The sequence below is a fragment of the Sphingobacterium lumbrici genome (assembly GCF_006476045.1).
GTDB classification, from domain to species: Bacteria; Bacteroidota; Bacteroidia; order Sphingobacteriales; family Sphingobacteriaceae; genus Sphingobacterium; species Sphingobacterium lumbrici.
The window spans coordinates 1-57671 of record NZ_SRZY01000031.1; the positions used below are offsets into that span (position 1 = coordinate 1).

Sequence of the window (57671 nt, forward strand, 5' to 3'; positions counted from 1 at the left end):
CCACTCTGGCGCCATTGGGCGACTAAGGACAACATTTTATCGCGCTTGCTTTCTATCAAATTCATGCAAGCAAAGGTAATCCCAATAAAAAACTATTTAAATATGTACTTGATAGGCCGGATACGATTGAATGATGCGAAATGTGTAGCTATATTTTTGTAATCTTTTGATTTAAATATCTTTTCCTTTTTTATAATATTTTGATTGTGTGTAATAGCATGCCTAAGCTCTGAAATAGTTTTCCAAAAAACAGAGAACTTCAATTTGTAATTATTGGATTCAGAATATTTATTGAAATTTTCTTTAGTTGCTTTACGTATTAGCTTTAAAAGTGAATCACCTCCTGGGTATTTACCTCTGTCCAACGGATTGAATTTTTTCGGTATCTACTAGTTTACCTTAGTAATTTATAAAGCGACCAAAACAAAGTTATTCTTAGTTACAGATACTTTTTTTTGCTATACAGCATTTTCTTTTGTTCAGGATTAAACTTTTTGTTGCAAATAAAAAGTTGATTTTTATTAATAACTTTGTTTTTTTTTGATAACCGCGCGGAATATATGGATGTAGAAAATAATATTTTGTTATTGAAGAATATCTCTTCTACATTTAACTAAAACACTTAAAATGAAATTAGACAAGTATCGTATTCTACTATTTGCCTTTCTGCTGATTGTGGGCACTACATCGGCACAAACTGTTAAACAGTTGTTTGTATCTCCATCAGGAAATGATAAAGCAATCGGAACCATTGATAAACCTTTTGCAACATTAGCAAAGGCACGCACTGCAGTGAAGACCATTTTAGAGAATGAAAAAGGTGTTGCTATTCACGTGTATTTCAGAGAAGGGGACTATTTTTTCAAGAGTAGTGTACTGTTTGATCAGCTGGATTCAGGTACAGAAGATTCTCCTGTTACTTATTCCGCTTATCAGGACGAGTTGGTATCATTCTCAGGGGGTATTTCTTTGCCTGTAAATCTCGCTGTTCCGGTAAAGGACAAAGCGATATTAACAAGGTTTCCGGTGTCAGCGAAGGATAAGATCTTGCAGATTAATTTGAAGAAAGCAGGGGTCATGGATTATGGTACATTGAAGCCTTATGGTTTTGGACGTCCTTATGAACCGGCACCGCTCGAATTATTCGTTAATAAGGAGGCCCTTATCCTGTCCCGTTTTCCAAATGATTCATTGATGCGTATGGGTAAGGTTATCGATCCCGGCTCAGTACCTCGTAATGGGGACTTTTCGCAGCGTGGCGGCAAATTTCATTTTATGAATGATGCACCCAACCGTTGGTCGCAGGCCAAAGATGCCTGGATATCCGGTTTTTTTCACTACGGGTATGCTGACGATGCTGTACAGATAGCAGATTTAGACTTAAAGAATAAGATCATAACTACAAAGCAGGAAACATTATACGGTTTTAAAAGTGGAGCTCAATTCAATAAGTTCTTCGCTTACAATCTGATGGAAGAAATAGATATGCCTGGAGAGTATTATCTGGACCGGACCTCCGGTATTTTATACTTTTATCCTGTAGCGGACGACTTGGAATCTATCGAAGTATCTATGTTGGAAGAGCCATTGGTCCAATTAAAGGACGCTTCTTTTATTCACTTTAAGAAGATTACGTTTGAATGTTCGCGGGGTATAGGGCTATACATTGAAAATGGTCGTGAAAATAAGATAGACAGCTGTGTATTTCGTAATCTCGGAATTGTAGCCATCAATATGGGCAAAGGGGTAGAGCCTTTCAAACAACTGACTCATGAAGGTGATGGTGTAGTTGCTTCGGCTAAACTGGGAAGCTTGACAAACTATATTTATACGCACACTACCTTTAATCGAGAGGCCGGTATCGGCCATATCATCTCGAATTGTGAGATATACAATATAGGTTCGGGTGGGATCAGCTTGAGCGGAGGAGATCGTTTGACTTTGGAGAAAGGAAACAATCAGGTTGTCAATTGTAGCATTCATGATTTTAACAGAATCAACCGTTCGTACAAGGCGGGCATAAATATAGATGGTGTGGGTAATATCATTCGTAATAATGAAATCTACAATTGTCCGGGTAGTGCAATTCTGTTACATGGCAACGATCATTTGATTGAATACAATTCCATCCACCATGCTGTTACGGATGGAGACGACATGGGTGCTGTTTATTATGGACGGGATCCTAGCGAACAGGGTAGTAAAGTACAATATAATTTCTTTCACCATATTGGCAATAATCATGGTCTTATTGTAGCCGTGTATCATGATGACGGAGCATGTGGGATGGAGGTTACCGGAAATATTTTCTATAAAGCGGGCTCTAGAAATATATTGATGGGTGGAGGTAGCGATAATGTGTATCGTAATAACATCTTTATAGGGCCTCAGCAGGCATTACATCTTGACAATAGATTGATGAATTGGGCAAAGTCAAGTCTTGATAAAGACGGAATATTTCAAAAGCGACTTGAAGCGGTCAATTATAAAGATGAACCTTATGCTGGTAGATATCCTCATCTGAGCAATTATTTTGAAGACAATCCGGCCTTGCCTAAGCGCAATTTTATTGAGCATAATGTATTTGTCGATATCAAGATGATCCACTATGGAAGTCCGGCATGGTCTTACATCGGGAAGAACTATATTGGCAATGGTGATCCCGGATTTGAGGATTTCGAAGCTATGAATTTTCAGCTCAAATCAACATCAGAGATATTCAAATTATTACCGGAATTTAAAGCGATACCTTTCCATAAAATCGGTATTCAAAAATAGAAATAAAAAATATGGATATTCAACTGTTGAAACCACCTGTATTTACTCATCTTTACAGACTATGCTCATTTTTAGGCTTGCTTTTAATACATTTCAACGTGTATTCGCAGGACAAATTTGCCGATATAGGAACCCGTATATATGACACGAGGGTACATTTATTAGAACAACCTAAGCCTCCTGTATTAGCAGATGTTAATTTGCCTGTAACGCATAATCCGGCTTCGGTATTTAAAGCGGTTAAGCCTATTTCTACAAAGGAAGAACTGTATAATCAGCTGGCTGATTTAAAAACGCGCTACCTGCCATTTATGCAGAATCTGGCTCCTGTACCAATAGGAACCAGAAAGCAAATTCCACTATCGAGGTTCAATTGGCGTGTAGAATCATCCGAGGATCTTCTTAATTTCCCCTTTACATTACAGGGGGGAGGCCAATGGGAAGAAGTTCAAATACCACACTACGGACCTCCTTTGGGACGAGCAGTTACTTATTATTATAAAGAAATCGATCTTGCAGCAACTGATTTTGCAGCAGGTAATTTATTTATCTGCTTTAAAGGTGTAGATTATAAGGCATCTGTGTTTGTAAATGGTAGCTTATGTGGTTCACACGAAGGTTTTTTTGCTCCCTTTGAGTTTGAGATTTCCAAAATTGCTAAACCGGGGAAAAATCACCTGTTAGTGAAGGTGGAGAATGATTATACGACCACCGGAGGCAAAGACGATAAGGGCAATGAACTTGTTGGCAATAAAATTTATGCGGTAAGTGGGTTGGGCTATGACGACCCGGAGGAAGGCTGGCATCTATGTCCGGCTGGAATGGGCATCTACCAAGATTGTTATATTGAATCTAGAGCAGCTTTGCATGTAAATGATATTTTCGTTCGCCCTAGATTAGAAACATCAACGGCAGAGGCCTGGATTGAAATTAATAATTTTGAACCCTATCCTGCAGATGCTACTCTACGTATTTCGGTATATGGACAGAACTTTGCAGAGACCGTAGTCGAGGATTTGGAATATATCCCTTCTACCACGTATGTACCGGGTGTAGGTGATCTTGCCAAACCTGTAGATTGGCAGCAAACCAAGATGAAAATGGGTTATGGACCCAATTATTTGCGTGTTCCTATTGATATGAAATCATTCCGATTGTGGGAACCTGAGCATCCGTGGCTGTATCAGATTCAGGTCAAAGTGTATGATGGAAAGGGGCGTCTAACGGATACGCGTGTACAACAGTTTGGGATGCGGAGTTTTACGATGGATACGCTGAATACTCCTAAAGGTAAAATGTATCTCAATGGACAAATGATTCGCTTGCGCGGGGCCAACAGTATGGGCTTTGAACAACAGTCTGTATTTCGCAAAAACTGGGATCAGTTGATAGATGACCTGCTGTTAGCGAAGCTTTGTAATATCAATTATTTGCGTTTTACACAGCGTCCTGTGCAAGATGAGGTATATGATTATTGTGATAAGTTGGGCTTATTGAATCAAACAGATCTTCCTTTATTTGGTAGTCTACGACGTAATCAATTTGCCGAAGCGATCAGGCAGGTGGAAGAGATGGAGCGGCTGGTTCGAAAACATCCGTCTACCATTTTGATTACTTATATCAATGAGCGGTTTCCAAATGCAGAAGGATTTCCACAGCGTAGTCTCAATACGGCCGATGAGTATTATCGTCTGTTCACCGCATTGGATCAAGCTGTATTATTAAGTAATCCCGACAGGGTGATCAAAGCGGGAGATGGTGACTATGATCCACCTTCTCCGGGATTGCCGGATAGTCATTGTTACAATACCTGGTACAATGGGCATGGTTTGGCACTTGGAAAAATGTATCAGGGATATTGGCAGCCTGTAAAACCCGGATGGATGTATGCCTGCGGCGAGTTTGGTGCCGAAGGACTTGATCCGTTGAACGTCATGCAAAAATATTATCCCGAGGCATGGTTGCCTCGAAATAAAGCAGAAGATGCGCTTTGGACTGCCAATAAGATTTCGAAGTCGCAGACGCATCGCTTCCATTATATGTGGTACAATCCGCAGAAAAGCTTAAACGATTGGATTGAGGCGAGTCAGGATTATCAGGCATGGGCCATGAAATTTGTTGCCGAGACCTTTCGGAGAGACTCTAGGATGGTCTCTTTTGCCGTTCATTTGTTCATAGATGCGTGGCCGGCGGGTTGGATGAAGTCCATCATGGATGTTGATCGTCAACCTAAAAAAGCTTATTTTACCTATCGGGATGCTTTAGCACCTCTTATGGTTTCGTTGCGTAGTGATCGTAGTAAGTTCTATTCCGGAGAGGAAACTGCTTTTGAAACCTGGATATGCAATGATTTGAATAAGGCTCCTGAGGGGTATCAAATAAAATATCAGATTGAGAAAGAGGGGAAGGTTGTGCTGGCCAATCAGGTTGTTGCACGAGTGCCTGTCAACAGTGCTGAGTTTCAGGGGTTCCTTAAATTCAAATCTCCAAACGTAGATCAACGTACTGCTTATATGTTACGTGTAGCGTTGGTTAATGAAAAAGAGGAAAGTATTTATCAGAATGAGTTTGCATTTGAGGTGTTCCCACAGCGGGTAGCTCCCCAAAATAAAATCCATATTATAGGGGGAGAAGGCAGTCAGGTAGCGACCTTGGTTCAGCAAGCAGGTTATAGGGTAGTTTCTTCCGGAGAGGCAGCTGATGCGATACTGATCGGAGGCTTTGACCATTATAAAGTAAGACAGCATGAAATAGAGGGGTGGGCTAAATCCGGAAAAACAGTGCTGTTCATGGAGCTTCCTGAGGGACAATATTCCATAGCCAATACCACTGTTTCCATAGAGAAAAACAGTATGGGCGATTACTATTTTGCTTCGCCGATGACAGGGCATCCGGTGGTTAAGGATAATCAACCTTTTGATTTTAATTTATGGTACGATGGGAAGGAAAAATGTATTGCCCCTATACTTAGTCATACCATGTCCGGTGAAGGTTGGATACCAATTTTAACAAGCGGTAATTCCAACTGGCTGGGTGATAAAGGTACGGTGATGGCAGCCGGAGAGTTAAAATATGGTAAAGGTGTGTTTCGGATTTGTGAACTACAATTGATTGATCGGGTAGTTTGTAATCCAACGGCCATATTCTTTTTGGACAATATGTTAAAATAAGGGTTTAGTGTAAATATTTAAATTTAATGCAAAATCGATTATGTTAAAAATAATATCCTTTCTATGCTGCTGTCTGGTCAGCATTCAACTATTAGTAGCTCAAGGTACTACCGAACTGCGTTCACCCAACGGGAGGTTGGTTTTTTCATTTAGTCTGTTGACGGATGGAAAACCGATGTATTCTGTTTCGGATCAAGGTAAGTCTATTGTATCCTCTTCTGTTTTGGGATTATCCGAATGGGATAGCGGATTTAAATTATCGGGTATAGAAAATACTGCCCGGGATACGGTTTGGCATCCTGTTTATGGTGAAAGAAATCAAGTCAGGGATTATTATCAGGAGATGAAAATTACATTAATACGTAATAATAATCAACGACACAAGTTTCAGATTCTTGTAAGAGCTTATAATGAGGGGATCGCTTTTCGCTATTTATTACCTGAGGATCCTGATGGTGGAATGGACATCAGTATCGCAAAAGATCTTACCGAATTTACTGTCCCAGAAGGAACTAAGGCTTGGTTTACCAATAGAGCACAGGGGGCTTATAGCTTACTGTCGCTGAAAAATTGGCCGGATGAGAGTGAAAGACCTTTAGTGTTGCAGTTGCCCGAGGGCGGTTTTGTATGTCTGGCAGAAGCGGAGATGGTAAATTATTCCCGAACTAAATTTATACTGAGTTCGGAAAAACCGAATACGATTCAGTGTTCGATGTATGATAAAGTCGATTTCTTCACACCCTTTGCTACACCTTGGCGGGTAATCATGGTTGCTGATCGTGCAGGGCAATTGTTGGCAAATAACGATTTGCTATTGAATTTAAATCCGCCATCTGAGATCAACAATACCTCTTGGATTCAACCCGGTAAGGTGATGCGTGAGATGACTTTATCTATGAAAGGTGCCAAAGAGCTGGTTGATTTTGCTGTCAAACGCAAGATCCAATATATTCATTTTGATGCAGGATGGTACGGTTATGAATATGTGGTCGGTTCAGATGCAACTAAGGTGGATGTAGATCCGCGGCGTAATCCGAAGAGTGATCTTGAGCTGCAGGAAATTATTCGCTATGCCAATGGCAAAGGTGTTGGGGTATTTCTTTATGTCAATCAACGTGCGCTCTATAAGCAGTTGGATGAGTTATTACCGTTGTTTCAGCAATGGGGGGTACGTGGGATCAAATTCGGTTTTGTTGAAGTCGGTTCTCATAAATGGACTACCTGGTTACACGATGCGATCAAAAAATGTGCAAAGTACAATTTGATGGTTAATGTGCATGATGAATACAGACCTACAGGATTTAGTCGTACTTATCCTAATCTAATGACGCAGGAAGGTATACGCGGCAATGAAGAAATGCCTCCTGCAACGCAAAATACCATATTTCCTTTCACGCGTTTTATTGCAGGAGCTGCCGATTATACCATCTGTTACTATCAGCAACTGGGGTTAAAAGAAAATGTACCATCAGAACGAACCATAAAAACAACTTCCGGGCATCAATTGGCATTGTCTACTATTTTCTACAGCCCACTGCAATATATGTATTGGTATGATATTCCATCAAACGCTCAGGATGAGCCTGAATTGGAATACTTCGATAATATATCTACGGTATGGGATGATACGAGAATAATGGATGGAGAAATCGGACAATATATTACCATCGCTCGTCGTAAAGCAGAGGATTGGTTTGTAGGCACTATTACCAATAATGATGCGCGTGAATTAAAGATTTCGTTGGATTTTTTGACACCGGGAAAGAAGTATGAAGCATGTATTTACCATGATGATCCTGCTTCAAAAACCCGTACAAAAGTTTCTGTTAAGCGGATCAATGTGGATGTTAATACGGTGTTGGATGTCAAATTGATTGCGTCTGGCGGGCAGGCGATCTGGATACGGCCGTTATCTAAGTAATATATAGTATTTGTCTTTGTTTCAGATGTAATGAATGGCAATAGCATGATAAACTTTGTATATGATGACAATGGATTTGAATGCTGGCGGAGGTTCATCTTAAAGGTGGTTTTGGTGTAATAACATTTTTTGTATAACTTTATTCCGAATATTGTGATTGAACCAAGAATGATCTAATAATCCTGATGATGAAGTTACAAAGCGTACCGTGTACTTTAGATGTTTTTATACAGTTTAAGGCTGGTAAAGAGTCGGCTTTCCGTACTTTATTTGAATATTATTATCCGATCTTATATCGGAAGATCTGCAAATTTTGTCCTAATGTGGTAGAGGCAGAAGAGATTACACAAGAGGTCTTTGTTCAATTATTTTTAAAGAGAGGAGAGATTAAAAATATTACCTCTATTTATCCATTTCTATATACTGTAGCTAAACGAATGGCGGTTTCTTATTTTCGAAAGCGCATCGTACGGCTTCGCTATCAACAAGAAGAATTGCAGCAATGGTCTGAAAGCTGTTTTCAGACGCAAGAAAAAATCGAGTTGAAGGAATTACAGACTTTGGTTGACAATGTCATTGAGGATTTGCCAGTTCAACAACAGCAGGTCTATCGAATGAATAAATTAGAAGAAAAAAGTTATGATGAGATTGCTAAAGAACTGGGCCTATCGAAACATACGGTACGTAATCATCTTTATTTAGCAACTAAGTTTGTCAGAATTAGTATGGAAAAAATCCTTTTTATAATTTTTTTATTAAAAATTTGATTTTGCGTTGGTACGTTTGACTCTGTAGTGCGATTACATTTATAGAAAGCGCACCAGTTAAAATGTCAAAAATCGAAAATTATAAGCGATTAATTCGTCTTTTTTATAGCCAAAAACTAGACCAAGAGGAAATCAAATTGATTTATTCCCTGAAGGATGATCCGGAATTTAAATCAGCTTGGGAAGAAATCTGGCAGGAAGAGGAGTTAGACGATGAGTCCATTTCGAGGGAGATAGGCCCATTCGAGATGTACGAACGTATTGTTGATGACGAACGTGTTCGATTCACCCAGGGCAATGATATTCGTCTTATTCAATCCCAAAGGTATCCTTACACAATCGTGGGGGTAGCGGCCTCTTTACTTTTGTGTGCATTTGCGGCAATATGGTACTGGAGTTCTTATTCAGGCAATAATGTCAATAGTGTAAATGATGTCGCTTCGAACGCGAAGTCTTTAATTGTACCGGGTAGAGATCGAGCTACCATCATTTTGGATGATGGCGAGAGGATCGATCTGGATCAATTACAAGAGGGAACAATTATCGAAACAGATGATTTTTCGATTGTAAAGAATGCTGAAGGACATATCTCTTATCTTATTAAACCTTTACGAGAACATTCTTCTAAATTAGTCTATAATACCATCGTTACACCGAGAGGTGGAGGAGGGCAATTGGAATTGCCTGATGGTACGGTTGTGTGGCTGAATGCTTCAACTACATTACGTTATCCGATTTTTTTTAATGCCGACCAACGGCAGGTAGAGTTGAATGGAGAGGCTTACTTTGATGTTGCTAAACAAGAAATTGGAGGTAAGCAGGTTTCTTTTATTGTAAATACAGGAAAGCAGCGACTGGAAGTTTTAGGGACAAAATTCAATATCAATAATTACGGTGAATCTATTGTAACGACATTGATTGAAGGAAGAGTAAAATTGGATTATCCAAATACTAAAGTGTCGTCCAAAGTGCTTGTTCCTAGTGATCAAGTTGTATTTAGTGAGGTTGAGGAGCGGTGTAATCAATATCAAGTTGATCCATTTTATATTACAGCTTGGAAAAATGGAAATTTCGCCTTTGATGATGCTTCTATCTATGAGATCATGGCAGATATAGGCCGGTGGTATAATGTAGATATCAAATACCATGGCGATTTTAAAGGTGTTCGTTTCTCGGGAGCTATTTCGCGCTATTCGGACATTGATAAATTATTAAAAACAATAGCTATAACAGGTGGATTCAATTTTGAATTGAAAGAAAGAGAGGTACATATTATGAAATAAAATGATGAATAATGCTTAAAAAGATACAGGAGCGTTGTGAGCGCCCCTGAGATCTTCATCCAGAATGGAATCATCGAAAAGAATACATAGACTGATAGCGTTGTGAGCGCAATCAAGATCTTTTATCCACAATGGATGTGTGATTGAAAATAAGTTTGTTAAAAATAAAACCAACCCAATGCTAAGTTATGAAAAAAAACGGGATGTTTTGTGCATGAAAAAGTGGCACCCATCCTTTAAAATCCCAGTCGCTATGAAACTATCATTAGCAATCCCATTGTTATTGGCAACGAGTCTTCAGGCCTATGCTAATTCATTTGGACAAAATGTAACGTTGGAGAAGAAAAATGTAAAGCTTTCTGTCGTTTTGAAAGATATTCAAAGGCAAAGTAATTATAATATCTTCTATAACAAGAAATTGATCGACGATCAAAAAAGAATTGATGTAAATTATAAAAACACGCATTATAAGAAAGTGCTATATGATATTCTCGGTGAATATAAATTGGATTTTCAACAGGTGGATAATAATATCCTCCTAAGTAGGCGAGTTCAATCTAATTCAGGTACTTTGGATACCGGTAGCGATATCCAAATAAGAGTAATAACCGGAATTGTGAAAAATCAAAACGGAGAGCCTTTAGCTAATGTGACCGTTGCGGAAAAGGAGACTAATAACAGGGTAATGACGCAGGCGGACGGTCGATTTGCAATTCAGGTTGCCGGGCAAGATGCGATATTACGTTTTTCCATCATTGGGTTTGGTACCAAGGAAGTTGCTGTTCGTAATCAGAATGATCTTCAGGTATCGTTAATGCCTGTTGTCAGCGATTTAGAAGAGGTTGTTGTTGTGGGGTTTGGTGCTCAACAGAAAGCAAAAATTACAGGGGCAATATCCACGATAAAGATGGATGATGTTTTGGGCGACAGACCGGTAAGTACAACAGCATCGTTGTTGCAAGGTGTAGTACCGGGATTGCAAGTGAGTATTTCATCGGGGCAACCGGGAGCAGGTGCCAGTTTCAATATTAGAGGAGGAACAGGTTTTGGGACATCTCTGACCTCGGCTATGAATACGGCCGGCCCGTTAGTTTTGATTGACAATGCACCCTTAAATGGCCCGCTAAATCTGATAGATCCCAACGATATTGAGACGATTACGGTACTAAAAGATGCCGGTTCTGCAGCTATTTATGGTGCAAGATCTGCATTTGGTGTGGTTTTGATTACCACAAAGAAAGGGGCAAAAAACCAAAAAACACAGTTCAATTACAATAGTAATACTGTATTTGCTACAGTGACCAATTTACCGGAAAAGGCTACACCGCTACAGACTGCTCAACATTATATTGATGGAGGGCGTACATCCTACTACGGTAATCAGGATCTTAAGACGTGGATCGACTTGCTCAATGAGTTTGAAGCAGATCCTTCTAAGTACCCTGATGGATATACGATTGAAGATAATGTGTATTATAAATTAGCGCCGAATAACGCTGTCCAAAATTTACTGGGGAATAATTCTACGATGTATATGCAGAATTTGTCAGTCAACGGAGGTACGGAGAAGACGAGTTATCGTTTTTCATTCGGGTCTACTAATGAAAAAGGAATTCTTGTTCCTGAAGCTAATCAAGACAGGTACAAGCGTTATACGTTGAAATCTATTGTTACAACAGACATTACCCCTTGGTTTACGACACAGGTCGATGCTAATTATTTTCATTCTCATACGACGACACCATCGTACGCAAATGCTTTTGGAGATGCTACAAATATACCTTCTTTCCTAGAGACAGACATGATTCCGGGCTTGGAAGGCAATATTGCGTCAGCTAGGTATATGCTTATGAATACGGAACCGCGAACAAATCGATCGGGTGAGGTTCGATTGACCGGCCGTGCTATCTTAAGACCATTACCTAATTTAACTATTACAGGAGAATATACGTTTGACAATATCAAAAATCTTGTTACCAGTTATGATAAGATTGTCGCCGGACAATTGAATCCTTATATTCTTACGCCAGCTAGTTATGGAACGGGTAAGTTTTCGAAGAATAATAATTTTACCGATTATCAAACCATTAATATATTTGGATCTTATGGCATGAAACTGAATAAGCATAATGGTAATTTGATGCTTGGTTTTAATCAGGAACTCAGAAAATTTGAGTCCGTACTTGTGTCAAAAGCTGATATGATCAATTCAGATATACCTGCAATCTCTACAGGTATAGGGGTTGTTGAAGCAGAAGATAATTATTCCGAATTTTCTACACGTGGATTCTTTGGTAGATACAGTTATGACTATGATAGCAAGTACCTGGTAGAATTGAACGGTCGATACGATGGTTCATCCCGCTTTCCAACAGGACACAGATGGGGATTCTTCCCTTCGGCTTCTATTGGTTGGCGTATTACACAGGAGTCATTTATGGATTTCAGTAAGAACTGGCTGGATGAGTTTAAAGTAAAAGCTTCGTACGGTACAGTGGGGAATCAAAATATTGGCGAGTATAGCTTCTTCGCAGGAATGAATCCTACGCAACCGACTTGGTTGAATACAGGGGTGCCGGTTACAACTGTGGGAGCTCCTGGCTTGATAAGTCCGGATTTTACATGGGAAACTGTTGTAACCAAAAATTTAGGATTTAATATTGCGCTTCTTAAGAACCGTTTAAGTAGCTCCGTTGATATTTATGAGCGTACGACAAAAGATATTTTGAGCGCTAATGATACACCACTTCCGTCAATCTTAGGAACAGGTGCCCCATTGGTGAATGCGGCATCTCTGAGGACAAATGGATTTGAAGTTGATTTAAACTGGAAGGATAAAGTGGGGAATGTCAGTTATTATCTTGGTGCAAATCTCTACAATTATAAATCCATAGTGACCAAGATATTCAATCCGAATAATCTTATTACCCAACTTTATGTAGGTAAAAACATGGGGGAGATTTGGGGATATACCACGGATCGCTTTTTTACTGTAGATGATTTCGAAGAGGGAACGTTGAATGCGTCTTTGAAAAATGGAACGTTGAAGCCTGAACTTCCTAAATTACCAGGTCAAACGCCAAATCCAGGAGACCTCATGTATGTGGATAGAGATGGTAATGGTATTATTAATACAGGTTCTAATACCTTGGAGGATACGGGAGATAGGACAATCATTGGTGATAATATCCCTAAATACCAATTCGGATTTAGAGGAGGGGCCTCTTATAAGAATTTTGATTTTTCATTTGTGATGGCAGGTGTTGGTAAGCAGGACCAATGGAGAGCTAACCAATTGACTTTTCCTAATTTTTGGCAAACTTATGGTGCATTATATAGTCATCAGTTAGATTACTGGACAGCTGAAAATACCGATGCGTACTACGGACGCATATATGCGGATGCTGCCGGGGGAACAGCACAAGCAAACAATCAGGTTGTGCAAACCCGTTTCCTATTAAATGGAGCTTATTTAAGGGTGCAGAATCTGACGTTGAGATATCGGCTAGCTGACCATGCGGCAAAGAAGCTGTTTATTAATAAGCTATCAATTAGTTGCAGTGTTGAAAATCCGTTCACATTCGACAATCTACCTAAAGGAATGTTTTCTGACATAGCCAGTATTGGTGGTACAGCCGGTGGTGGTATGGGCTACCCCTTTATGAGGAAGTGGTCACTAGGATTAAATCTCACTCTTTAATAGATTAGAACGCATTTTATCAAGTAAAAGTGTTGTAACTAAAAAAAATATACAATGAAACTATATATAGCAATTCTATCTGCATTTACAATCTGTTTATCAGCTTGTAATGATGATTTTTTAGACCGTAAGCCAGTCGATCAACTTACTGATGCGACAGCATTTATCACTTACGAAAATTTTAAGACCTATAGTTGGGGGCTTTATGATTATTTTGGCGGCTATGGTGGAGGTACTGTACAGTATCCGCCATATTTCACCAGTCAAGAATATAATTCTGACAACTTCTCCCAAACTATTACAAACGGGCAATCCAATTATGCTACAGGAAATAAGGTAATAACAGCAGCTGCAGGAGGAAACTCAAGCATGTTGGTGATTTCCGGCTGGAATTTTGGTTATGTACGTCGTGTTAACGTGATGTTGGAACATGTCGATAATTCTGGTATGGACGAAAAAGATAAAGAGCATTGGCGTAGTGTAGGGTTGTTTTTCCGTGCGTTACGTTATTACGATTTGATTGCAGCATTTGGTAATGTTCCATGGATAGAGCGTACGCTTAATATCAACGATACCACAGCATTATTCGCAGAGCAGACTGACCGAACTGTGGTGGCCAATAATATACTGCGTGATTTAGAATGGGCCGAAAGCCATATCAAACCAGCGGGTGATGGCGTAAATACAGTCAATGTGCATGTGGTTCGAGCCTTATTATCGAGATTTGGCTTATTTGAAGGAACCTGGAGAAAATATCACAATTTGCCGGATGCAAATAAATTTCTGACAGCCAGTGTTACTTATTCTCAAAAGTTATTAGCGAGTTTCCCTGCTATTATGCCTAACTACGATGATGTATACAATAGTGAGGACTTAGTGGGTAAGCCGGGGATTATTTTATGTAAGCAATATGTAGCTAATACAAACATTAATAATAATAACGCTAGTATCAATCCGGCGATAACACGTTTCACAGCTAGTACAAACTGGCCTGCCGGTGTACCAAAAGGAGCTGTTGAAAGTTTCTTATGTACAGATGGTAAGCCTATTTCAACAAGTGCAGTTTATGAAGGAGATGAGACCATGTATGACGCGTTCAAGAATAGGGACAGGAGGTTATACCTGAATATCATTCCTCCTTATCGTGTAAGAATCAAGAATCCTGCTCAAATTAACGCTCCGGGTGCTTCTGACGGACTGTGGGAAAAGGATGTGAATCCGGATTTTGGATATTACATAGACCTGATGAAGGCTCTTCCGGGGAATGTCAACAAAACACTTCCGGTATTCGCGCAATCAAGAGATATGAAATCAGGTAATGTCATACCTAATGTTCCTCACTTTTCGGCTTTTAACAGAAGCTTGAGTAATTGGTATGTTGCGCCCCAACAGAATGTTGCAGTCCCACAGATGGTTAGTCAGTTAGGGTACTATTTTTGGAAGTTTTATAACAGACATCCTCAAGATGTAGCTACTAACAATACACAGGATTGCCCATTATTCCGCATAGAAGAAGTTATGCTGAATTATGCGGAAGCATCTTATGAGCTAGGGACTTTTAATCAAAGTGTGGCTGACCAGACTATTAATAAGTTACGGGTACGGGCAAATGTTGCTGCTATGGTGGTGGCAAATATCAATGCTGGTTTTGACACTCAGCGTGATCAGACTGTTGATCCTGTGCTTTGGGAAATCAGGAGAGAAAGAAGGGTAGAATTATTTGGTGATGGTTTTAGGTTTAATGATCTAAAAAGATGGAAAAAAGGAACCTATTTCAATCAATATGCTTTAGGTGTTAAAATTGATAAGGCCGATTACGGAAATGTTGCTGGTATAGAGATTGATGGAGGAGGAACAGTCGGCTATGTGAAGTATTTTAATGCTACAAATGGTTGGTTAGACAGATATTATTTAGAACCGGTTCCGGTACAAGAAAGAGTAATCAATCCTAAACTGAAACAAAATCCAGATTGGGAATAAAAAAAGAAAAAATGGCCTGTTGGATTGGTGTTTGTACCGTCAAACAGGTCATTTTTTTATACTACAAAGTAGCAATTAGAATGTTCAGACAATTTTATTTATGTGGCCTAATCGGCCTGCTAATGTATGGAGGCTCTTTATGGGCACAGAAGGCTAACAAGCCCAATTTTATTATTATATTGATGGATGATATGGGTTATGGCGATCCCGAATGTTATTCGGGCATTGAATATAAGACTCCCAATATCAATAAATTGGCAGCAGAAGGCATGCGTTTTACCAATTTTTACGCGGCACAGGCTACCTGTAGTGCTTCCCGTGCGGCTTTGCTCACGGGTAGTTATCCCAATAGGGTTGGAATTCATGGGGCACTATTTCCATGGGCAGAGATTGCGTTAAATCCCGAAGAGGCAACGATCGCCTCTACCTTAAAGCAGGTAGGGTATAAGACCGCAATGGTAGGTAAGTGGCATTTGGGAGCCAAAGCACCACACTTACCATTAAGTTACGGTTTTGATTCCTATTTCGGTCTGCCCTATTCTAACGATATGTGGCCTGTAGACTATGATGGTACACCGGCAACAGATCCTAAAAAGCCACAGAGTAAGTATCCCCCTTTGCCGTTGATCGAAGGGAATGAGCCGATACGTTACATCGAAACGTTAGCACATCAGGGAGAACTGACCGGGCTGTATACCGAGAGAGCCATTCAGTTTATTGAGCAAAATAAGAAAGCACCCTTCTTTTTATATTTGGCTCAACCGATGGTCCACGTGCCGATATATGCTTCACCAAAGTTCTTGGGGAAGAGCGGTAAAGGACTGTTTGCAGATGTTATGATGGAAGTGGACTGGTCTATAGGAGAAATCATGAAAGCGTTAAAGAAAAACGGTCTGGAAAAGAATACCGTGGTTGTGTTTACATCGGATAACGGACCTTGGTTAACTTTTGGCGAACATGCCGGTAATACGGGGGGATTGCGTGAGGGTAAAGGTTCGACCTGGGAAGGAGGACAGCGAGTGCCAAGTATTATCAGGTGGAAAGGAACCATTCCTGCAGGGACGGTATGCAACAACCTTTCTTCGACTATTGATCTATTGCCGACCATAGCTAAGCTTTCAGGAGCCCCTTTGCCCAAAGAAAAAATAGATGGTGTTGATATTACGCCCTTATTATTCATGGAACCAAATGCCAATCCACGAGACGAATTTGTGTATTATTATGGTGTCAATAATCTCGAAGCGATCCGAAAGGGTAAGTGGAAACTGGTATTCCCGCACCGTGGACAGACTTACAAAACGTACACACATGGCAAAGATGGCCAACGGGGTGGTTATGCTGATGTACCGGTCCCTTTAGCCCTTTACAATCTATCCACAGATCCGGGCGAAACCCAAGATGTAAAGGAATCGTTTCCAGAAGTAGTAGAACAGCTTACTCAAGCAGCGAATCGTTACAGGGAGACCTTAGGTGATGACCTTACCAAATCGCCGGGAACAGAAAGGAGAAAGGCAGCTGTTGTAAATAAAGAATCTAAATAGATGAATTGAAAAGCCATAAGTCTATAGCCTTTAGGCTAGATCATTTATTGTATAAAAAGCCACTTTGGAATAGACAGAAGTGGCTTTTTTAAGCAATCATCAAAATAGTCAATATAGTGTCAGTATTGGTAGATTTTGAGGAGGTTTGGTCGAGGATAGGTGGCTAATTTGGAGTTATGAACTAAAGTAGTGATAGCCTAGAAGAACGCTTGGATTAATGATGCCTAATTATTCTTTGTACGTAACCAAATGGTAATAGAAACCATAATTTAATTCAGTCTAAAATATATCAGTGCCAGTTATTTACAAATTAAAACTAATACAATGAATAAAATTCAATAGTAAAAGTTTCCTTAGGCTTAGGGAGATCTAATAAAAAAAAGTATAAGAATATGTATAGAAAATTAAATTTGATACTGTGTGCCTCAGTTCTCTTGTTTGGACAAGCACAAGCCCAGAAGAAACCTAAATCAACGAAGCCGAATATTCTGATTATCATATCTGACGATCATGCTTTTCAGACAATAGGTGCTTATGGCTCATCATTGATGCCTACCCCCGGGATAGATAGACTAGCGAAGGAGGGCGCTGTTATGCAGAATGCCTTTGTATCCAATTCTATCTGTGGGCCGAGTAGAGCATGTCTGTTGACCGGAAAGCACAGTGCGGCTAATGGTTTTAAGGATAACCACAGTAAATTTGATGCCAGCCAGGATATCTTTGTTCGACGGCTACAAGGAGTAGGGTATCAAACAGCGTGGATAGGGAAGTGGCATCTTGAGACGGAACCACAAGGTTTGGATTATTGGGAGATATTACCCGGACAGGGGCATTATTACAATCCTGATTTTCTCCAGATGGATGGAAGTTCTAAACGCAAAGAGGGATATGTAACAGACCTGACGACACAAGCAGCTGAAGAATGGTTGGAGACACGGAATGAAGACAAACCTTTCTGTCTAATCGTAGGGCATAAAGCCACCCATAGGGTGTGGATGCCGGATTTGCAGGATCTGGGAGGGTTTGATACGACAACTTTTCCGCTTCCGTCCAATTTTTACGATAATTATGAAAACAGATATGCAGCTTCGCAACAGGATATGAGTATTGAGAAAACCTTACGTTTAGGATATGACCTGAAGGTAATGCAGGATCTGGATCGTGGAAGAGAGAACTACACACGTATGAATGCAGAGCAGAAGCGGGTGTACGATCGGTATTACCAGACCGTTGAAAAAGACTTTATATCTAAAAATCTATCCGGAAAGGAGTTGACTGAGTGGAAATACCAGCGCTATATGCGGGATTATTTGAGTACAGCCGCTTCCTTAGACCGCAATATCGGAGGGCTTCTGAATTACATGGATAAAAAGGGGTTGACTGACAACACTTTAGTTATTTATCTTTCTGATCAGGGGTTCTATATGGGAGAACACGGTTGGTTTGATAAGCGGTTTATGTACGAAGAATCGCTGAAGACACCTATGCTAGTTCGCTATCCCGGCGTGATCAAACCCGGCACTGTGCACCATGAAATGGTGATGAATATTGATATAGCACCTACAGCCTTAGAACTGGCAGGATTAACCCCTTCCAAGGAAATACAGGGTAAATCGATGCTTCCTCTTTTTAAAGGAATAGAAAAGAAATCCCGGGATGCGGTTTACTACCATTATTTTGAATTTGGAGAGCATAATGTGATACCACATTTTGGGATTCGAACAGATCGATATAAGCTAATTCGATTTTATCGTGGTGCAGACAAATGGGAGCTTTATGATCTGGAGAAAGATCAAAAGGAAATGAAGAACCTGATTGATGCACCTGGCTATGCCGAGATACAGGCTACATTGGTAAAAAAACTTAAAGAACTAACTGTAAGGTTTAAGGATGTTGAAGCAGAAATGATCCTTGATCAGGAGGGAATTTAAATGAATTTCAATGCCGTTTTTTTTATCGTATAGCAATGATGTTGTTTTTTCTGTAATTTTGGACAGTTTTGTAAAGGAGCTAATTGTTTAAATAACTCTTATAGCTTTCATTTAACAGTATAACATGTTATTGTTGAGATTTGGGATTATAGTTGTTGCGATTGTCGGTACTTGTATTTGTCAGATGGTTTATGCCGATTCTGCAGATACGATTTTGGATACTTTGAAAGCACGATTGTATAAAGCAGGGACAAAAAAAGAAAGAGCGGAAATTACACTTGAGCTATCTCGCTTTACGAGTAAATCGGATGCAAAAGCGGGGTTAGAATATGCGGAGCAATTTATAAAATTGGCGCATGAGATTGATTCCGATAGTTTGATAAATAGAGCATTATTAAACCTTGCTGTAACGAATCTTACTATCGGAAACTATCCTCGGTCTTTGGATTTTTATCAACAGGTGATAAAAAGTAATAGTGTGGACTCTAGTACACTGTTGCTCGCTTATAATGGAATTGGTATTATTAATTACTATCAAAGAGATTATAAAAATGCATTGGTAGCATATACTAAGGCTCTTTCATTTGCAGCTAGCATAGACCAGAAAAAACTAAAGCAAAATCTGCTCAATAATTTGGGTATCCTCTATGAGGAAATGAAAGATTATGAAAAGTCTGGTCATTATTATAGTGAATCCTTGAGTTTGTCCAGACAAGCTTTGGATGAAGTTGCTATTGCAAATGTACTGTCAAATCAAGGAAGGTTGTATCATAAGCAAGGCAAGGATGATTTAGCACTTCAATACTATCAAGAGGCGTTAAAGAGTCGTCAGGATCGCAATGATGAAAATGGTATGGCATTATCCTATGATGGACTCGGCGAGTTCTATTTTGATTTAAAGAACTACACTGTTGCGGAAGGATATTTGAAACAGGCAATCAAAATGGCGCAGCGTACAGGGGATTTATTGACCATAAGGCGTTCATCTTCGCACTTGTATAAAATATATCAGAAACAGGAAAAGTATAAATTAGCTTTTGAAACACTAGCCCTGAATAAACGGGTGGGCGATAGTTTGTTTAATGACGAAAGAGCTGCTAAAATAACCCAACTAAAGGCAGAATTTGAGTTCGAACGTAAGCATAGTGAAGAAAGGGCTAGGCAAAGAGAAAAGGAGTTAACTTATCTTTTTGTTGGAGTTGGTCTTCTTCTTTCGTTGATTATTGTAAGTCTTTTATTTTATCTGCAACGTAATAAGGTGAAAAGCTCATTATTAGAGCAAGCTCATTTGAAACTTGAAAAGGAAAGCTTGGAGAAGGATATTCAAATGAAGGACAAGGAACTCACAACAAGTACAATTCATCTGATGCAAAAGAATGAATTGATTGATGATATATCGGATAAACTGCTTAAAATGAAGACTCAGTTAGATGAGGATTCTAAGTTTGCTATACAGAAAGTTGTAACAGATTTGCAATCAAATTTAAGGCCTGAGCTCTTAAAGGAGTTTGAGTTTCGGTTTCAACAGGTTCACGAGAATTTTTATGATGTTTTGAATGAAAGGTTTCCTAACCTGACTCCGAGTGAACGTAAGCTGTGTGCATTTTTAAAATTGGGTATGACAACTAAGGAAATTTCGTCTATCACCTACCAAAACATTAAATCTATCGAAATAGCGCGAACCCGCTTACGGAAGAAACTAAATTTAACCAATCAGGATTACAATTTGGTGACCTTCTTATCTCAGCTATCTTAAACATTTTTTTTTGCTCTATCTTCTAGTCGAATTAAAAAAACGAAGGGTAGATTTTTCATTGTAGTAGCGTTTTCTGCTCAAAAAAAGCACATTGTAATGGTTTTGTAGTGGTGTTTTTTTTTGATTTTAGCAATACTTTATGGATATTTGCTCTTGTTAGTGTTAGTTAATAGCAGCTAATTTTCTAATCAATTATAAAAGAAACTTGTGTAATACACATGGTATTTGAATGACTTGAAGGGATTGTATTTCAATTTTGAAGAGAAAGTTCGACTAAAAAAAGTTAACATTATTATTAGCTTAAATGATTTCAATGAAAGGTAAGTTATGTTATTTATGGGGTATGATTGGCGCCTGTTGGATGGTGCCACACCTAGGATTTTCTGCTCCTTTAACGCAGGAGACTATTGTTGTTGCGGATACCGCAAAGCAAACCCGTATGGTGGAGATAATTGTCAAGGATTGGAGTAGTTCTAAGCCACTGGATAGTGTTTGGGTTACCATGGGCAAAGAGTCTAAATTTACAGAAAATGGCAGGGTAAAGTTTGAAAATAACCCAGGTACGTCTATTGTACTGTCCAAACCGGGGTATAATCGAATAGGTCAAACTATTTCGTCAACATCATTAACCGTAAAGATGTTGAAAACAGAAGAATTATTAGGGAGTTTTTCAACTGATTTTTCCGGGGCTGTAACGAAGGTGTCTGGTGATGCAATTCGTAACGTAAGTGTAAGGAGTCTTGTCGATGGGCTGGGGGTTTATGTCCCTTCGTTGTTAATTCATGCGGAAAGAAAGCACGGAAATGACCCCAATCATTTGGCTCAGGTTAGGTTGCGTGGGATAAGTAATTTTCCTTTTTCTGCTGATGGGCTCAATAAGAATATATCAATGGGACTTCAGGTCAATCCTTCAGAAGGAGATTATCGGGCAGCACATGTGATGTCTACAGGTAGTCCGACATTTTTGTTAGATGGTGTACAGGTATCCCTTCAAGTGGTTCAGGATCTGGATATCAACCGGGTTGAAAGTGTTTCCATCTTAAAAGACGCATTAGCTACTTCGAGCTATGGAATGCGAGGGGGAAATGGGGTTATTGCAATTAAAACAATAAGACCACAAGGGAGATTTCAAGTCTCATTTTCAGAACAACTGCAGGTGGTTACTGCTGATCTGAGTTCTTTTAAAAGACTTTCGGCGAAAGAAAAATTAGAAATCGAGAAGGCTTCAGGTCTATTTGATGGAGATCTAAGCGCAGTGTATCAGAGTCGTTATAATCAGGCTCATACCAATAATATAAATACAGATTGGTTGGCTGTCCCTCTGCGGAATGGAGTGGGATCAAAGCATACGCTTGGTCTGAGTGCCGGAAATGATGATATCGTCTACGGATTGAATGCATCATATAACGATATCGCGGGGACAATGAAAGGGTCTCACCGAAAAATATTGGATTTAGGTGCTTTTTTTGGAGGGCGTATCGGAAGTTTGACTTTTAATAACCAATTTTCGTATTTGGGTATGAATGCAGCAAACTCTCCTTACGGTGCTTTTAATGATTATTTGCAAATGAATCCCTATTGGGAAGCGATAGACCCTTATACAGGGAAGTTTCAGAAAATGGTAGAAGAATATACGTTGAATGACAAAGACGTATTCTTCAAGAACCCAGCCTTTAATGCGTTATTATCCACCACGGATGAAAATAAGTATGCGCGTTTTAGTAATCTGACCAATCTGAATTGGATATTTGGACATGGTTTCCAGTTGAATGGGATGGTCTCGCTCACAAAGCAATCCGATGAAAAGAATTATTTTCTGCCACCCAATCATACTCTGTTTGCTGATATAAGTCCTGATAATTTATTCAAGAGAGGTATGTATCAGTATACATCCAATTCTTTTTGGGATGTTCAGGGTGGAGTACGTTTACAGTATCAGAATAGAATTGGGAAACACCAGCTTTCTGCAAATTTAGGACAGTTGATAACACAGACTTCCAGTGCATCAGAAGCGGTAGAAGTTAGTGGTTTTGCTGTAGATCGACTGGCTGAGATTTCGTTTGGTGCAGGATACTCTGTTCCAAAGCCTATTAGTGGTAAGATTGTAACACGATACGCATCTTCCTTTGCCAATCTGGGATACAGCTATGATAAGCGCTATCAGTTGGATGTGTCGGCTTCTCTAGACTATTACTCCGGGTTAAATAATTCGTCAACCTTCGGCGCGGCAGGTGCTACATGGAATATCCACCAGGAGTCATTTATGAAGCCTATAGACTGGATCAACGCATTGCGAGTTAGGGGAAGTGTCGGTACATCAAGTAATCAGGACTTTCTATCCTACCTTAATCGAACTGTTTATAGGTACTATACCGATCGGCAATATGTCCCGGCAGGAAGTGGTATAAGTACAATCGGTAGAGGCTTAGGTACTTATGTTATTGCACAAGGAAATAAGTACTTAAAGACACCAAAGACCCTAAAGCAAGATATTGCTGTGGATGCTACTTTGTTTAATAATCGTCTTTCGGTGTACATGAATGCGTTCCGCCAAGAGAACCAAGATATGCTCTTACCACTTAGTTCTTTGTCATCTACCGGATATCAAGATTTTGCGCATTATACCAATTATGGTAAGATAGAAACTAAAGGTGTTGAATTCGGGTTGGTCGCACGGGCTTTGGAATTAAAAAATAACCTTAAGTTAAACATTATCGCCAATGGTTATAGTGGGACAGATAAAATTGTAGAAATAGGGCCTTATTTGAGTCAATTGAATACCTATCACAATACGGAAGCTTTACAAGATGTGCCTCAGCCACAATATGTTGTTGGCTATTCTCCACTGGCATTATGGGCCGTTCCATCCAAAGGGATTAACGCTCAGACGGGGGAAGAGCTGTTTCAGAAAAAGGATGGAAGTACAACTACTGTTTGGAGCGCCGAAGATAAAGTCTTTGCCGGAAATCTCTCACCAAAATGGATTGGAACATTCGGAGTGGATATGACTTTCCGACAGTTTTCATTTGCGACATTTTTTACAATGGAACATGGTGCTATGGCCTATAATGAGACAATGGCTGCTATAGAAAATACTGATGTCAATACACATTTTGACGGGCGGGTAAAGGATGCAAAGCGATGGACACCAGGAATGGTCGACGCAATGTATAAAGGATTGTTCCAGTCGCCAACATATATGACGAGTAGATTAGTTGAAAAGGATAACAGATTACAGTGTTCTACGATTTCCTTGGGTTATGAGCTTCCTAAAAATCTTGTGGAAAAATGGAAAGCACAGCGTTTGGGAATCAAAGTAATGGTCAACAATGCTTTTGAAGTTTTTGGGGCAGATATGCAACGTGGCACATTTTATCCTTTCCAACGTCAATATTCGTTACTCATTAATGCAACTTTTTAAAACCGGGATTATGCGATTAATAGGAAATAAAATAATAGTTATTGCAGGGATAATGGTGACGTTGGGGGTAAGTGCCTGCAAAAAATGGGTCGACGATGCGCCACAACCACTTGCTGTTGATGAATCGTCTATTTTCTCCACAGAGAACGGATTTCGGGAGGCGTTGAACGGGGTGTATATACACATGGGGGATGAAAGTCTTTACGGTAAAGAATTGACCATAGGTATATTGTCTCTTGCCGGTCGAAATTATGATAGCGTATCAATGGCTAAATCAGGTACGCTGTATTACAATGCAGCCACTTTGAATCTTACACATCCATCTGTAAAGTCTCATTCGGCTCAGATATGGAATAAAATGTATAGTGCTGTGGGCAATCTGAATAATCTTATTGAGAATCTGGAAAAAGGAAAATCTGTTCTTTCAGAAAGGAGATACCAAGATTTTAAAGGAGAAGCTTTGGCGATACGCGCATATTTGCATTTTGATCTTTTGCGGATGTTCTCCACCAATCAATTGCAGGATAATGGGATACCTTATGTGTTAACGGTTGATTTTAATGCGACTGCATCTAAGACCGTAGGAGAGACTTTGGATAGGTGCATTACAGATTTGGTCGAAGCGGAGGGATTGTTGGATGGTCAAACATTGGAAACCTCCTGGTTTAACAAGTGGGCTGTAAAAGGTCTGTTGGCGAGAATCTATTTATATAAGGGAGATCTCTTAAATGCCAATAAATATGCCTTGGAGGTCATTAACAGCGAACAAATTGTGCTGTCATCGGGAACGCCTGCTGACCTCCTTTTTACAAAGGAGAGTTTATTCAAATTGTATATTTATGCTAACAATTATTATAATTCCTATCGGGAACTATTTGGGGCACCTAGGTTATTAGGACTTTCGGTTGCCAGTCAGAATGCATTGTATGTACCGACCACTGACTATAGACGAAATTTTATCGATGTGACTACAGGTAATATATTAGGGGTGCCGATTCTACCTAGAAAATTGACGGTAACGGCTTCCAACATCTTTCCGATGTTGAAATTGCCTGAGATGTATTACATTGCCGCTGAGTGTGCACCAGAGGTAAATGAAGGATTATCCTATATCAATTTGGTAAGGGCATCCAGAAATTTGCCGGCGCTTACTGCAGCAAATGTCCCGGACATGAATGCGCTTTCTGCCGAAATCAGGAACGAGTACCGCAAAGAATTTATTGCTGAAGGACAGATGTTTTTCTATTACAAACGTAAGCATACGCCTTTTAACTCTTTGCCTTTTTATTCGCCAACACCCATAGTGGGTAGTGTGCCCGTGGCAGATAATGCTACTTATGTTTTTGTAAGACCGGAATAGAGTGGTTAGGAAAATCAATTTCGACAACACGATTATGAAAAGTAAAAAATTAAACAAACATATGGGATGGAATATGAAATTCTCTTTGTTCATACTGTTCAATCTTTTGACGCTCTCACTTTTTGCCCAACGGATTACCCTTACAGGTACCGTAAAGGATGAATTGGGAAAGCCATTGGAGGGCGCTTATGTTATGGAGCTAAGTACAAGGAGTGGGACACTTACGAACAAAGAGGGAAATTATACCCTGGAAAATGTCCCTGTGGAAGCAACAGTGAGAGCGTCTTTTGTGGGGCGGCTTACGATAGAAAAGACGGCAAAGAAAGGTGAAACTATAGTCAATTTTTCTTTAAAGCAAAACTTGAATGTCATCAACGAGGTGACAGTCAATACGGGGCTCTATAAACGCCCGGTAGGTAATTTTACGGGTGCGGCAAAGACCTATACAGGCGAGGAGCTGAAGATGGTAAATCCAAGGAATGTTATTCAGGCTTTGGCTGTCGTCGATCCATCGGTGCGTTTGCTACAGAATAACGAGTTTGGTAGCGATCCCAATCGATTACCCAATATCCAGATTCGCGGAGCGAACAACCTTAGTCTTTCGCCGATGGGCACTTCGGAAGCTACGCCGGTATCCAATGGTGATATTATGGCCAGCTATTTGGCAAATCCAAATCAGCCCCTGATTATCTTGGACGGATTTGAAGCTACACTGCAGACTTTCTATGATATGGACATCAATCTTATTGAAAATGTCACCGTATTAAAAGATGCTGCTGCAACGGTAGCATATGGATCAAAGGCGGCCAATGGCGTAATCGTTGTCGATACTAAACAACCTGTAGCCGGAAAATTGAGGATTACTTATTCCATCAACGCGAGTGCTGAAGCACCTGATTTAACATCCTATAAAATGATGAATGCAGAGCAGTTCTTAGAAGCACAACGTTTAGCAGGAATCTACAATGACCCCAATAATCAGTATATTGATATCGCTAGCCAACAATGGTATGATTATCGATTGAGTCAGGTTAAGAGTGGAGTAAATACCTACTGGCTCTCGCAACCGGTTCAAATCGGCTATGGACTCAATCATAGTCTCTCCGCGCAAGGGGGATCAGGGGGGCTACGTTACTCTTTCGGACTGAATTACAACACATCTGAAGGGGTGATGAAGGATTCGGGCAGGGATCGTTATGCAATGAATTACAACTTTTCTTATGTCCTAAAGAATGTAAAACTGAGTAATACTATTTCTGTCGGCTATACCAAAGGAAACAATACTCCTTGGGGATCTTTTGATTCCTATGTCAGACAGTTACCTTATTTCAAAAATAGAGATGAAGCTGGAAACCTGATTAAGATTCTGGAACCCAATCAAAGTGAGTTAGGGATTGCTATATCGGCTCCGGGTGGAATATTTACCAATCCATCATACAATTCTACTTTAAATGTAAAGGACTTCTCTACAGTTTTGAGTTTGACTAACAATACGAATTTGGAATGGTCCTTAACAAACGACCTACGGGTTACAGGAAGCCTGGGATGGTCTTCTAATTCGCCTGGTTCAGAGGCATTTTATCCGGCGGATCATACGCGATTTGTTTCGAGTGTATTGGCGCTATTCCCAAATTTGGGCTACTATCAGAAAATGTCAGGAAAGAATAGTGCGATCAACGGACGGTTAAATCTTAGCTATCGTCTGGCGCTAGGAAAAAACACGATTCTTGCCAATTTAGGAGGCTCGTTTCAGAAGACAGAAAGCAATACGCTTGCTTTAGGTGTTTACGGTATACCGAATGATGATATGGGCGAAATGGGGCTGGCAAATGGGTTTGACTACCAAACCATAAAGCCGCGTTCGCAAAATAACCAAACCAAAAATATCTCCAACTTTTTGAGTGTAAGTTATAATTATGATAACCGATATACAGCAGAATTTACAGTCAATCAAAGTGGTTCTTCCCAGTTTGGTTCCAATAGCAGATTTGCACCTTTCTATGCAGGAGGGGTGGCCTGGAATATCAACAACGAAAAGTTCTTTAAGGAAAATGGTATTATCCAAACTGCCAAGTTGAATGCAACAATTGGTATTACGGGAAATCAAAACTTTTCTTCGGATATGACACAGCAGATTTATCAGTATAACTTAATGAACAATTATAGGCTGATGTTGGGAGCTGTGACAGCAGCCTACGCGAATCCGAACCTAAGATGGCAGCAGACGTTGAAAACTAATGTTGGTTTGAACTTAGGGTTGTTTAAAGGCAGGCTTAATGCTTCTGTCGATTTCTTTAGGGAAACTACAGATAATCTGATTCTGCCGTTGGATCTGGCACTTTCTACAGGATTTGAAAGCTATAGAGACAATTTGGGTGCTACTAAAAACCAAGGTTTTGAATTTGGCTTGTCGGCTCCGGTCATAAAAGATGCACAGCGCAATATTTTCTGGACTATAGGGTTCAATGCTGGTCACTATACCAATACCATTACAAGACTTTCACCAGCTATTCAAGCCATTAATGATGCGTACAACAAATCTGTACCGGATACTGATGCGTTGAATTCCAGGTATCAGACGAAGCCACTACCTCGTTTTGAGGTAGGACAATCCATGACCCGCCTATGGGCTGTACAGTCTTTGGGTATTGATCCTGCTACGGGAAAAGAGGTGTTTCTTAAATTGGACGGTAGTCGAACTTTCATTTGGGATGCTATGGACAAACGCCCGATAGCGGACGCCACTGCAAAGCTTAAAGGCGCCTTTAACTCGAATTTCAATTACAAAAACTTTGTGTTGAATTTCATTTTTAGTTATCAATATGGAGGATATATGTATAATCAGACATTGGTAGATCGTGTAGAGAACATTGATCTGCGATTCGGTAATGCAGACCTTCGCGTGCTGACAGAGCGTTGGAAGCAGCCTGGTGACCAATCGTCCTTTAAGGCACTGGTTGCTAACGGAGCGACCGGATTACAACAGACGAATGTCACTTCCAGATTTGTTCAAAAAGATAACTTTTTGGAGCTGGCGAGTTTAACAATTGGATATAATGTGCCCGGACATCTTAGATGGGTGAAAGCTGCTCGATTGTCTGCACCACGCATCATGATAACGCAAAACAATTTGGTTCGTTTTGCAACTATAAAAACAGAACGGGGAACTGCTTATCCCTTTTCAAGGAGTTTTAATTTCGGTTTATCCACAAATTTTTAAAATATGTTTTATCAACTTTCAAAATTGGATAATATGTGGTTCAAATGCTTAAAAAGTGTAGTCTTGTTGTGCAGTGTCACGGTATTGGGAAGCTTGAGCAGCTGCGAAAAGTTTTTAGAAATGCCGGTTAGGGATAAAGTTCTACAGGAAAGTATGTTTACGGACGAACAGGGCTTTATGGATGCACTGACAGGTGTGTATTTGGCGATGGACAAACCCGCATCATCTGGCGGAATGGGCTTATATACCCATGATCTGAGTATGGGTATGTTGTCCGTTATGGCCAATAATTATTCTAATGCAGCAACCTCAGCGCTAGGAGACGGGCTTTATGCCAACAGTTTCCGGTATGATTATGAACAGAATAGGGTAAAGCAGGAGATCCGGTTTATCTGGAGTGGGCTATATAATAATATTGCCAACCTGAATAATTTACTCGCCTATATCGATCAAAAAGAAGATGTCTTTTCCAGAGACCACTATCATCGTGTGAAAGGAGAGGCTATTGCCTTGCGGGCGTTATTTCATTTTGATCTGGCGCGTATGTTTGGTCAATCTCCGGTAACCGGAATGGATGAACGGGCAATTCCTTATGTTCGTGTTTTCTCGGCCGAATCAACGCCTTTTGTCTCTTTACAGTCTGCATTGGATTCCTGTATTTCAGATCTCAATTCAGCAAAAGCTATTTTAGCGCAGACAGATACCACAGCCCTAAGCGAAGGGTCGTTAGTTTTATTTTCGGGCTATACCCAAAATCACATGAATTACTGGGCAACAAAGGCGCTCTTAGCAAGAGTGCATCTGTATAGAGGTAATTATAATCTGGCATTGAAGGAGGCCTTGGAAGTAATCGGTAGCAATAAATTTCCGCTATCGACAAGTAATGTTGCGGTTGCATCGGCGAACGTACGGGATCGTCTTTTTTCAAAGGAATTGCTTTTTTCACTCTATAGCACCAATACGGTTACCAATAGTGATGGATTATTTAATATGAGCGCGGGAAATCCCTTAATGTTAGCCTTAGCGAATAAGAATGCGCTGTATGGTACTGTAGCTCCGTTAGACTGGCGCTTGTCCTGGTTTGATAATAATGCCAGAAATATAAACGTGCCGTCTAAATATTTTCAAAATAGCAATCTTCCATATACTATGCAGAACATAGTACCGTTGTTGCGTATTACAGAGATGTACTATATAGTGGCCGAATGCAAGAATAACATGGGTGATTTGGAGGAGGGACTTGGCTATCTGAATGCAGTGCGGATGGCGCGGGGATTGAATCCTTTAACACTTTCGGCTGTACCCGATAATGTTGCGTTATCTAATGCAATAACGTTAGAATATAAAAAGGAATTTATTTATGAAGGACAGACTTTCTTTTATTACAAACGCTTGAATAAAGATTTAAAAGTAGAAAGCGGAACGACCGCTGTAGTGCCTAATAATGCCTATGTCTTTCCTATTCCAGACAAAGAAGGAGAGTATAATCCGTAAAAATAACAACAACGAATTATGAAAATAATAAATTACTATACGCTCACGTTTCTTATCAGCTTGCTTTTTTGTAGCTGCGAAGAAAAACCGACCTTGTTTAACGAGGATGATGCTATCTATTTTGGGACGGCGGATTCGGTCATGGCTTATTCCTTTGCGAAATATCCCCTAAGAGTAAAAGATACAATTTTTGTACCTGTGAATGTGTTAGGGAATGCTGTTTCTATTGACCGTTCCATTAAAGTTGAGGTCCTGAAAGCAAACGCCGGGGATGAGAATGCTGCCATAGAGGGGCATCATTTTGAGATTATTGGAGAACAGGCAAAGGTAGCAGCTCATACTGTGAATGGACAACTTCCGATAGTTGTATACCGGACACAGGATCTAGATGAAGGCAATGTTGTTAATTTTGCTATTCGTCTAAAGAGGGATAATGATTTTCCTGCAGAAGGGATTGGTAGAAATCAAAAGCTGACTATAAGTCTTGCCTACCTGCAAGAACCGGCATCTTGGGGTGAATTTACCGGGGCGATTACAGGTTTTTTTGCCGGATACAGTACTAATTTTGGCACCTGGAGCCCTACTAAATATAAGCTTATTCTGGATGCGCTATACGATCCGGAAACTGAAACGACAATAACGGAATTTCCCGGAAGTAGATTTGGTCCGCCCGTATTGTACAATCATTACGTAGCTATTGTACGTAACTATATCAAGGTTAACTATCCCGGCAATTACGGAGGCGCAGGTGCTGTATTGAATGATCCTGACTTTGAGAATAAGCCTATTCAAGTAGGACCTGCTAATTACTAAATAATAAGAGCTTGAAAACATGAAACAGATGAAAGTATTAATAAGCGGATTATTTTGGATGACAGGACTGCTGTTCATCTTAACGGGCTGCTTCAAGGACAAAGGAAATTACGATTATATTGAACCAAACGCTATAGAGATAACGACTGATATGGATGGGGTGGATCCAACGGAATTTATCACGGCGGATTCTATAGAGGTTCGTCAAAATAGTAACCTCAAAGTGAGGTTGAAGGTAAATGCTTCACAGGGAGACGTAAAGCAATTTACGTATCAGTGGTATGTTACACAATATACGCAGTCTAATGCCAACCCGCCTTACTATTTGATCGGTAATACAGCTGAGTTGGATACTAAAATCACCTTACCTGTTAATTTGTATAAACTGGTTGCAAAGGTAACCGATACAGGTAGTGGACTTTCTTTTTATAAGTATTTTGCATTAAATGTATCGGTGGCCGATTGGGGAGGTGAAGGTTGGGTTGTGTTACATGAAAGTGATGGTGGGTCTGATATTTCAGTCATCACGACTAGAGACGGTAGTATCAAAGGAAATGTGTATAACGATATCTATTCGTCTGTTAACGGGCATAAATTGCCTGTTGGAACGTATAAGGTCAATGTGATCAATTATGTAACAGCTTTAAGAGCGCAAAAAGTGTCCTTTTTATATCCTAACGGTGCTTTGCAGGTGCGTAGTTTTGACTTCGCGGACTCATTAAGGTCTGATGGCTGGTTTGCGGCTCTTTCTGGAAATACGAATTTTCAAAGCAATGGATCGGCTGGTGGTACAGGAGCCGGGTGGGAATATGTGATCGTGAATAATCGCATTGCCTATAGACAATTTGCTTCTGCTTTGCATGTAGCTAACCCGCCTCTTTTTTTTCCTCCCTACGAAGGTTTATCCATCGCTCCTTTTGTGATTAATGCGTCTGGTAGTGATAATTTTTATACGCTTTATGATAACGTGAACAGAGCATTCACACTATTCAATGCTTCTACTTCATTACATACCAATATAGCTAATAATTATAGTCCTCCTGTTGCGAATCTGGATCCGATTACAGGATCAGGCTTCGACATGAAGAATATAGGGGATAACTTAATCTACGCTGAAAATGCGGAACCAATTAATAAAGCCGCTAGTATCTATTGGAATTGCTTTTTTAGGAATGATGATGGAGACAAAACATACCTGATACAGTTTCCTCGCGCACTGACTTATGCGAATAACTTTATCGCCGGGCGTTATCAATTGAATGAAAGTAACTGTCCGGGTATTAATTCGGCAACATTATTTGCTAACCCTACTTTTATGTCTATGCCTGGAGGCGTATTTTACTATGTCAACGGGCATCAGATTTATTCTTGTAAGATAAATGCTTTGGCCGGTTCGGTGGCTCAACCGAACCTGACTTTTGCTCCGGGTACTATTATTAAAGCGATGAAGGTATTTAACTCCGGTTATACTATCGCCAATATTTCAGCTTTCAGCGTTCCTGAAGGTAGGGTTTTGGTTGTCGCGACCGATGAGAGCGCAAGTGGGAAGGGGCACAATATCTATTTCTTTAATATAGATACCCAATCGGGATTAATAAACGGAACTCCCGAATCGCCTGCAGACAGTTATACCGGATTTCAAAAAATTTCCGATATTGTATTTAAAAAGGCACTGGGCCGATAATTAGAAACTTTTGTATTATAAATGCTAACATACTTATATAAAAACACCATGAAATTAAAGTTCATTCCTGTCTTGGGAGTAGCACTATTTTCGGCTGCAACTGGTTTTGCACAGGATTCGACAGCCGTTAACAAACCTACAACAACTACAGTTGCGAAAGTAAAACCGTATAAAGAGGTGATAACTGATAAAGCAATCACCAAAAGTGGCTTGTTTAAGGTACATAACATTGATACCAAATATTTCTTCGAGATCCCTGATGATTTATTGTCTCGCGAATTTTTATTTACCACTCGACTCAGTAAAGTGCCTACGGGGAGCCCGCGGTTCGGCGGAGACCTTATGAACGCGATAATTGTTACTTTCGAAAAAGCGCCAGGTGATAAGCTCTTTATTCGGGCTGTTGTAAATGCCGATCAATCCGAGGATACGAATGAATTAGCCAAAGCTGTTCGGAATTCGACTGTTGCACCGATCATTATGTCTTTGGATGTAAAGGCGCGTACAGAAGATAACAATGCTACTGTTATTGACATGACAGATTTTTTTCTAAAGGACAATTTGATTTCGGGATTTCACGCTTCTGCAAAAAAGCAGATGGGAACAGGTGCACCCGCTGCAGATCGCTCAGCTCTATTGTCGATGGAGGCGTTTCCTTTGAATATTGAGATCAAATCGATGAAAACATATTCTTTAGGGGCAGCACCGAAGCCCGATGGTGAAGCGGGGGCAGCTACCCCTCCACCAGCCAGTGCAGGTGTTACTTTCGAAATCAGTAACTCGGTCATGGTATTGCCAAAACAAATGATGCAGGTACAAGTATTTGATCCTCGTGTAGGATTTAAAGGAAGTAGTACTGCGATATTTACGGATGAGCAACAAAAAGTAGATAAAAGACAGTTTATTGTCAAAAATAGGTTGGAAATAAGGCCGGAAGATCTTGCAGCGTATAAAGCCGGCAAGTTGGTAGAACCTAAAGAACCTCTTGTATATTATATCGATCCGGCTACACCGAAACAGTATCGTAAATATATGATTGCCGGTATCAATAATTGGAATGAAGCCTTTAAAGCTGCAGGTTTTAAAAATGCGATTATCGGAAAAGAGTGGCCTGAAAATGATCCTTCGATGAATATGGAAGATGCGCGTTACCGTGTCATTCGCTATATGCCTTCTACGTCACCTTTTTTGGATAATAATATTGTTACAGATCCACGTACAGGCGAGATCGTGCAGACACATATTGGTTGGTCCCATAGTCAAGTTAAGACACTACATGACTGGTATATGGTACAGGCAGGAGCATCGGATCCAGGAGCTAGAACGATGAAATTCAGTGAAGAATTAATAGGATCACTGATTACGGCAGAAATCAGCCGTACCATTGGCTTTACGTTAGGATTGAGTGAGAATCTAGGTAGTAGTTTTACTATTCCGCTAGAACGATTAAGGGATAAGGCTTATTTAGCGAAGCATCCGTATAACAATTCCATTATGGATTACAACCATTATAATTATGTTGCTCAGCCGGAAGATAAGATTAGCAGAAACGGATTGATACCCCAAGTAGGTGAGTATGACAAATGGGCTATTAAATGGGGGTATAGTTATACAGGTACTTCAGATTTTGAATCGGATAAGAAAATCCGACTGAAATGGATTGCCCAGCACGTCAAAGAGGGGGCAGATCTGCAATTTCTAGGGCAAGATGCGGGAGTCAGACCTGTGGATATCACAGATCCATCAGCGCAATGGGAAGATTTAAGCAATAATCCTGTTAAAGCGGCTGAGTATGGTATTCAAAATTTGAAATACGTGATGAAGAATCTCGTTCCATGGACAACCACTGATGATAATACGTATTTTAATACATCTGATATCTATTACACTCTCGTGAATCAACATTCCTTTTTGATGCGTATTGCCTATACCCAAGTTGGGGGGGTATACGTCCGGATTAAACGAGTCAATGAGCCGGGAGATGTGTACATACCGGTACCTAAAGAAGTGCAAAGGGCGGCGGTAGCTTTCTTGAATAAAGAGGCCTTTAATACACCGGATTGGATATTGGAACCGTCGGTATTGAATAAATTTAGAAAGCCGGCTAAGAAAGAAGAGGTGACCCGTATGCAAGATGAGACGCTTCATCAACTTATCTCTCCCAGTCGACTTTTTAGAATGAATGTAGCAACGATGCGCTTCGGTAAAGAAAATACGTATACAGTTGAAGAGTTATTGAAGGACTTGACTGACGGAATCTTTGCAGAAGTGATAGCTGGACAAACTGTGGATGGTAACAAACGTTTTATGCAGAAGACTTTGGTTAGTTATTTGCTTAGTCGATTGGCAGATACAGAAGTAATTCCGGATCCAACTAAAGAAAATTTATTGGTGGGAACAGATGTAGCTGTGGTTTTGCGGGCACATTTGGAATTGTTAAAAGAGGCATGTGATCGTGCTGTTTCCAGATATTCGGATCCGATTATGCAATCACATGTGAAGTATATGGCAGGAAAGATTGAGCATGCCTTAAATCCGAAAAATTAAAAATAGAGATCGTATAGATACCCAGGTAATGAGACTAAAATTAGTATTATTGATATTAATAGGCTGTAGTTGTGCGATGTCCTATGCGCAGTCTAAAGAGCAACAAAGCTCAACAACGACGGATACTTTGAAAAAAGTAGATCCGTTAAAAGCTATCATCACAGATAAAACAGAGACGAAAGAAGGGTTGTTTACCGTGCATAAGACTGGTGAACGCTACTATTTTGAAATTCCGGACAGTTTATTGAATCGTACATTGTTACTGACCAATTTTTTGGTGAAAGTACCTAGCGGTAGCCCGAAGTATGGGGGAGAGCAAATGGACCAGAAAATGATCCTTTTTGATAAAGGTATCGGAAAGAAGATCAACCTTCGTATTGTCAGTACAGGAACTACGGTGGATCCGTCGAGTACGTTGGCACAGTCTGTTCAGAACTCAAATGTGAATGTTATTGCAACCATATTTGATTTAAAAGCGCGGGGAAAAGAGGATAATAGCTCCATTATCGATGTCACTGACTTTCTTCAAAAGGAAAATGTATTTACCAGATTAAGTACTGAAGTAACTAAAAGACTGGGATTAGGTGCTATGGCTGCTGACAGGAGTTACTTGAAAGGTGTATCCGTCTATCCGATCAATCTGGAGATGAAATCAGTTCGGACCTATGCCGCTACTGCTCCTGCGAGGCCATCTGCAATGGAACCTGTTTTAGAGGCTGCAAAAGTAGGAAATGCTATCACATTAGAGGTGTCTACTTCTATTCTGTTGATGCCAGAAAAGCCTATGATACCACGTGAATTCGATCTTAGGGTAGGTTATTTTGCGGGAGGGTATTCGCCACTTCAGGACGATCAGCAGACTTCGAATTTTAGGTCTTTCATCGTTCGCTACCGCTTGGAACCGAAAGACGAGGATTTGGAAAAGTATAAACAAGGTATTTTAGTAGAGCCTAAACAGCAGATCGTGTATTATATCGATCCGGCTACACCGAAGCAGTGGCGTCCGTACCTTATAGAGGGGATCAATGACTGGAATGTTGCTTTTGAAGCAGCGGGCTTTAAAAATGCTATTATTGGTAAAGAATGGCCAGAAGGTGATACCACGATGAGCCTAGAGGATGCACGTTATAAAGTATTGCGCTATTTCCCTTCGGAGGTTGCTAATGCGTATGGACCCAATATTCACGACCCTAGAAGTGGTGAGATCCTGCAAGGTTATATCGGTTGGTACCACAATGTGATGACCTTGGTTCATGATTGGTATATGCTCCAAGCAGGAGCCAATGACGAACGTGCCCGCACCATGAAATTCAGCGATGAGCTCATGGGGCAGTTGATTCGCTTTGTCTCTTCACACGAAGTTGGGCATACTTTGGGTCTACGTCACAATATGGGAGCGAGTAGCCAAACCCCGGTCGAAAAGCTCCGTGATAAAGAATGGGTTGAAAAAAATGGACACTCGGTGTCTATTATGGACTATGCCCGTTTTAACTATGTCGCGCAGCCAGAAGACGGTATAGGAGAGGCCGGGATTATGCCTCGGATTAATGACTACGATAAATGGGCCATACAATGGGGGTATAAATATACAGGAGCAAAGGATGTAGATGAGGATAAAAAAATCGTATCTAAATGGATCGTGGATAGTCTTGCGGCCAACCCGAAACTATGGTTTGGAGGTGAAGGACTTAATCACGATTGCCGTTGCCAGACGGAAGATGTAGGCGATAATAGTATGGAGGCTAGCACGTATGGTATTAAAAATCTCAAATTTGTATTGAAGCATCTTCCGGATTGGACGATGGACGATGAAGATGATCTGTACAGAAACCTGACGCAGATGTATGTTCAGCTTCTTAATCAGTACAATCGTTATGTTATGCACGTATTAAATAATATTGCGAGTGTATATGAGACCATAAAAGAACCTAGCCAAGAAGGTGATATCTATAGTTCGGCTCCTTTGGAGAAACAACGTGAGGCTGTTGCTTTCTTAAATCGAGAAGTGTTCGAAACACCTAACTGGTTACTGGATAATGAAATCTTGAATAAGATTGGGAATCCTATTCGAAGTAGCTCTATAAAAATTATTCAAACGCGACAAATGAGTGCTATATTTAGTGATCGTGTATTGAATACCCTGTATATTATGCAGGAACGCTTCGGAGCAGATAGTACCTATTCTGTTCAGGGACTTTTGCACGATATGAAAGCGGGCGTATGGAGTGAGTTAAAGACCCATAAACCTATGGACGGTTTTCGTAGAGATGTACAAAAGTCGTATGTAAATGCATTGTTAAGGGCAATGAAAGAGGCCGAAGTGGGGGGTAATATAATAGGAATATTAATGAGTTCGCAAGCCGCAGAAGAAACTCCAGTAACGACTAATTCGGATGTAGGAGCGCTCATTGCTGTACATTTGGAGGATCTACGTAAAGAGATTCTGGCATCGAAAAATAGTCTCGTTGATAAAGAATCAAGAGATCATTTAGATTATATGGCCGGATATATTCAACGTGCTTTAAATAAGCGTTTCAACAAGAAATAAGGAAGATTTCACTCCGCCTATTGTTACAATAGGCGGAGTGTTGCGTTAATAAAACTAGATATGATGAAGGGATTTTTAGGGATAATTGTGGTTTTATTTACACTGGCTGTAGACTGTCTGTATGCACAAGTAAATAAAGCAACTATAAATATCACGGTTGTAGGGAACTCTACTAGTGGGGTAAATCTGTATAGACTGAAGGATGGAAGGGCTATAAGTTTGGGTTTTCAACGGCCTGATACCCATGGGAAATGTGCCTTTGAGTTGGATGAAGCCAAAGAAGGTATTTATTTCTTCGCTAAAGCGGGTGGGAAAGGAAGCGATTATAAGTATGTTATTTATCTTAAGGCTGGCGATCAAAAGCAAGTAGAACTACATTATACGGGACATAGTGTTGATTACGATAGTTGCGTTGTCCACGATGCCAACGTGGAGACCCACATATTGCAAAAATGGACAGATGATTTTAATGCTTATTGTCGCGCTGTAGGATGGAATATTCCGGAATCGTATCCGAAATACGAAGCCTTCGCAAAACATAGTAAACAGTTTGTACGTGACAATAAAACAAAGAATATATATTTCAATACTTGGTTGGCCGATAAAATTGATACGGATTTAAAATACCTTAAAGCAGCTAATTTCTTTTATTTTGGTAGACGACTTAATTCCAGATATGATAGTACTGCTAATGTAGCGGCTTTTTATAGGGATTTGGATGATAAGACCATTGTTTCTAATCCGGCTTTGCTGCGCTCTGAACACGGTCAAGACCTGTTGCATTATGTCTTTGCGTATTGGGAGTTTAATAAGAGAAAAAGTGGAGAGGAGCTAGCTGTTCTTCCCTTTTCAAAAAATGTTCCCTTGATTACCAATAATGATGTTAAAGTAGCTTATTTGCTTTATAAAATGCCTGATATCAAAGAGTATGAGGTTTTTAAGGAGCAGGTGGAGCCTTTTCAAGATGTATTTATATCTACAGAGCAGAGGGAAGCATATCAAAGGAAATATGAGGAACTCTATTTGTTTGCGAAAGGGGCTAAGGGATATAACTTTAAACTGAAGGATGCACAGGATAGGGAATACAGCTTGGATAGTTTCAAAGGGAAAGTGCTAATTATTGATATGTGGGCGATGTGGTGTGCTCCCTGCTTAGCGGAAAAGCCCATCATGGAAAAAATAGCAGAGGAGTATAGCGATCGTGATGATGTGGCTTTTGTGGGGGTTTCAGTGGACGGGTTACATAGAAAGGATATATGGAGCAGCTTTATTAAAAAGAAAGGCTTTACAAGTATAGAATTATTATCTAATTCGACCGAATCTATACAGAAGTATTATAGAATAGAAGGAATTCCAAGATTTTTGATCTTTGACAAGGAGGGCCGAATTGTGACTGTAGATGCGCCACGCCCATCAACACCTGGGTTTAAAAAGATTATCGACGATACTCTGGGTGTTAAGTAGTAAAGGGATGGAGAGGATTGGTTTGATTTATTTAAAAAGTTAGTGAAAATGGCGAAATTCGTTAAGAATATTGTAATAATTACAGTATTGAGCATATTGGGCTTAGGAAAGCTATATGCTCAACAAAAATGGGTAACCTTGTCAGGCTCCTTTACCGAAAAGAAAAACTATGAGGTTATAATAGTAGGAATGGACGGCAATCGATCGTTTCGTCTAGCACAATATTTTGTGGATACAACGGATAACCGTTTCTTACTGACAGTTCCGATGATATCCGGAGTAGACTGCTCATTGCAGGTGGTGGTGATGAAGGAAGGTCATCGAAGACTGGAAGTTGATCATCGTGTCAGTTTCCCTTTGCAACTTGATGGACAAGATCTCGAACTAACACTTGACCCATCCTTGTTTCAACAAGATCAGAAAGGACTGACTGTAAAGCCACAGGTGAAAAAACACCAAGTAGCTTCAGTGTCGGGCATCGCCAGAGGACTAAAGAGTGGATTGGAATTGTCATTGGATAAGGTAGTCGATGGCCAGTTGCAAAAGGTTCAAATTTTTAGAATGCAACAGAACGATTCTACCTTTAATTTCCAGCTTCTTGTTGAAAAAGAAGGGTTTTATTATATTTCTACGTTAAGATCGAGAAAAAGGATTTATCTAAAACCACAAGATAAGATTAATCTTACGTTGGATGTGGCAACGGGTACGACGATAGGGACTTCTAAATCAACAGAAGAAAATGAAATGATTGTACAATGGGAGAAAATAATGCTACCATTGACGATGATTGCTATGGAGTATAAACCAGACAGGGAACTTTTTTTTAAATTATATACATCGAAGCAGTTGGAAATCAATGCCTTTATTGAAAAGGTTAAAACTTCCAACTCCCAATTTAACGCACTGTTTAAAATGGCAAGTCAGGTAGATAATAATCGACTTGCGTTAGAGGTGTTATGGAAATCTTCTGTCCGGAAAGTAGCATCGACATTTATACAGGCGAAGGAATTTTTGGATGTCCCGAATGATTACAGAGAACTAGTGTACAAAAATAAGGAAGAATCTTCCGGCATCCTTTTATTGGGAGAAGGATATGAGTATATTAATCTGTTGGCAAAACTCAATCTGCTCAAGGTTGAAGAAACTACGAGAAGGCAGTGGGGGGATGCTGAAAGAGTAGTCTTTATGATGGAGTCGATTACTAATGACGATCTGAAATCGGTGTTGCTAAAAGCACAATTGGATGAACTGGAGTTCAATGTGTCAAACTATAGTGAATTCAGGGACATCTTCATGCCATACGCGCAGTATGTAAAGGATGGTACTATTCGAAAGAAATACGATGGATTGTACCGTATGTTTGCCGCGGATACAGCTTTTATTGGAAAATCGGCCTATGATTTTACATTACCTGATGGAAAAGGAAGGATGTTCTCCATGAAGGATTTCAAAGGGAAAGTGATTTTTATTGATGTATGGGCAACATGGTGCGGTCCCTGTAAGGTCCAAATGCCATTCTTAAAAGAAATCGAAGAGCATTATCATGGGAATGAGCATATTGTCTTTGTCGGTATCTCGCTTGACGCGGAAAAGGATAAGGATAAATGGCTCAATATGATTAAAGAAAAGGAATTGGGAGGTGTTCAGTTATTGGATAGTAAGGGTGAGTCATTCGCTCGAAAATACAATATTGCAGCCATCCCGCGTTTCTGCCTGATTGACAAAAACGGGAATTGGTCGGAAGTACGCTGCCCGCTACCGGAAAGTAAGGAAAAACTGATACGCTATATCGATAAGGAACTGATGCGTTTGAATTAAAGGACTGAGACGTTTAAGACTGCAACACAATTTGAAAGGGCTGAAAAAGCTCTTCAGGAATTATCCACTTTTTACTATTTGTATAATGTCAGGATCATATAGTCCCCCATTATTGCACAGCAACTTCTTGTGCAATAATGGGGGACTTGTCTGATAAGATCAATTTCGGATTACTTTTTGATAATATTGATGAATCTTGCTTGTTGACTCTTCAATAGATTTGAATCTATACGTTGATATAAACTAGATAGATTGACAATGGTCAATCTTTTTTATCTTCCGTTATATTAAATTATATAGTTACCATTCAACTATCATTGAGCCAAAGGAACCATTTAGCAATAAATAACGACATATTAATACATGATAAAAGGGTATAAAATTCAAGACAGACGTTTTCCTTTACAGTTGGGAGTTGGAAGTGATGCCATTCATCAAGATCCAATCTACTCTTATACAGTAACTAGCTTGACGGACGAAGTCGGTAGAGAAGGCGTCGGCTTGGCATTCACCATCGGAGCCGGAAATGAATTGGTTTGCCAAGCTGCAAAATTTTATGCCGAAAAGTTGGTGGGTAAGGACATTGAAGAAATTATGGCATCGTTCGGCAGTATTTTTAATGATCTGAGTAACGAACAACAGTTTAGGTGGCTTGGCCCACATAAGGGGATTGTTCATTTGGCGTTGGCTTCTGTAACCAATGCTTGTTACGATTTATGGGCAAAGACTCGAGGTGTGCCTTTATGGAAGTTATTGATTGACCTTAGTCCACAAGATATTGTCAATACCCTTGATCTATCCTATCTTGAAGATGAATTGTCGGCAAGTGAGGCAGTAGATTTGCTAACCGCTCAACGAGCTGGACTTGGGGATAGAATAGGAATAATAAACACAGGATATCCTGGTTATGATACATCGGTAGGCTGGTTCAATTACAGCGATGAACAGGTAAAGGCTAATTGCCGGAAGGCACTGGATGCCGGGTTTGAAGCCATGAAACTGAAAGTTGGTAGCAGGGATCCGTTGCGGGATATAAAAAGAGCACATATTGTTAGAGAAATCTGTGGGGATAAAGTGAAGGTGATGTTGGACGCTAATCAACAATGGACATTACCGCAGGCGATGTCTATTTGCAAGGAACTGAAGGAAATGAACCCGTATTGGATTGAGGAACCTACCCATCCGGACGATATTCTGGCACATAAAAAACTGGCCGATGCGATTGCGCCGATTAAGGTGGCAATGGGAGAACATGTGCCCAATAGAATATTGTTTAAAAACTATTTGCAGCTAAATGCTACGGGTTTCGTGCAGGTAGATGCGGTGAGGGTAGGAGGTGTAAGTGAATTTATTACGGTAAGTTTACTATGCCGTAAATACAATATTCCGGTAGTGCCACATGTAGGTGATATGGGCCAACTGCACCAACATCTTGTATTGTTCAACCATATTTCTATGGGGCATGAAGCTTTGTTTTTGGAGCATATTCCACATCTCAAATCCTATTTTAAGCATCCGGTGCGTGTAGAGGATGGGGTGTACCATACACCGATGGAAGTAGGGAGCAGTTGTGATTTACTTTAAAATATAAGATTATGTTAGGGTCTATAGACTTAGGTATTTCCATTATTTATATATTGCTCATCTTAGTCGTAGGGATATGGGCAGGTGTCAGTCAGAAGCGGGCAAATAAGCATTCAGCCAGCGATTATTTCCTGGCAGGTAAATCGCTGAAATGGCCTGCTATAGGTCTTGCTCTCTTCGCAACAAATATATCCACTGTACATTTGGTTAGTTTGGCACAGAGTGGGTTTGACACGGGGTTGTTGAATGGGAATTTTGAATGGATGGCAGCCTTTACACTTATCCTGCTTGCCCTCTTTTTTGTGCCGTTCTATTTGAAGTCGGGGGTATCTACCTTGCCTGATTTTCTAGAAAGAAGATATGATAAAGCCAGTCGCGAATGGTTGACGTTGATTTCTATCGTATCAGCGATTGTTATACACATTGCCTTCTCTATGTTAGCGGGGGGCATTGTCCTCAAAACTCTATTTGGGTTTGATATGTATATCAGTATTACGGTAATTTGCATTATCACGGGAATCTATACCATACTTGGGGGATTGCGTGCCGTGGTGATTACGGAATCCATTCAGACTATTGTACTATTGGCGGGAGCTTTTATCATCAGCTTTGCAGCCTACGATAAAATGGGCGGATGGACATCGATGAAAGATGTGTTGATGGATGAAGGCGAGCTTGAACGATTGTCCATGTTACGCCCACACGGAGATAGCAGTGGTATGCCGTGGTACGCGGTGATCTTAGGCTATCCCATTTTGGGGATTTGGTATTGGTGTGCCGATCAGACGATCGTACAACGTGTGTTAGGTGCGAAAGACGAAAATCACGGTAGAGTCGGCGCACTCTTTTGTGGGTTCATCAAAATCCTCCCTGTATTCATTTTTGTCCTTCCAGGGCTATTTGCCTATACCTTGTTTAAAACCGGGCAGCTAGATCTGATAACTTTAGGTGTTGATGCCGAAGGAAAGGTGAATTCTAAAGGTATCTATACCCTGATGATTACCCAATTGTTGCCTTCTGGTTTGATAGGCGTGCTGGTTGCGGCTTTGCTATCCGGTTTAATGAGTCAAATATCCGGTGCGCTTAATTCGGTATCAACGATGGTTAGTTACGATATATATAAGCAAAAGCGACCACAAGCGACGGACAAGCAACTCATCCGTGCAGGTAAGATTTCTGCGGTAATCGCAATGGCTTTCTCTTTATCTCTTTTGCCCTTGTTGGATAAATATGAGAGCATCTTCAATGGTATCAACGATGTAATTGCGCATATTGCTCCACCGATTACCTGTGTCTTTCTTTTAGGTGTATTCTGGAAAAAAGCTTCCGCAGAATCTTCTAAATGGACTTTATGGATTGGATCGGCTTTGGGTGTGGTTGTATTTGTCGCAAATAAGTTGTTCCCGGAAACATGGATAGGTCAGATCCCTTTTATGGTGATGGCTTTTTATTTGTTTGTGGTATGTGTAGTGTTGCAGGTTACATGCTCGTACCTTTATCCGGTACGACACACCTCAGTGAGTAGGGAACTGTATTGGAAGAATCCCTTAGAGCCTCTTATGGGGGTAGCCTGGAAGGGACTTGGTAATTATCGCATATTGTCCGGATTGCTGCTGGTTACAGTTGTTGTATTATATGGAATATTTAAGTAGGAAGAAGATACTTAGCCTGACATGGAAAAGAGCTTCTATACGGAGTTCAAAATAGGAGAAACAGTTATGAAATTATTGGAAGGTAAAGTTATATTGATTACAGGAGGCACAGCGGGCATAGGACTCTCCTGTGCGCAAGCTTATACCGATGCGGGAGCTGCTGTTGTATGTGTAGGTAATGATACCGAGCAGATCAAAATGACAAAGGAGATTCTAGGTGAAAGCGGTATGGTGCTGGTTGCGGATGTTTCAAAAGCGCAAGAAGTGGAAGAGATAGTCTACCGTACCATAAAGCATTTTGGAAGATTGGATGTGGTACATAATAATGCTGGAATTGCTAGTCCTTCGAAACCTTTGCATCTTACCAATGAAGATGAATGGGATAGGTTAATGCATGTCAATGTGAAGAGTATATTATTAACAACACAATTTGCCTATCCTTATTTAAGGATGGCGAAGGGGTGTATTTTGAATACCAGTAGTCTGGTGGCAGAGATAGGTCAAGAAAACCACGCAGCTTATGCGGCTACCAAAGGAGCTGTAAATGCACTGACCAAATCCATGGCTATCGACTATGCCAAAGATGAAATACGGGTAAATGCTGTAATGCCGGCTGCTGTGATGACCCCAACTTTACAGCAATGGCTAAGAGAGCAAGAAAATCCATCAAATATGACGAAATTTTTGGAAGATATACATCTATTGGGGTATTGTCCTGATGGCGATGTAATTGCGGATGCTTGTGTATTCCTGATATCGGATAAAGCTCGTTTTATTACAGGTGTTAATATGCCTGTTTCCGGTGGTGCAGAACTGGGGTATAGAAGAAATGTTTGAATCTCTGTATAATGACCAATTTTGGAACAGGATAGTTAAAATAATGTTAATATAGCGTAAGTATTGAGCAATGCAGTGTGTCTCTTTAAGCTTTTGAGCTTGTAATTTAGCATCACTAAATAAGAGTAGTGATATTGCTTCAATGTAATTGTATTAGGTAAACCAATGTTAAGTTAAATAAATCTGGATATGATTAGGATACTCGCTTTGTTGTTTGTTTTTACAATGCTATTTGCTATAGGCTTAAAAGCCCAGGAAAAAAATCCATTGGATTTGAAAGCCATGATGCCTGAAGAAATCCGTGAAGAAAATGTTTTTATGTCTGATGATCAGTATACTTGGTGTAGTAGTGTCATTGAAGGTGAGGATGGGAAGTTTCACATGTTCTATTCTCGGTGGGCGCATGGAAAACGAGCGGAGACAGATGATCCGATGAATCATATTTTCGATGGTTTCAATGGTTGGCTAAAATACTCGGAAATAGCCTATGCTGTATCCGATCATATTACCGGACCGTACCACTACGTCAAAACTATCCTTAAAGGAGATGGTGATCCAAATAAATGGGACCGCTATACCATGCATAATCCACAGATTCGAAAGTTTGGAAAAGACTATTATTTATATTATATCAGTAACTCATTTGATCCAAACTTTACAGTACCGAACGCAAAGTTTGGTAAGGATTGGGCGCACTGGCTTAAATATAACTGTACGCAAAAAATTGGCGTTCTTAAGGCAGGATCGATAGTAGATCTAGTTAGTGGCAAGTTCGAAAAAGCAACAGCGCCATTGTTGGAAGCAGATAATAAAAGAACCTTTGAAGTTACGACAAACCCTTCAGTAACCGAAGGTCCTGATGGTAAATATTATATGATATTCAAATCGCGTAAACCTAATGTAGGGAACATGACGATGTGGATGGCAGTGAGTGATAGACCTGACCGACCATTTAAAATAATTTCAGAGGTATTTACAGAAGCAGATTTGGCGTGTGAAGATCCCTTTCTATGGTACGATAAGAAACGGAAGCGTTTTTATGCAGCGGTCAAATATTATGCTAATAGCAAAGTGTTAGCGCCACAATTTGGCGCATTGGCGTTAATCACATCCGTAGATGCAACCCATTGGGAAGCGGCAATGCATTCGGTAATATCCCTGCGGTCTGTGCAATTTAGCGGTAAAGGGGAGCTTGCCTTGGCACATCTGGAACGTCCATTCTTGATTTTTGACAGAAAAGGAAATCCAAAGGCACTTTTTGCTGCAGCATCGATTCTAGAACCAACTAAGGGAGATATTACACATGTTATACCCGAATACAATACGTTTAGTATTGGATTTGAACTATCCGATAAGAAAGGTAAAAATTAACACTTAAATTAAATATAAACCATTATGAACAGCATTGTTAAATATATGATTTTTATGTCGCTGTTGTTTGTTACGGCCATTTCCTCGGCTCAACCAGGAAAAACGGTAGTAGGTAAGATTGTCAACGAAGGAGGTAAGGCTATTCCAAAGTGGAGATGTCCTTGATTAGGAGGGAATTTAATCATCAACTTAGTTTGTATATAAAGTCCTGAAATAGTCAACCTATTTCAGGACTTCATAGTTTAATTGGCTATATGGTGAATTTCCAATTTGTATTGACTAGGTGTTTTCCCTTTAATAGACTTAAATATTTTATTGAAATTAGAAAGGCTATTAAATCCACACGCATAAGCAATATTGTTGATCTGATCTTTGTTATCTTGAATCATTTCACATGCATGCATAATACGTACTTCGTTAACAAATTGTACAAAAGTTTTTTGTGTACGTGATTTAAAATACCGACAAAAGGCATGGCGACTTAAATTCATTAAGGATGACACTTTCTCTAAGCTGATTTCGGATACGTAGTTTTCAAAGACATATTGAAAAACTTTGTCGATACGTTGCATGTCTTTTGGAATGTAAGTATTGGTATAATTAGAACCAGAAAGAAATTCCATATCCTTTGTATGTATCATCAGATCTATCAGTTGGAGTAAAAGAATTGTCTTATTCAGATCATCTGCTTCAAGCATTTTATGTAGAATGTCTACTATTTCACGTTTGATTTGACCATGAAAAAGTAAACCTCTTTGCGAAATATGCAAAAAATAGATCAATTTCCCAGTGTTAAAGAAATCGGCTAATTTTTGCTCCAGACGTACCGGATCGAAAAACAGTGCTATTGAATAGGCCTTATGATCTTCTTCTTTCTCTATATTAATTTGTTCATTATACCATACATGTGGAAGGTCTGATCCTAAAAAAGTTAATTCATCATCACAAAAGTTATCCAAACTATCTCCGATAAGTCTTTTGCCTTTGCTTTGGACAATATAGGTTAGTTGACACTCCTTATGAAAATGGAATTCTGTGGAGAATGCTTCTCTATCTGTGACGCGTAATGCATAGATTTCCTCTCCTACGGTCTCTATTACTTTGGCAAAAATAGGTTTCATCAAAATTTGGTTTTTAGGGCTACTTGCTCGAATCTGAGTTAAGGCAATGTAGAGGTGCTGAAATTAGTAAAAATTATAGAATTTTTCCTGTAATGGATGTGTCGATATTAATATTGTTTCAGTATTGGGCAAATTCATTTTTAACAGGCCATGTTTACCTGACAGCAATCAACATAAAAGGCAAGCCTTGAAAGCTTGCCTTTTATGTTGAGGTTAAATATATTATTTCTTGGTATTTGAAATAACAGCTTTTATATAATTACTTTTCCGGCCGTTAGGGGTGATGACAACGGCTTTAAACACACGCTGTTTATTGTTAGGAACAGAAATCTTGACTTCTTTATTGAACTCAAGATCTAATTCGGAAGGGTCATAATCATCTAGTGTATAGTATATTTTCGCCCCTTTTACTGATGGGACTAAACCTTTAATTGTATATTCGGATGCATATATTACGGTATCCTTCAGTCCGTATACCTCTGGAACTCTATACACTGTAGTTGTTTGGTCTATTTTAGCAAGTTCGGTAGCAACACGATCATAGGCAAAGCTCTTCCAATTCTTATTGCCAGGTAATGTCCACGCTATTTCGGATAGAGAAAGAAGTCTGGGCAATAGCATAAATTCCACTTTATTACTAGTTTCTATATATTCTGTCCAGACATTGGCTTGTACGCCTTTAATGTGTTTTTGCTTATCCATCGCCAGCCCTTTAGGCATAGGGTCAGCATTATATACTTTTTCGAATGTAGAGAAACCACCTATACTTAAAGGTTCGCGATTACTGTCTGGACCTTGTTTATGATCGAAATATAAGCCATAGCTATTGGGGGTCATAATAACATCATGCCCCTGTTCGGCAGCTGCAATACCACCTTTGTCACCCCTCCAGCTCATCACTGTAGCATTTGGAGCAAGACCTCCCTCTAGAATCTCGTCCCAACCGATAATCTTTCTTCCCTTCTTATTGATGTGCTTTTCAATACGTTGAATAAAATAACTTTGAAGTTCATGCTCATTTTTTAGGTTGTTTTCCTTAATCCTATTCTGGCAATGAGGGCAAGTTTCCCATTTTTTCTTTGGACATTCGTCTCCTCCAATATGGATGTACTCACTTGGGAACAAGGTGATGATTTCGTCTAGAATATCTGTTAATACCTCAAAGGTTTTTTCTTTGCCGGCACAAAAGACATCGTCAAATACTCCCCATGTCTGTGCTGTCGTATAAGGGCCGGGATTGTCTCCACACCCTAATTCAGGATAGGCAGATAGAGCAGCTAAAGCGTGTCCGGGGAGTTCGATTTCTGGGATTACTGTAATATACCTATCCATTGCATACTGAATAATCTCTTTTGCTTCTTCTTGCGTATAGAAGCCTCCGTATCGGGTATTGTCAAAATCACCATTTACTTTATAGTTGCCAATAAGTGTTTGATTTCTGAACCCGCCAATTTGAGCCAACTTGGGGTATTTTTTGATTTCTATGCGCCATCCTTGATCCTCGGTTAGATGCCAGTGAAATCTATTTATTTTATAAGAAGCAAGGAAATCGATATATTTTTTTATGAAGGCTATTGGAAACATGTGTCTTCCTACGTCCAGATGCATACCTCTATAACTAAAACGAGGCTCATCTTTAATCGATACTACAGGTAGTTTAATTGATGTAGAATGAGATATGGGAAATAATTGTATAATTGACTGAAGACCGTAGAATAAGCCCGGCCCTTGACCGTATATTTTAATGTTGTCTTTGTTGATTGATAATTCATAAGCTTCAGGATTTGTACTTCCTATGTTTTGAGCAGAGGAAAACAAGATCGAATTTCCCTTTTGATTTTTATCACTTATAGCCAGATCAAGAGCATAATTATTCTTGATAAATTCGCGTAACAATTCTGCTATTTTTTTATCTTCTTTGGATATGTAACAGATTCTTGTCGAAGAATCAAATTCAAAATTACCCACACCTACATTTACTTGATTTGGGTAGGGGATAATGGATACCGAATTATTGATTTGTTGTGCATTCGAAACAGCAATACCAAGAAGCAGCATTGCGGATATCATCAATTTTTTCATTTTGGTTATTTTTATTTTTTTTCTCACAGCAAACTAACCAAAAAAAAATCATTTCTACAGCATGAAAAGTGACGACTATTAAAACTATATTGACTTTTCGATTATATTTTTTCTAAACTTGAGGGATCATAGCAAAGAAGTCAAACTTTGGATATGGCTATACGATGAAGGCTTTGAAGATTAGATTTCAGGGCTACATCACGTAAGGGCGAGCTCAAGGAGAGATGAAAGTTATGTTGGAACCAAATACCAACGCTGTTTTGATGTTGGAGGTGAAGAATTAGATTTTGTATATTAGTAATCTTATTGGAGTGTGCTTTTTATACGAATAATAAACTTAATTTAGTGTTGTGAAATATTTCTTTTTGATTGTATGCTGTTTCCCTATTTGGAAACAGGTTGGCGCACAGCAGAATCTGCTAAAGCCAAGTGCTGAGGCTATGCTGATTGCCTCATCTTCAGGAACAGAAGACCGGGCGTATTGGAGCGAACTATTGTATAAGATAGCGTCACCGGTGATCCTGAATTTGGGAAACGGTACGTTGAAAAAAAACATGCCTTTGGAGAAAGCCCCAAGGTATGCGTTAAAAGCTGAACAGGTCAGCTATTTGGAAGCTGTAGGACGTACTATGGCGGGGATAGCCCCATGGTTGGCACTACCCGATGATAACAGTCTAGAAGGGCAGCAACGGAAAGAATTACGATTGGCCTTGCAAAAAGGAATTCGTAATGCAATGGATCCTGCTCATCCTGATTATTTGGATTTTGGAAAAGAATACCAACCTCTTGTCGATGCGGCTTTTATGGCGCAGGGTTTTTTGAGGGCACCGGATGCGCTATGGATGCCATTGGATTCGCTGACTAAACGTAGGGTAATCGATACGTTTAAAAGCCTTAGGGATAGGAGTGCTTTTTATAATAATTGGTTGTTGTTTGCTGCCATTACCGAATCTTTTTTAATGTGTGTTGACGAAAAGGCCGATCCTGTCCGTATAGATATTGCTGTTAAGAAAATGTCTGAGTGGTATGTGGGCGATGGATGGTACGCGGATGGAACTAATTTTGCAATGGATTATTACAATAGTTTCGTCATTCACCCCATGCTTATTGATTTGTACCGAGTGCTTTTACAATTTAAAAAGGTATCTCAGGCCAACCACGATCTGATCATAAAACGAGCACAAAGGTATGCTGTGTTTCAAGAGCGTATGATTGGACTGGATGGGAGTTTTCCACCTATAGGACGGTCAATTACTTACCGAACGGGGGCATTTCAAGGGCTTGCTCAAGCTGCTTTGCTAGGCTTCTATCCTGATGGAATGCCCGCAGGGCAAGTGCGGAGTGCGCTGACAGCTATGCACCGTAAAGTATTTGGTGTCCATAACAATTTTGACAATAGCGGTTGGTTAGTTTTAGGATTTTGCGGGCATCAACCCGAGGTCGCTGATTATTATACGTCGACAGGAAGCTTGTATATGACGACGCTCAGTTTTTTGCCTTTGGGACTTCCGGCCAATGACCCTTTTTGGACAGATGCCAGCCAGGATTGGACTGCTAAGAAGGCGTGGAGTAGTCAGCCCTTCACCAAAGATTATAAAGTTAATTATTAAAAGCAGGATATGATTCAGCTATTCTTGCCCCCGTTTTTAAACATAAAAAGGTTTTGTTAGCTGTTATTTCTGTTGCAATGCTTTGTTCTTCATTAAAGGTTTATGTAGTCAATAATTCATCAGTATGTGTTAATATTATATATCTTTTTCTTCCTTGTAAGGTCTATTTTAGAAAAGTGTTGTTTTGGGAATAATGGAGGTTAGAACCAATTGATATAAATAATAATGAAAAGAAAAGAATTTCTCAAAAACACGGCTGTTGTGACTACAGATAAGGAGGTTAGTAAATATTTGCTTTCCCCGTTATTATAATGGCTAAAGTCTAAAAGATTGATTATGTATTATTTTTTTAATGTATCACAATTGAGGTTACTGAAAATGTGTTTTTTGGGTTTCCTTTTCATATTTGGTTTTGATTCGTTCGGACAATTAGCAAACAGTTCGGTGAAAAACGTCCATATCATTTTCAAAACACATTTGGATATCGGTTTTACGGAATTAAGTTCGGTCGTAGAAAAACGCTATATCGATGAGTTTATACCTAAAGCTATCGCTGTTGCCGAAGAACTCCGGTCATCGGGAGCTAAGGAACGTTATGTCTGGACTACCGGTTCTTGGTTGATTCAAAGCTATCTCGATCAAGCTACTGCCGAAAATAAAGAAAAGCTAAAAGCAGCTATCCAGCGCGGGGATATCGTATGGAATGCAATACCCTATACGGTAGAATCTGAATCCATGAACAAAACTTTGTTCAAAACCATATTACAGTTGTCTAAGCGTCTGGACAAGCAGTTTGGGAAGAAAACAATTGCCGGAAAAATGACAGATGTACCTGGTCATACGCGAAGTATAGTTCCTTTACTCCAACAAGCAGACATAGAATTTTTGCATATTGGGGTAAATCCAGCTAGTAAAGTTCCCGAAGTACCTGCTTTATGTCGTTGGTTAGCGCCAGATGGTAGTGAAGTAATACTCATGTACCAGAAGGACTATGGAAGTGATATCGTATTGCCTGATGGGAGTACCGCGATGGTTCTGGCTTTTACGGGAGATAACCACGGTCCACATACGGTGCAACGGGTAAAGGATATTTATGCATCTGTGCAGATGCGCTATCCCAATGCCACGTTGGTTGCTTCCTCGTTGAGCGATGTAGCTCAGATCCTAAGGCCGATGAAGGCGCTATTGCCTGTAGTTACACAAGAAATAGGGGATACCTGGATTCATGGTTATGGCAGTTCACCGCTGATGATGGCTCGTTTTAGAGCTGTATCAAGGCTTTATGAAGCATGGGTGAAAGATGGGCGGATAGACCCTAAGAACGATTCGGCTATTCGATTTGCGATAACACTTGGCTTGGTAGCGGAGCATACCTGGGGTTTGGATGTTAAAACGCACTTGAAAAATTGGGATAAATACGATTTCGATAATTTTCAGCAGGCTTTAGCTTTGCCCGAATTTAAAAAGATCGAGGCTTCTTGGGCCGAAAAAGAAGCGCATATAGCCCAATCTCTGCAATACCTTCCTGCAGATCTGAGGGAAGAGGCTGAGGTCGCATTGCGAGATATAGAATCTGTTGTCAAGCCTGTATGGTCTGGAGAAGACACATCTCGGAAGTTTACCAAAGAGGGGGTGTTGCCGCTCGATAAAAGTGGTTTTCAAATCAAAATAGGCGAACTTACCTATCAGACCTTTTCGTTGACAGACTTTGATCGCTTTAGAGATACCTATATCACACAAAAAGTAGACTGGGCTATTCGCGATTTTGGAAAGCCGGGCTTAACCACAAATATGGCCCGTAGTCATTCAATATCTGCCAGACTCCAAAAATCGGCATATAGTAAAGGGCGAAACGAGATTATCAATCGTCTTGAACTGTGTTCTGATTCTGTTGATCCGAAAGTGTTGCCTAAGGAAATTTATAGTACCTACCACATCAATGAAAGAGATGGTAAGATTCAGATGAGCTATACTTTAGTTGATAAGCCTTCCAATCGCTTACCAGAGGCCTATTGGCTCAGTTTTTATCCTGAACAGGTCTTGGATATTCTGGTTGAAAAAGTAGGTCAACCTATCAGTGTATTGGATGTGGTAGAAGGAGGTAATCGTCAGATGCATGGCTTGGATCATTATGTTGATATTCTGACCACAGCGGGAAAGATCCGGATCCGTAGTGCGGATGCCCCTTTGGTAGCTGTTGGAGCACGCGATTTGTTGAATTATTCAACGAAACAGCCGAATATTAAAGGAGGGGTTCATTTCTGCTTATTTAATAATGTCTGGGGAACCAATTTTAGAATGTGGTTTGGGGGCACTGTGACCTATCGCTTTGATATTGAATTACTCAAGATCGAGGATTGAAAAAAAACTGATTAATCCGGAGGAACTCCCAATTGGGAAATATAGAAATTATAGAGAGAAAATATGAAAAACATACTGTTGTTATTTATCCTGTTGATGTCCGATATCGGAACTTCGATTTCGGCACAAGAATTAAAAACCGATCTTACCCATATCAACTTCGATCCGCAGGGATTTTATACCTCCATCAAAGTGGATGGACAGGAGATTTTGGAAGCAGGGAAATACCCTATAGTGTCTGTGTATAAAGATCAAAAAATGCTATTGCCGAAATCGCTAAAGGTAAAAGGGGATTTATTCTTAATAACCATGGAGGATGGGCGGTTCGTAGAGTTGAAAGTAGGGCAGAATAAAGAAGCAATTAGCTATGAAGTTCTGAAACTTGATCCTGCATATAAACTACTGGTATTTGGTCCTGTAAAAATAAAACTCCATGAAGTGGTAGGTGAGGTAGTAGGGGTAGCTCAAGGAGGAGAGCTGGCATTTGGGATGCAATCCTTACATATTAAAACCATAGGTGGTATTCCAGAGGATTATATTGATGATTATAGCTCGGCATTTGGGTATAAAGGAAAAAATACTACATTATCGGTTTCCAGTATTTCCTTTGGTCATTTTGCAGCAGTAGATACGGAGGATGGTACTGTATTTCAACTTTCTGCCAAAAGCAGGAAATCAAAGGAATATTTGCCTGTAAAGGGACTGAACAAGATGCTGGTCCCTCCGGTTGAAGGGCAGGACGGGGAGATTGTCGGTGCGAAGATTGCGCTCTTCGGTGATAAGCGCCAGCAGATTCTGGCACGGATAGGAAGAGTGGAGATTGAGCAGGGACTTCCGCATCCTATGATTGCAGGAGAATGGGGCAAGGTGTCACGGGAGGCGATGCGATCGTACCTGATTACCAACTTCACGGCGGCTAATCTAGACTTTGCCCTCACAAAAACAAAGCAGGCCGGCTTTAAAAATATATATCATCCTGATCCGTTCCGAACCTGGGGACATTTTGAATGGAAAAAAGATTTGAGCAGTGAAGGAGATGCAGGGGTGAAAAAGCTTGTGGAACAAGCTGCGCAGCAGGGAATAGATATAGGTATCCATACGTTGACAAACTTTATGACAACAAATGATCTCTACGCAACGCCTGTCCCTAGTAAGCAATTGTTAAAACAAGGGGAGTTAAAACTGGTTGCTGCAATCGATACAGCGCAAAAGGAGATAGAGGTTTTAGATTCGGAGTTATTTGCCTTGCCGCTTACGTTGAATACGTTGCAGATAGAAGATGAACTGATTACATATAGCAAAGCCGAAAGGAAAGGAAACCATTGGTTGCTGACTAATTGTACGCGAGGTGCTTTTGGTACAAAAAAGATGGCTCATGGTGCAGAAAAAACCTTGTATAAACTATGGGACTATCCTTATAAGACCCTGTTTCCGGATTTAGTGCTGCAAGATGCCTTTGCAAAAAGACTGTCGGCAATTTTTAATCAGACAGGAATAAAGCAGATCTCATTTGATGGCTTAGAAGGTTGTATGTACACTGGACATGATTACTATGCCACCGGTAAGTTTGTTTCTGATTTCTATCAGGGATTACAGAACAAGACCGAGGTAATTAACGATGCTAGTCGGCTGGATCATTATCTCTGGCATATCCATACCCGTATGAATTGGGGCGAACCCTGGGGAGAAGAGATGCGTGAAGGTCAGGTCGAAAACAGGATTAAGAATCAGGCGTATTTCCAGCGCAACTTATTTCCCCGGATGTTGGGGTGGTTTTTGGTACGTTTGGCAGATCGTAAGTTTGAAGCCACTTCCTTAGAAGATCTGGAATGGGCATTATCCGAATCTGCCGGTTTTGATGCGGGCTATGCGATGAGCATAGATATGAGAACCCTGCAGCAGCATGGTCAGATTGATTTACTGTTGGAGAGTATGAAAAATTGGGATCAGTTGCGCTTGGCTAATGTATTTACAGAGGAGCAGAAAAATAGATTGAGAGACCCAAAAACAGAGTGGCATTTGGAAAAGATAGATGATAAAAAATTCCTGTTGTATCCTTTGTTCGTTTCTAAGAGATATCGTTGTGACCTTGCAGAGATGCAGCCCGGACAGCCTGGTGGAGCAGATTGGTCTTGGGACTCTCCTGTAGAAAGCAGCTTTGCATTGCGTATAAAAGTAGATGGTGACGGTGCTATTGCTAATCCGTCGTTCAAAACTGATAAAGGTGTCATCAGTATAGAAGGCAAGCTGGAGAAAGATCAATATATCCTGTTGGATCATAATGGTAAAGCGACCTTGACCGATAAAAATTATAAGTTTATTGCTGAACTTCCTGTGCAGGGAGTCGCTATATTGCCACAAGGAAATTCAAGTGTTGCTTTTTCTTGTGATATAGACAGTGATGAGATGCCAGAAGTGATTGTGAGATATCATACCCGGTTGAAAGGAGACTATGTAGTGCTTTCGCAGTAAAAGAACGTTGTGAACGGAGGCATGTTTGTTGGATTTTTGTATCAGGCAAGTGGAAAAATGATTTTGAAATCATGCTTTTCTTTATTAATATTGTCGTATTATAATCAATATAAATAAATTTCGCTGACTCTATGCCTAGGTCAAATATTCTTTATTTAGATAGTGCTGAAAAAACTGTAGAGTTGGATATATCTGTACTTTATCGGGATCATTGGGAAGGATTGTTTAAGCAAATGATGCGTATTCTCCTTGATGAAGATGAGGCAGCAGATGTTGTACAGCAGACTTTTTTGGATCTCCTGGAGATGAAAGAAAAAATTTCCGGGATTAAATCCATAAAATCTTTTCTGTTTATTATGGCTCGAAATATCGCTTTTAAGAAACTTAGAAGAAATTTGACCAATACCACATATCTTAATTTTTATACGGGGCAATATAAGGAAGGGTCTCCGTTATTAGAAGAGTGGATTATGTTTAAGGAATTGGATCAACTGATCGAGAGTGAGATAGATAAGCTGCCAGCCAAAATGAAGGAAGTTTTCATACTCAGCCGTAATTTTGATATGTCTTATATAGAGATTGCGCAAAAGTTGAATATATCGGATAAAACCGTTAAGAAGCAGATTAGTAATGCAATTAAGATTCTCCGATTAAAGGTGGATCAGGAATATCAACCCCTACTTTTAGCTGTGATAATCACAGATATACTTTTTTAATTTTTTTTTCTACTACCTAAGGCTTTCTTAAGGCTCTTTATAATATAGACCTGAAAATCTAACGCATGAGTTTATGAGCAAAGAAGAGCAATTTAGGAAAATCCTATCGGACTATTCTGAAGGCAAATTATCTGCCGAAGAGGTTAAGAAACTCGAACACCTCATTTTGAAGTATCCCGTTGGTGAACCATGGGACTGGGAGAATGATGCCCATAGGGAAGCTGTGGAACGGGAGATTCGGGCTAAGCTTGATGCCAAGTGGGGGCGCAAAAGACCCTATAAAACTAGTCGATTTGTAATAGCTATTGCTGCCGCAGCTAGTTTAGCCTGTTTCTTCACATTTATTTATCTCTATAGGTTTAAGACAGATGCGGTAAGTGCAGGTTATTATGAAGTTGCAAAAGCCAAGGAGTATACGGACGATCAAGTATTACTTATTATGCCTGATGGTGAGCAAATGAATTTGGAGACATCGGTGTATATATCCGATATCAAACGGAAGATATATTCAGATGATCTTACCTCCTTGACGGATAAGGACAAGATTACCGTAAAAGTGCCTAATCAAAAGCAATTCAATCTAACCTTGGATGATGGTACAAAGGTGTGGCTGAATGCAGGGGCTACGTTAAGCTTTCCTGTAGCCTTTGATAAGCAGGCTGACCGTGT

At 40.0% G+C, this 57671-nt stretch carries 32 protein-coding genes (1 of these 32 running past the window's edge); 30 read left to right on the forward strand and 2 right to left on the reverse strand.

Annotated features, from left to right (window positions below; all coding sequences use genetic code 11):
- The first annotated feature begins 627 nt into the window (after nt 1-627).
- From E4F24_RS12400 to E4F24_RS13845, 25 genes are all read left to right on the forward strand, one after another.
- The gene (locus tag E4F24_RS12400) at nt 628-2778 is read left to right on the forward strand and encodes a right-handed parallel beta-helix repeat-containing protein (protein WP_140939262.1); all 2151 of its coding nucleotides are present in this window, start codon (nt 628-630) and stop codon (nt 2776-2778) included.
- An 11-nt stretch (nt 2779-2789) separates the two neighbouring features.
- Nucleotides 2790-5948 (forward strand): glycosyl hydrolase 2 galactose-binding domain-containing protein, encoded by a 3159-nt coding sequence (locus E4F24_RS12405; protein ID WP_140939264.1) that lies wholly within the window; start codon nt 2790-2792, stop codon nt 5946-5948.
- 40 nt (nt 5949-5988) lie between these two features.
- A complete protein-coding gene (locus E4F24_RS12410; RefSeq protein WP_140939266.1) occupies nt 5989-7869 on the forward strand; it encodes a glycoside hydrolase family 97 protein in 1881 nt (626 codons plus the stop codon).
- Between the two features lie 185 nt (nt 7870-8054).
- On the forward strand, nt 8055-8636 hold the full coding sequence (locus E4F24_RS12415) for an RNA polymerase sigma factor (protein ID WP_140939268.1): 582 nt from the start codon (nt 8055-8057) through the stop codon (nt 8634-8636).
- 62 nt (nt 8637-8698) lie between these two features.
- The gene (locus E4F24_RS12420) at nt 8699-9919 is read left to right on the forward strand and encodes a FecR family protein (protein ID WP_140939270.1); all 1221 of its coding nucleotides are present in this window, start codon (nt 8699-8701) and stop codon (nt 9917-9919) included.
- A gap of 253 nt (nt 9920-10172) precedes the next feature.
- Nucleotides 10173-13619 (forward strand): SusC/RagA family TonB-linked outer membrane protein, encoded by a 3447-nt coding sequence (locus E4F24_RS12425; RefSeq protein WP_181182479.1) that lies wholly within the window; start codon nt 10173-10175, stop codon nt 13617-13619.
- A gap of 54 nt (nt 13620-13673) precedes the next feature.
- Nucleotides 13674-15599 carry a RagB/SusD family nutrient uptake outer membrane protein gene (locus E4F24_RS12430; RefSeq protein ID WP_140939274.1) on the forward strand — a complete coding sequence of 642 codons (1926 nt, stop codon included), beginning with the start codon at nt 13674-13676 and terminating at the stop codon, nt 15597-15599.
- An 80-nt stretch (nt 15600-15679) separates the two neighbouring features.
- Complete coding sequence (locus tag E4F24_RS12435; protein ID WP_140939276.1) at nt 15680-17140, forward strand: sulfatase family protein; 1461 nt, start codon at nt 15680-15682, stop codon at nt 17138-17140.
- Nucleotides 17141-17532: 392 nt separating this feature from the next.
- Nucleotides 17533-19071, forward strand: a complete 1539-nt coding sequence (locus E4F24_RS12440; protein ID WP_140939278.1) for a sulfatase family protein — start codon at nt 17533-17535, stop codon at nt 19069-19071.
- 124 nt (nt 19072-19195) lie between these two features.
- Nucleotides 19196-20827: a tetratricopeptide repeat protein gene (locus E4F24_RS12445; protein WP_140939280.1), complete on the forward strand. Its 1632-nt coding sequence runs from the start codon at nt 19196-19198 to the stop codon at nt 20825-20827.
- 313 nt (nt 20828-21140) lie between these two features.
- Nucleotides 21141-24248, forward strand: a complete 3108-nt coding sequence (locus E4F24_RS12450) for a TonB-dependent receptor plug domain-containing protein (protein WP_181182480.1) — start codon at nt 21141-21143, stop codon at nt 24246-24248.
- A 10-nt stretch (nt 24249-24258) separates the two neighbouring features.
- Nucleotides 24259-25608: a RagB/SusD family nutrient uptake outer membrane protein gene (locus tag E4F24_RS12455; RefSeq protein WP_181182481.1), complete on the forward strand. Its 1350-nt coding sequence runs from the start codon at nt 24259-24261 to the stop codon at nt 25606-25608.
- Nucleotides 25609-25642: 34 nt separating this feature from the next.
- Entirely contained in the window at nt 25643-28828 is a 3186-nt protein-coding gene (locus E4F24_RS12460) for a SusC/RagA family TonB-linked outer membrane protein (protein ID WP_140939287.1), read from the forward strand.
- Between the two features lie 3 nt (nt 28829-28831).
- Nucleotides 28832-30322, forward strand: coding sequence for a RagB/SusD family nutrient uptake outer membrane protein (locus E4F24_RS12465; RefSeq protein WP_140939289.1), 1491 nt, complete (start codon nt 28832-28834; stop codon nt 30320-30322).
- A gap of 18 nt (nt 30323-30340) precedes the next feature.
- On the forward strand, nt 30341-31135 hold the full coding sequence (locus E4F24_RS12470; RefSeq protein WP_140939291.1) for a DUF4843 domain-containing protein: 795 nt from the start codon (nt 30341-30343) through the stop codon (nt 31133-31135).
- Between the two features lie 28 nt (nt 31136-31163).
- Nucleotides 31164-32819 carry a PKD-like family lipoprotein gene (locus tag E4F24_RS12475; RefSeq protein ID WP_181182482.1) on the forward strand — a complete coding sequence of 552 codons (1656 nt, stop codon included), beginning with the start codon at nt 31164-31166 and terminating at the stop codon, nt 32817-32819.
- A 48-nt stretch (nt 32820-32867) separates the two neighbouring features.
- The gene (locus E4F24_RS12480) at nt 32868-35366 is read left to right on the forward strand and encodes a zinc-dependent metalloprotease (protein WP_181182483.1); all 2499 of its coding nucleotides are present in this window, start codon (nt 32868-32870) and stop codon (nt 35364-35366) included.
- Nucleotides 35367-35394: 28 nt separating this feature from the next.
- The gene (locus E4F24_RS12485) at nt 35395-37914 is read left to right on the forward strand and encodes a zinc-dependent metalloprotease (RefSeq protein ID WP_140939297.1); all 2520 of its coding nucleotides are present in this window, start codon (nt 35395-35397) and stop codon (nt 37912-37914) included.
- Between the two features lie 60 nt (nt 37915-37974).
- Nucleotides 37975-39378, forward strand: coding sequence for a TlpA family protein disulfide reductase (locus tag E4F24_RS12490; protein ID WP_140939299.1), 1404 nt, complete (start codon nt 37975-37977; stop codon nt 39376-39378).
- A 48-nt stretch (nt 39379-39426) separates the two neighbouring features.
- Complete coding sequence (locus tag E4F24_RS12495; protein ID WP_140939301.1) at nt 39427-41196, forward strand: TlpA family protein disulfide reductase; 1770 nt, start codon at nt 39427-39429, stop codon at nt 41194-41196.
- Between the two features lie 363 nt (nt 41197-41559).
- Nucleotides 41560-42780, forward strand: coding sequence for an enolase C-terminal domain-like protein (locus tag E4F24_RS12500; RefSeq protein ID WP_140939304.1), 1221 nt, complete (start codon nt 41560-41562; stop codon nt 42778-42780).
- A gap of 11 nt (nt 42781-42791) precedes the next feature.
- Complete coding sequence (locus tag E4F24_RS12505) at nt 42792-44432, forward strand: sodium:solute symporter (RefSeq protein ID WP_140939306.1); 1641 nt, start codon at nt 42792-42794, stop codon at nt 44430-44432.
- A 21-nt stretch (nt 44433-44453) separates the two neighbouring features.
- Complete coding sequence (locus E4F24_RS12510) at nt 44454-45269, forward strand: SDR family NAD(P)-dependent oxidoreductase (protein WP_235891225.1); 816 nt, start codon at nt 44454-44456, stop codon at nt 45267-45269.
- Between the two features lie 189 nt (nt 45270-45458).
- Nucleotides 45459-46640: a glycoside hydrolase family protein gene (locus E4F24_RS12515; RefSeq protein ID WP_216629178.1), complete on the forward strand. Its 1182-nt coding sequence runs from the start codon at nt 45459-45461 to the stop codon at nt 46638-46640.
- Between the two features lie 24 nt (nt 46641-46664).
- Complete coding sequence (locus E4F24_RS13845) at nt 46665-46805, forward strand: hypothetical protein (RefSeq protein WP_181182484.1); 141 nt, start codon at nt 46665-46667, stop codon at nt 46803-46805.
- A gap of 77 nt (nt 46806-46882) precedes the next feature.
- Here the strand turns inward: E4F24_RS13845 and E4F24_RS12520 are convergent, their stop codons facing one another.
- Both E4F24_RS12520 and E4F24_RS12525 read right to left on the reverse strand, forming a co-directional pair.
- On the reverse strand, nt 46883-47761 hold the full coding sequence (locus E4F24_RS12520; RefSeq protein WP_140939309.1) for an AraC family transcriptional regulator: 879 nt from the start codon (nt 47759-47761) through the stop codon (nt 46883-46885).
- A gap of 222 nt (nt 47762-47983) precedes the next feature.
- Complete coding sequence (locus E4F24_RS12525; RefSeq protein WP_140939311.1) at nt 47984-49843, reverse strand: beta-N-acetylhexosaminidase; 1860 nt, start codon at nt 49841-49843, stop codon at nt 47984-47986.
- Between the two features lie 350 nt (nt 49844-50193).
- On the opposite strand from E4F24_RS12525, the gene E4F24_RS12530 reads away from it, so the two are divergent.
- The 5 genes from E4F24_RS12530 to E4F24_RS12550 form a co-directional block, all read left to right on the forward strand.
- Entirely contained in the window at nt 50194-51453 is a 1260-nt protein-coding gene (locus E4F24_RS12530; RefSeq protein ID WP_216629179.1) for a DUF2264 domain-containing protein, read from the forward strand.
- Between the two features lie 387 nt (nt 51454-51840).
- Nucleotides 51841-53814, forward strand: coding sequence for a DUF5054 domain-containing protein (locus tag E4F24_RS12535; protein ID WP_216629180.1), 1974 nt, complete (start codon nt 51841-51843; stop codon nt 53812-53814).
- 63 nt (nt 53815-53877) lie between these two features.
- Nucleotides 53878-56286, forward strand: coding sequence for a hypothetical protein (locus E4F24_RS12540; protein ID WP_140939315.1), 2409 nt, complete (start codon nt 53878-53880; stop codon nt 56284-56286).
- Between the two features lie 131 nt (nt 56287-56417).
- Entirely contained in the window at nt 56418-57002 is a 585-nt protein-coding gene (locus E4F24_RS12545) for an RNA polymerase sigma factor (RefSeq protein WP_140939317.1), read from the forward strand.
- 73 nt (nt 57003-57075) lie between these two features.
- Nucleotides 57076-57671 carry the 5' portion of a FecR family protein gene (locus tag E4F24_RS12550; RefSeq protein ID WP_140939319.1) on the forward strand. It continues 508 nt past the right edge of the window, so 596 of the gene's 1104 nt are visible here — the first part of the coding sequence; the start codon lies at nt 57076-57078; its stop codon lies off the right edge, out of view.

Coding starts and splice junctions, on each gene's coding strand:
- E4F24_RS12470 (WP_140939291.1), top strand. CDS start 30,341: ATGAAAATAATAAATTACTATACGCTCACGTTTCTTATCAGCTTGCTT.
- E4F24_RS12440 (WP_140939278.1), top strand. CDS start 17,533: ATGTATAGAAAATTAAATTTGATACTGTGTGCCTCAGTTCTCTTGTTT.
- E4F24_RS12475 (WP_181182482.1), top strand. CDS start 31,164: ATGAAAGTATTAATAAGCGGATTATTTTGGATGACAGGACTGCTGTTC.
- E4F24_RS12445 (WP_140939280.1), top strand. CDS start 19,196: ATGTTATTGTTGAGATTTGGGATTATAGTTGTTGCGATTGTCGGTACT.
- E4F24_RS12455 (WP_181182481.1), top strand. CDS start 24,259: ATGCGATTAATAGGAAATAAAATAATAGTTATTGCAGGGATAATGGTG.
- E4F24_RS12510 (WP_235891225.1), top strand. CDS start 44,454: ATGGAAAAGAGCTTCTATACGGAGTTCAAAATAGGAGAAACAGTTATG.
- E4F24_RS12505 (WP_140939306.1), top strand. CDS start 42,792: ATGTTAGGGTCTATAGACTTAGGTATTTCCATTATTTATATATTGCTC.
- E4F24_RS12480 (WP_181182483.1), top strand. CDS start 32,868: ATGAAATTAAAGTTCATTCCTGTCTTGGGAGTAGCACTATTTTCGGCT.
- E4F24_RS12545 (WP_140939317.1), top strand. CDS start 56,418: ATGCCTAGGTCAAATATTCTTTATTTAGATAGTGCTGAAAAAACTGTA.
- E4F24_RS12420 (WP_140939270.1), top strand. CDS start 8,699: ATGTCAAAAATCGAAAATTATAAGCGATTAATTCGTCTTTTTTATAGC.
- E4F24_RS12495 (WP_140939301.1), top strand. CDS start 39,427: ATGGCGAAATTCGTTAAGAATATTGTAATAATTACAGTATTGAGCATA.
- E4F24_RS12430 (WP_140939274.1), top strand. CDS start 13,674: ATGAAACTATATATAGCAATTCTATCTGCATTTACAATCTGTTTATCA.
- E4F24_RS12465 (WP_140939289.1), top strand. CDS start 28,832: ATGTTTTATCAACTTTCAAAATTGGATAATATGTGGTTCAAATGCTTA.
- E4F24_RS12525 (WP_140939311.1), bottom strand. CDS start 49,843: ATGAAAAAATTGATGATATCCGCAATGCTGCTTCTTGGTATTGCTGTT.
- E4F24_RS12415 (WP_140939268.1), top strand. CDS start 8,055: ATGATGAAGTTACAAAGCGTACCGTGTACTTTAGATGTTTTTATACAG.
- E4F24_RS12425 (WP_181182479.1), top strand. CDS start 10,173: ATGAAACTATCATTAGCAATCCCATTGTTATTGGCAACGAGTCTTCAG.
- E4F24_RS12405 (WP_140939264.1), top strand. CDS start 2,790: ATGGATATTCAACTGTTGAAACCACCTGTATTTACTCATCTTTACAGA.
- E4F24_RS12435 (WP_140939276.1), top strand. CDS start 15,680: ATGTTCAGACAATTTTATTTATGTGGCCTAATCGGCCTGCTAATGTAT.
- E4F24_RS12485 (WP_140939297.1), top strand. CDS start 35,395: ATGAGACTAAAATTAGTATTATTGATATTAATAGGCTGTAGTTGTGCG.
- E4F24_RS12450 (WP_181182480.1), top strand. CDS start 21,141: ATGAAAGGTAAGTTATGTTATTTATGGGGTATGATTGGCGCCTGTTGG.
- E4F24_RS12515 (WP_216629178.1), top strand. CDS start 45,459: ATGATTAGGATACTCGCTTTGTTGTTTGTTTTTACAATGCTATTTGCT.
- E4F24_RS12500 (WP_140939304.1), top strand. CDS start 41,560: ATGATAAAAGGGTATAAAATTCAAGACAGACGTTTTCCTTTACAGTTG.
- E4F24_RS12460 (WP_140939287.1), top strand. CDS start 25,643: ATGAAAAGTAAAAAATTAAACAAACATATGGGATGGAATATGAAATTC.
- E4F24_RS13845 (WP_181182484.1), top strand. CDS start 46,665: ATGAACAGCATTGTTAAATATATGATTTTTATGTCGCTGTTGTTTGTT.
- E4F24_RS12410 (WP_140939266.1), top strand. CDS start 5,989: ATGTTAAAAATAATATCCTTTCTATGCTGCTGTCTGGTCAGCATTCAA.
- E4F24_RS12490 (WP_140939299.1), top strand. CDS start 37,975: ATGATGAAGGGATTTTTAGGGATAATTGTGGTTTTATTTACACTGGCT.
- E4F24_RS12520 (WP_140939309.1), bottom strand. CDS start 47,761: ATGAAACCTATTTTTGCCAAAGTAATAGAGACCGTAGGAGAGGAAATC.
- E4F24_RS12400 (WP_140939262.1), top strand. CDS start 628: ATGAAATTAGACAAGTATCGTATTCTACTATTTGCCTTTCTGCTGATT.
- E4F24_RS12540 (WP_140939315.1), top strand. CDS start 53,878: ATGAAAAACATACTGTTGTTATTTATCCTGTTGATGTCCGATATCGGA.